At 25.5% G+C, this 57671-nt stretch carries 54 protein-coding genes and 1 tRNA gene (1 of these 55 cut by a window edge); 21 read left to right on the top strand and 34 right to left on the bottom strand.

Annotated features, from left to right (window positions below; genetic code table 11):
• Nucleotides 1-36: 36 nt before the first annotated feature.
• The 6 genes from IGS63_RS04690 to IGS63_RS04665 form a co-directional block, all read right to left on the bottom strand.
• Nucleotides 37-1701 carry an HD-GYP domain-containing protein gene (locus tag IGS63_RS04690; protein ID WP_190615844.1) on the bottom strand — a complete coding sequence of 555 codons (1665 nt, stop codon included), beginning with the start codon at nt 1699-1701 and terminating at the stop codon, nt 37-39.
• Between the two features lie 246 nt (nt 1702-1947).
• Nucleotides 1948-3522 (bottom strand): CTP synthase, encoded by a 1575-nt coding sequence (locus tag IGS63_RS04685; protein WP_190615843.1) that lies wholly within the window; start codon nt 3520-3522, stop codon nt 1948-1950.
• A 70-nt stretch (nt 3523-3592) separates the two neighbouring features.
• Complete coding sequence (locus IGS63_RS04680) at nt 3593-3847, bottom strand: acyl carrier protein (RefSeq protein ID WP_269777950.1); 255 nt, start codon at nt 3845-3847, stop codon at nt 3593-3595.
• Nucleotides 3848-3920: 73 nt separating this feature from the next.
• Nucleotides 3921-5150, bottom strand: coding sequence for a hypothetical protein (locus IGS63_RS04675; RefSeq protein ID WP_190615841.1), 1230 nt, complete (start codon nt 5148-5150; stop codon nt 3921-3923).
• 15 nt (nt 5151-5165) lie between these two features.
• A complete protein-coding gene (locus tag IGS63_RS04670; RefSeq protein WP_190615840.1) occupies nt 5166-7517 on the bottom strand; it encodes an autotransporter outer membrane beta-barrel domain-containing protein in 2352 nt (783 codons plus the stop codon).
• A 112-nt stretch (nt 7518-7629) separates the two neighbouring features.
• Nucleotides 7630-8715 (bottom strand): hypothetical protein, encoded by a 1086-nt coding sequence (locus IGS63_RS04665; RefSeq protein ID WP_190615839.1) that lies wholly within the window; start codon nt 8713-8715, stop codon nt 7630-7632.
• 53 nt (nt 8716-8768) lie between these two features.
• On the opposite strand from IGS63_RS04665, the gene IGS63_RS04660 reads away from it, so the two are divergent.
• Both IGS63_RS04660 and IGS63_RS04655 read left to right on the top strand, forming a co-directional pair.
• Entirely contained in the window at nt 8769-10214 is a 1446-nt protein-coding gene (locus IGS63_RS04660) for an alpha-amylase family glycosyl hydrolase (protein WP_190615838.1), read from the top strand.
• A gap of 3 nt (nt 10215-10217) precedes the next feature.
• Nucleotides 10218-10820, top strand: a complete 603-nt coding sequence (locus IGS63_RS04655) for a transglycosylase SLT domain-containing protein (protein WP_190615837.1) — start codon at nt 10218-10220, stop codon at nt 10818-10820.
• A gap of 27 nt (nt 10821-10847) precedes the next feature.
• On the opposite strand, the gene IGS63_RS04650 is transcribed toward IGS63_RS04655, so the two are convergent.
• Complete coding sequence (locus tag IGS63_RS04650) at nt 10848-13409, bottom strand: CBS domain-containing protein (RefSeq protein ID WP_190615836.1); 2562 nt, start codon at nt 13407-13409, stop codon at nt 10848-10850.
• Nucleotides 13410-13686: 277 nt separating this feature from the next.
• Nucleotides 13687-13929: an acyl carrier protein gene (locus IGS63_RS04645; RefSeq protein WP_190615835.1), complete on the bottom strand. Its 243-nt coding sequence runs from the start codon at nt 13927-13929 to the stop codon at nt 13687-13689.
• Nucleotides 13930-14073: 144 nt separating this feature from the next.
• Here IGS63_RS04645 and IGS63_RS04640 point away from each other — a divergent pair, with 144 nt between their 5' ends.
• The 5 genes from IGS63_RS04640 (at nt 14074) to IGS63_RS04620 (ending at nt 20574) form a co-directional block, all read left to right on the top strand.
• Complete coding sequence (locus IGS63_RS04640; RefSeq protein WP_190615834.1) at nt 14074-15948, top strand: ribonucleoside triphosphate reductase; 1875 nt, start codon at nt 14074-14076, stop codon at nt 15946-15948.
• Nucleotides 15948-16586, top strand: coding sequence for an anaerobic ribonucleoside-triphosphate reductase activating protein (locus IGS63_RS04635; protein WP_190615833.1), 639 nt, complete (start codon nt 15948-15950; stop codon nt 16584-16586). The genes IGS63_RS04640 and IGS63_RS04635 overlap by 1 nt, the downstream gene beginning before the upstream one ends.
• Nucleotides 16587-16619: 33 nt before the next feature.
• The gene (locus tag IGS63_RS04630) at nt 16620-18401 is read left to right on the top strand and encodes an AAA family ATPase (protein WP_232521301.1); all 1782 of its coding nucleotides are present in this window, start codon (nt 16620-16622) and stop codon (nt 18399-18401) included.
• Nucleotides 18402-18491: 90 nt separating this feature from the next.
• The gene (locus tag IGS63_RS04625) at nt 18492-19985 is read left to right on the top strand and encodes a YifB family Mg chelatase-like AAA ATPase (RefSeq protein ID WP_190615831.1); all 1494 of its coding nucleotides are present in this window, start codon (nt 18492-18494) and stop codon (nt 19983-19985) included.
• The gene (locus tag IGS63_RS04620) at nt 19978-20574 is read left to right on the top strand and encodes a DNA-3-methyladenine glycosylase (protein ID WP_198423085.1); all 597 of its coding nucleotides are present in this window, start codon (nt 19978-19980) and stop codon (nt 20572-20574) included. Before IGS63_RS04625 ends, IGS63_RS04620 begins: the two co-directional genes overlap by 8 nt.
• Before the next feature lie 22 nt (nt 20575-20596).
• Here the strand turns inward: IGS63_RS04620 and IGS63_RS04615 are convergent, their stop codons facing one another.
• Nucleotides 20597-20851: a glutaredoxin family protein gene (locus tag IGS63_RS04615; RefSeq protein ID WP_190615829.1), complete on the bottom strand. Its 255-nt coding sequence runs from the start codon at nt 20849-20851 to the stop codon at nt 20597-20599.
• Nucleotides 20852-20974: 123 nt separating this feature from the next.
• Between IGS63_RS04615 and IGS63_RS04610 the strand changes: the two genes are divergently transcribed.
• The gene (locus IGS63_RS04610; protein WP_190615828.1) at nt 20975-21235 is read left to right on the top strand and encodes a hypothetical protein; all 261 of its coding nucleotides are present in this window, start codon (nt 20975-20977) and stop codon (nt 21233-21235) included.
• Here IGS63_RS04610 and IGS63_RS04605 read toward each other — a convergent pair.
• A complete protein-coding gene (locus IGS63_RS04605; RefSeq protein ID WP_190615827.1) occupies nt 21232-22515 on the bottom strand; it encodes an ArsB/NhaD family transporter in 1284 nt (427 codons plus the stop codon). The genes IGS63_RS04610 and IGS63_RS04605 overlap by 4 nt on opposite strands.
• Nucleotides 22516-22603: 88 nt before the next feature.
• On the opposite strand from IGS63_RS04605, the gene IGS63_RS04600 reads away from it, so the two are divergent.
• From IGS63_RS04600 to IGS63_RS04555, 10 genes are all read left to right on the top strand, one after another.
• On the top strand, nt 22604-23968 hold the full coding sequence (locus tag IGS63_RS04600; RefSeq protein ID WP_190615826.1) for an NAD(P)/FAD-dependent oxidoreductase: 1365 nt from the start codon (nt 22604-22606) through the stop codon (nt 23966-23968).
• Between the two features lie 225 nt (nt 23969-24193).
• Nucleotides 24194-24646: a ferrous iron transport protein A gene (locus IGS63_RS04595; protein WP_190615825.1), complete on the top strand. Its 453-nt coding sequence runs from the start codon at nt 24194-24196 to the stop codon at nt 24644-24646.
• 2 nt (nt 24647-24648) lie between these two features.
• Nucleotides 24649-24885 carry a hypothetical protein gene (locus IGS63_RS04590; protein ID WP_190615824.1) on the top strand — a complete coding sequence of 79 codons (237 nt, stop codon included), beginning with the start codon at nt 24649-24651 and terminating at the stop codon, nt 24883-24885.
• On the top strand, nt 24875-26827 hold the full coding sequence (gene feoB, locus IGS63_RS04585; RefSeq protein WP_190615823.1) for a ferrous iron transport protein B: 1953 nt from the start codon (nt 24875-24877) through the stop codon (nt 26825-26827). Before IGS63_RS04590 ends, feoB begins: the two co-directional genes overlap by 11 nt.
• The gene (locus tag IGS63_RS04580) at nt 26824-27195 is read left to right on the top strand and encodes a hypothetical protein (RefSeq protein ID WP_190615822.1); all 372 of its coding nucleotides are present in this window, start codon (nt 26824-26826) and stop codon (nt 27193-27195) included. The genes feoB and IGS63_RS04580 overlap by 4 nt, the downstream gene beginning before the upstream one ends.
• Before the next feature lie 60 nt (nt 27196-27255).
• A tRNA-Trp gene (locus IGS63_RS04575) sits at nt 27256-27331 on the top strand.
• Nucleotides 27332-27413: 82 nt separating this feature from the next.
• Complete coding sequence (locus IGS63_RS04570; protein ID WP_190615821.1) at nt 27414-28838, top strand: GGDEF domain-containing response regulator; 1425 nt, start codon at nt 27414-27416, stop codon at nt 28836-28838.
• A 145-nt stretch (nt 28839-28983) separates the two neighbouring features.
• Nucleotides 28984-30132: a pyridoxal-phosphate-dependent aminotransferase family protein gene (locus IGS63_RS04565; RefSeq protein WP_190615820.1), complete on the top strand. Its 1149-nt coding sequence runs from the start codon at nt 28984-28986 to the stop codon at nt 30130-30132.
• Between the two features lies 1 nt (nt 30133).
• Nucleotides 30134-31054 (top strand): D-2-hydroxyacid dehydrogenase, encoded by a 921-nt coding sequence (locus tag IGS63_RS04560; RefSeq protein ID WP_190615819.1) that lies wholly within the window; start codon nt 30134-30136, stop codon nt 31052-31054.
• A gap of 68 nt (nt 31055-31122) precedes the next feature.
• A complete protein-coding gene (locus tag IGS63_RS04555) occupies nt 31123-31305 on the top strand; it encodes a ferredoxin (protein WP_190615818.1) in 183 nt (60 codons plus the stop codon).
• A gap of 37 nt (nt 31306-31342) precedes the next feature.
• Here the strand turns inward: IGS63_RS04555 and IGS63_RS04550 are convergent, their stop codons facing one another.
• From IGS63_RS04550 to IGS63_RS04485, 14 genes are all read right to left on the bottom strand, one after another.
• The gene (locus IGS63_RS04550; RefSeq protein ID WP_190615817.1) at nt 31343-32569 is read right to left on the bottom strand and encodes an ABC transporter permease; all 1227 of its coding nucleotides are present in this window, start codon (nt 32567-32569) and stop codon (nt 31343-31345) included.
• Nucleotides 32544-33251, bottom strand: a complete 708-nt coding sequence (locus IGS63_RS04545; protein WP_190615816.1) for an ABC transporter ATP-binding protein — start codon at nt 33249-33251, stop codon at nt 32544-32546. The genes IGS63_RS04550 and IGS63_RS04545 overlap by 26 nt, the downstream gene beginning before the upstream one ends.
• Nucleotides 33248-34300, bottom strand: a complete 1053-nt coding sequence (locus IGS63_RS04540) for an efflux RND transporter periplasmic adaptor subunit (RefSeq protein ID WP_190615815.1) — start codon at nt 34298-34300, stop codon at nt 33248-33250. The genes IGS63_RS04545 and IGS63_RS04540 overlap by 4 nt, the downstream gene beginning before the upstream one ends.
• Nucleotides 34284-35564, bottom strand: coding sequence for a TolC family protein (locus tag IGS63_RS04535; protein ID WP_190615814.1), 1281 nt, complete (start codon nt 35562-35564; stop codon nt 34284-34286). The genes IGS63_RS04540 and IGS63_RS04535 overlap by 17 nt, the downstream gene beginning before the upstream one ends.
• On the bottom strand, nt 35561-36562 hold the full coding sequence (locus IGS63_RS04530) for a TolC family protein (RefSeq protein ID WP_190615813.1): 1002 nt from the start codon (nt 36560-36562) through the stop codon (nt 35561-35563). The genes IGS63_RS04535 and IGS63_RS04530 overlap by 4 nt, the downstream gene beginning before the upstream one ends.
• Nucleotides 36563-37070: 508 nt before the next feature.
• The gene (locus IGS63_RS04525) at nt 37071-37448 is read right to left on the bottom strand and encodes a hypothetical protein (RefSeq protein WP_190615812.1); all 378 of its coding nucleotides are present in this window, start codon (nt 37446-37448) and stop codon (nt 37071-37073) included.
• A complete protein-coding gene (locus IGS63_RS04520) occupies nt 37432-37650 on the bottom strand; it encodes a hypothetical protein (protein ID WP_190615811.1) in 219 nt (72 codons plus the stop codon). Before IGS63_RS04520 ends, IGS63_RS04525 begins: the two co-directional genes overlap by 17 nt.
• Nucleotides 37634-38302 (bottom strand): ATP-binding cassette domain-containing protein, encoded by a 669-nt coding sequence (locus IGS63_RS04515; protein WP_190615810.1) that lies wholly within the window; start codon nt 38300-38302, stop codon nt 37634-37636. Before IGS63_RS04515 ends, IGS63_RS04520 begins: the two co-directional genes overlap by 17 nt.
• A gap of 5 nt (nt 38303-38307) precedes the next feature.
• Complete coding sequence (locus IGS63_RS04510) at nt 38308-38763, bottom strand: stage II sporulation protein M (RefSeq protein WP_269777954.1); 456 nt, start codon at nt 38761-38763, stop codon at nt 38308-38310.
• Nucleotides 38764-38815: 52 nt separating this feature from the next.
• On the bottom strand, nt 38816-40588 hold the full coding sequence (locus tag IGS63_RS04505) for a hypothetical protein (protein WP_190615808.1): 1773 nt from the start codon (nt 40586-40588) through the stop codon (nt 38816-38818).
• 54 nt (nt 40589-40642) lie between these two features.
• Nucleotides 40643-40867 (bottom strand): uberolysin/carnocyclin family circular bacteriocin, encoded by a 225-nt coding sequence (locus tag IGS63_RS04500; protein ID WP_190615807.1) that lies wholly within the window; start codon nt 40865-40867, stop codon nt 40643-40645.
• Between the two features lie 564 nt (nt 40868-41431).
• A complete protein-coding gene (locus IGS63_RS04495; protein ID WP_190615806.1) occupies nt 41432-42973 on the bottom strand; it encodes an alpha-amylase family glycosyl hydrolase in 1542 nt (513 codons plus the stop codon).
• Nucleotides 42966-44360 (bottom strand): glycosyltransferase, encoded by a 1395-nt coding sequence (locus IGS63_RS04490; protein ID WP_190615805.1) that lies wholly within the window; start codon nt 44358-44360, stop codon nt 42966-42968. The genes IGS63_RS04495 and IGS63_RS04490 overlap by 8 nt, the downstream gene beginning before the upstream one ends.
• On the bottom strand, nt 44357-45268 hold the full coding sequence (locus IGS63_RS04485) for a carbohydrate kinase family protein (RefSeq protein ID WP_190615804.1): 912 nt from the start codon (nt 45266-45268) through the stop codon (nt 44357-44359). Before IGS63_RS04485 ends, IGS63_RS04490 begins: the two co-directional genes overlap by 4 nt.
• 225 nt (nt 45269-45493) lie before the next feature.
• Here IGS63_RS04485 and IGS63_RS04480 point away from each other — a divergent pair, with 225 nt between their 5' ends.
• The 3 genes from IGS63_RS04480 (at nt 45494) to IGS63_RS04470 (ending at nt 49034) form a co-directional block, all read left to right on the top strand.
• The gene (locus tag IGS63_RS04480) at nt 45494-46732 is read left to right on the top strand and encodes an ABC transporter substrate-binding protein (protein ID WP_190615803.1); all 1239 of its coding nucleotides are present in this window, start codon (nt 45494-45496) and stop codon (nt 46730-46732) included.
• Nucleotides 46733-46793: 61 nt separating this feature from the next.
• The gene (locus IGS63_RS04475; protein WP_190615802.1) at nt 46794-47687 is read left to right on the top strand and encodes a carbohydrate ABC transporter permease; all 894 of its coding nucleotides are present in this window, start codon (nt 46794-46796) and stop codon (nt 47685-47687) included.
• Nucleotides 47688-47699: 12 nt separating this feature from the next.
• Complete coding sequence (locus IGS63_RS04470; RefSeq protein WP_190615801.1) at nt 47700-49034, top strand: ABC transporter permease subunit; 1335 nt, start codon at nt 47700-47702, stop codon at nt 49032-49034.
• An 89-nt stretch (nt 49035-49123) separates the two neighbouring features.
• Here IGS63_RS04470 and IGS63_RS04465 read toward each other — a convergent pair whose 3' ends face one another.
• The 10 genes from IGS63_RS04465 to IGS63_RS04420 all read right to left on the bottom strand — a co-directional run.
• Nucleotides 49124-49501 carry a hypothetical protein gene (locus tag IGS63_RS04465; protein ID WP_190615800.1) on the bottom strand — a complete coding sequence of 126 codons (378 nt, stop codon included), beginning with the start codon at nt 49499-49501 and terminating at the stop codon, nt 49124-49126.
• Entirely contained in the window at nt 49485-49703 is a 219-nt protein-coding gene (locus IGS63_RS04460; protein ID WP_190615799.1) for a hypothetical protein, read from the bottom strand. The genes IGS63_RS04465 and IGS63_RS04460 overlap by 17 nt, the downstream gene beginning before the upstream one ends.
• Nucleotides 49687-49911: a P-loop NTPase family protein gene (locus IGS63_RS04455; RefSeq protein WP_190615798.1), complete on the bottom strand. Its 225-nt coding sequence runs from the start codon at nt 49909-49911 to the stop codon at nt 49687-49689. The genes IGS63_RS04460 and IGS63_RS04455 overlap by 17 nt, the downstream gene beginning before the upstream one ends.
• A gap of 54 nt (nt 49912-49965) precedes the next feature.
• Nucleotides 49966-50127, bottom strand: coding sequence for an uberolysin/carnocyclin family circular bacteriocin (locus IGS63_RS04450; RefSeq protein ID WP_190615797.1), 162 nt, complete (start codon nt 50125-50127; stop codon nt 49966-49968).
• Nucleotides 50128-50605: 478 nt separating this feature from the next.
• Nucleotides 50606-52144: an ATP-binding protein gene (locus tag IGS63_RS04445; protein WP_190615796.1), complete on the bottom strand. Its 1539-nt coding sequence runs from the start codon at nt 52142-52144 to the stop codon at nt 50606-50608.
• Between the two features lie 75 nt (nt 52145-52219).
• Complete coding sequence (locus tag IGS63_RS04440; protein WP_190615795.1) at nt 52220-53365, bottom strand: YibE/F family protein; 1146 nt, start codon at nt 53363-53365, stop codon at nt 52220-52222.
• 46 nt (nt 53366-53411) lie between these two features.
• Nucleotides 53412-55415, bottom strand: a complete 2004-nt coding sequence (locus IGS63_RS04435) for a 5'-nucleotidase C-terminal domain-containing protein (RefSeq protein WP_190615794.1) — start codon at nt 55413-55415, stop codon at nt 53412-53414.
• An 81-nt stretch (nt 55416-55496) separates the two neighbouring features.
• Nucleotides 55497-56345 carry a hypothetical protein gene (locus IGS63_RS04430; protein ID WP_190615793.1) on the bottom strand — a complete coding sequence of 283 codons (849 nt, stop codon included), beginning with the start codon at nt 56343-56345 and terminating at the stop codon, nt 55497-55499.
• Nucleotides 56346-56421: 76 nt separating this feature from the next.
• On the bottom strand, nt 56422-57543 hold the full coding sequence (locus IGS63_RS04425) for a hypothetical protein (protein ID WP_190615792.1): 1122 nt from the start codon (nt 57541-57543) through the stop codon (nt 56422-56424).
• Between the two features lie 13 nt (nt 57544-57556).
• On the bottom strand, nt 57557-57671 hold the end of the coding sequence (locus IGS63_RS04420; protein ID WP_190615791.1) for a hypothetical protein. It continues 335 nt past the right edge of the window; the window shows 115 of its 450 coding nt (coding positions 336-450); the start codon falls outside the window, past its right edge; its stop codon occupies nt 57557-57559.

Raw genomic sequence — 57671 nt, 5'->3', positions numbered from 1 at the left:
TAATATTATACATTAATTTTTTTATAAAATAAATAATTAAAAGTTAAGTCTGAGCTCTATTTGTCTTTTAAAAATCACTTGAAATATTTTTCTCATTTGTTTATCATTCATATTAAAAAAATCAAGTGTTGCTCTAATAAAATCTTTTTCTTGTTTTATAAGTGTTACTTTGCATAAAGCACGTACTTTTAAATCATAAGCTTCAAATGAAATTAATATTATATCACTTTCATTAATTATTAATTCTTCTAATTCTATAGTTATTGAATTTCCACCAAGCATTAACATCTTTACTTTGAAGGTTGGATAATTTAATATATTTATATTTTCAAAATTAGATATTGCTGAAGATAACTTTGTTATATTTATATCCTTGTACCATAAAATTTTTACATAATTCTCTTTAATTTCTTTATAAGTTTCTAATCTAACAGTTATTTGATTTTCAAAAGTAGAAAGCACTTTTATTTTAGTCTTTTCTTCAATATCATTATTTTCATATGTCATTAAATATATTTTACCATTTTCTATATTTTGAAAGTCTTGTATATTAATATTTAATATGTCTTTATGGACTCCTATTATTACACCTTTTATAAAATTTTCTTTTTTTATTATATCTTGAATATAAACACTTTTTTCCATTAAATAATTACTAGGTGTGCTAATTTTATCTCCAGAAAAAACTTTTGGAAGTACATGAATTGCAACATTTAGTATATCTTTATCTATTTTTTTGTTTTTCGCCATCTTCTCTAATTCAGCCAATGATTGTTCTAATGTAAAAGCATCTCTATAAGATCTTTCATGTGTTAAAGCATCAAAAATATCTGCTATTGCTAAAATTCTTGATTCTTCCGGTATTTCATCATCTTTTAATCCATAATAACCGCTTCCATCTAACCTTTCATGATGTAATTTTGCCACTTTTACGTATTTTTTCATAAATGTATTCATATTGAGCATTTCTTCTAACTTATCTGTGTGTATTTTTACAAGTTCAAACTCTTCCTTTGATAAAGGGCCTCTTTTATCTATTAAACTTTTTGGAATCCAAACTTTTCCTATATCATGAATCAAACCACAATTTCTTACAAATTCTATTTCATCGTAACTATAACCCATTGACTCAGCAATAATTGTTGCTGTATCAGCAACACCCAAGGAATGATAATAAAGTTGAGTATTTATTGATTTTAAAATTTCAATAAAACTTGTTAAAAATTGATGAGTATAGTTTATTTTTAAAAATTTTTTTCTATATATATAAAAAGCTTCTGATAATTCTATATTAATTTCTTGAAATAAAATTTCTATTTCTTCTGATATTTCTTCTTTTGAAAAAAATACTACTATTCCAAGAAGTTCCTTTAAGTTTATAAAAGGAGCATAAATTTTGAAAACAAAAATATTTAATTCATTGTATTCTTCGGAAATATTTTCAAATAAAAACCAATAGTCTTTAAAATAATTTTTTAGTTTTATTGTTCCTTTATAAAAATAAATATTATCATTATAAATAAATTTTTTAAGTTCATCTGAAAAATTAAACTCCACACCAATATAATCATCATTAAATTTGTTTTCTTTATAATAAATAATTTGATGAAATTTTTCTTTATCAAAAACAGAAACAGAATATCTTAAAATTTTTTCGTTTTGATTGAATATTTGAAATATGGATTTAAGTTTTTCAGACATATTTTATCCCCCTTATTTGATTGTCCATTTTTTCAAAAAAATATTAATTTTTTACATATAAATATATACATTAAATTTATTTTTTTAATATTAATTCTAAAAATAATTTTAAGATATTATATATATATTATACATCTTTTTAAAGTATTTACGAAACAGATATTAATAATAATCAAATTATACATTGTATTTATTATATGTAAAAAAAGGCAAATCAATAAAGATTTGCCCTTTTTTATTTAAAACTCATAAATTATTTATTATTGCTTCTGTAAACGCTTTAAAGATTGGATGTGGCGCACCCACTTTTGATTTATATTCTGGATGATATTGAATACCTACAAAAAATGGATGATCTTTTAATTCTATTTCTTCAACAAAATCTGATTTTCCTCCAACTATTAATTTATTATCTTCATTTTTTTCTGGAGTTGTAAACATTTCCTTGAATTTATCTGAATTTGCTTCATATCTATGACGATGTCTTTCATCTATAATTTCTTTATTATATATATCAAATAATTTTGAACCTTTTATTACTTCAGTTTTTTGAGCTCCAAGTCTCATAGTTCCTCCAAGTTGTAAAATATTTTTTTGTTGTTCCATCATATCTACAACAGGATACTTTGTATCTACATCAAATTCCGTTGAATTTGCCCCATTATATCCCATAACATTTCTTGCAAATTCTATTATCATGGTTTGCATACCTAAACATATTCCAAGTATTGGTACTTTATTTTCTCTTGCAAATTTTATAGCCTTTAACTTTCCTTCTATACCTCTTTTTCCAAAACCACCCGGAATAATTATTCCATCGTACTTTGAAAGTACTGAAACAACACCTTCATCATCGTACTCTTCCAAAGTTTCTGCATCTAAAAGTTCTGGTTTTTTCACACCACATAAAAATATACTTTCAAGTATACTTTTATAAGCATCATCCGTTCCAAGATATTTACCAACCATTGCTATTTTTAATGGTTTAAAAGTTTTTGGACAATTCCAATTGAGATTATTGGTAATACTTATATTTAATTTCTTTGCTATTAAATTTTGAACACCCATCTTATGTATGACTTCAGGAACTTCATAAACATTGTTTAAATCTGGAAGATTAATAACATACTCACTTTTTACTCCACCAAAAAGTGAAACTTTTTCTAAACTTGATTGATCTATTTCTTTTTCTGTTCTTATAATTAACATATCTGGTTGTATACCTATTTTTCTTAATAATTGTACAGATTGTTGAGTTGGTTTAGTCTTAAATTCATTTGTAACTCCTAAATAAGGAACAAAAGTCACATGAATAAACATAAAATTTTCTTTTCCTTCTTCAACAGAAAGTTGTCTAATTGCTTCAAGAAATATTTCTCCTTCTATATCTCCTACAGTTCCGCCGACTTCTATTAATAATAAATCAGTATCTATTGATTTAATTCTTTCTTTTATTTCATTCGTTACATGAGGTACCATTTGAACAGTTCCTCCTAAATATTTTCCTGCTCTTTCTTTTTCAATTATGCTTTTATAGACTTGCCCTGTTGTTAAATTGTTAAATTTTTTCATTGGGATTCCTAAAAACCTTTCATAATGACCCAAATCCAAATCTGCTTCATAACCATCGTCTGTAACAAAAACTTCGCCATGTTGATTAGGATTCATTGTACCTGCGTCCACATTCAAATAAGGATCCAATTTTAATGAATTTACATTTATTCCTGAATCTTTCATTATCTTTCCAACTGATGCTGAAACTATTCCTTTTCCTATCCCACTCAAAACGCCACCAGTAACTATAATATGCTTTTTCACCATATTTAAACACCTCCAAAATATTATATTTGAAATTAAAAAAACGGGGAGCAAAAGCTCCCCGTTATTACGGTTAATCTTCGTCAATATTTAATTTATTTGCTACAATTTTCAGTGCATCTTCTACAGACTTTAGACTTTCTATCTCATCGTCTTCAATAGTTACTCCAAGTTCAGATTCAAGAGCCATAGTTAAATCTACTAATTCAAGTGAATCTGCGTCCAAATCGTCTACAAAGGAAGAGTCGAGTTTTACATCTTCTTCTTCAACACCGAGAGTTTCTACAATAACCTCTTTCATCTTATCAAAAAGTTCTTCTCTTGTCACAATTACACCCTCCCGACACATGTTTAAATGATAATTCGACTCAATTATATTTATAAAATGCTACATTGTCAAGTTAAAATCCTAAACTCATGTTAATTTTGAGTGACAATCCTTTAAATGCAAGAGCATCTTTTAAATCCATAGAAGCACTACCTATTTGAATAAAAGCTTCTGCAAGCCCTATATTTACGCCAATTCCAACTTTAGTACTCCAAATACCAAATGTATTATCAAGCGATATATTCAAAGGAAATAACCATAGTAATGATGTTTTTGCTTCAATTCCCCAATTAATATTATTTCCTGTAAAATAATATTCAAAATGAGGATAAAAATCAAATAAAAGTGGAACTCTCATGAACATTGAAAAATTAGTTGGAGCATCTACTTTAAAACTAACATCAGAATCTTTTTCAAAATTAAAATTACTAGTTGTTGTAGCTTCGCCTCCAGAAATTATATTTGAAGCTGAAACTGTATAATTAGCATTCAAAAATAATTTTTTATCCAATGTGGCTTTAGAAATTGTCAGATTATTTAAAGACATTCCAAATGAAGGTTTATTTTCTGACATTACCACATACCCTATATCTATTTTTGTACCGCTGTTATTCATCAATTTATTTTGTAGTTTATCTGTATCTAAATTTTCTATATTTTCTAATTGTTCTGGTAACAATACTGAGTAAACTGGTATTTTTGCACTAACCGTTCCATTTATACTCATATCATTTAAATTTGTTGAAAATAAAGCTTTATATCCTGCTCTTTCATCTGAATACAATAAAGGTAAAAAGCTTCCAACTTTTATTCCAAATCTTCCAAGACCTAAAAATAATCCAGCTTCAACTCTTGCTTTTAAATCAACTTTTCCAAAAGTTTCATAATCTTTATTGATTTCATTACCATTTACCATTATGCTTAAAAGTTTATTTGGAATATTGATTTTTCCAATTCCACTAATATTTGTATAAGTTCCAAGTTTTAAACCAAATAAATTTATTTTCATATGTGCTTCATTATTAGTTAAAATCCCTAAAATCAAATCCTTTTTATTTAATGAATTATAAATTTTATTCAAATCAACAGTAACTACATCTTGTGTTCTCATTTTTAAAAGTTCTGGAATAGAATAAATAGGTTCAGATATATTTAATCCAAAGCTTTCTCCAAGTTCAATAAAATCAAAAAAACCTCTATTAGTTTCATTTAATAATGCTGGATTAATCTCATTATTCCATTCATTTATAGAAAAAGAAAGTATTGATAAGCTTATTAATAAAAGAACTATTAGTTTTTTCATTATTCTTCCACCTCCTTATTGATTTAGGTGCAATGGAATTTTAAAATCTGCACCTATACTTACCCATAAATCTGCATCTAATTTTCCATCAGCATTTATATTATACACACCTTCAGGTAAGATTATTCTCAATGAAAGTGGATAAGGATTTGTATTTTTTATTTGTTCAAATATATTAGTAATATCAATTGCTAAGTTTTGTTTAAATTCAGAATTATTTATTAGTAAACCATTAACTATTTGATCATTTATTTTAAAGTTAACAGGTGCTCCATCGTGAATGAATTGAACTTTTACTTTAGCCCCTGTTGTATTCATAATTCCTAAATGAATTACTAAGTTTTCATTCATAACCCCATCTAAAAGTTCTTTCATATCTTGAGCGTTTTCTTCATTTCTTCCTAAAATATCTCCTTCACTTAACTTTATATCATTTGTAATTGTAGTATCTTGACTTACACTAAATTTAAATGGTAAATCAAGTAAAACACCCGCTTCAATCGATTGATTTGTACCATTTAATACAGCACTATCTATATTTATTGAATAACCAAGTTCAAGATCTTTTGGATGTGAATTTATAATATCAGATGCATCAATTGTTGAAGATGTTCCAAGAGTTATTGGATTATAATTCGTTGTTTTAGAACTTCCTGTTGTGTCTGTATAGCTTGCAGCTATAGTAACACTTCCATTCATATCAACATTATTTAAAGTGGATACAAAGGTTAAAGGAACTTTATTTATTTGTATTTTATTTAGCATATCTGCCATATCATTATCACTAAATGAAAGATCCATAGGATCTCCTAAAGAACCTTTAATAGTAGTTGCATTTATTGTTATGCTTCCTATATTAAAAGCATTTCCATCAAATAATATAGTTGCTTCAAATGTGTATGAATCACCTGGATTAACATTTGATAAACTCAAAGTACTTCCATTATAACCTGTTGGTGAAGCACTGTATGAAAAATCTATATTATCTAATGTTTTAAAATCAAGTGTTTTTCCACTTAAGTTTATTGTATGAGATCCAGAGTTTGTTATATCTAAGTTCACACTCTCGTTTATACCTAAAACATTTGATAAAATCTTTGATTTTATTACAAACGGTGTTGTGTTTTTCCATTCTATTGTAACTTTACCAGAATCAATAACTATATTATCAACGATTCCTTTTGCAACACTTGGTATAGGAATTGTTTGATTACCATGAAAATCCAAATCAGAATTATTTATAACTACATTTGAAAAACCAATATTTTCAAGCGATGCCGATGCACTCATAGGGCTCATACTTGCATCTGGTATATCTGCTGTTATTGATGCATTTATATTCAAATTATCTGAAGGAGTTAAAGTTGCATCAGATAAATCAGCTGTCAAATCACCTGAAGTTACAGATAATGGTATTGTTTGACTACCTATATTGAAGTTTCCATTAACAGATTTAAATTGTATTTCATTTGAATGTAAACTTAATTTACTTCCACTTTTAAAAGTTGCTGAACTTAAAATTGCCGGAATTGTTAAATTAACATCTTGTTTTAAAGTTATTTTAGCTCCACTTATAGATGCTAAAGCAATATGAGGTGTTATAGAAGCTAATATTTCAGGATTATTTTCGTCAATTTTTACATTTGCATTACTTCCTATAAGTGTTGCTTCAAATGAAATACCCAAATCTTTAGGTTCTATAGTGATACCGCTTAGATCTAAAATGTTTGAACCTTTTAAAAGATTAAATGTTTTTAATACATTTGTACCTTGAGTTACTTTAAGAATATAAATTTCCGTATCAAGATTTGTAAAAGCGTTTTGAGTTAAGTTCACTTCAATATTCCCTTTTAACGTTGCAGTTACAAATTCTGTACCAGAAAGACCTGTACTTATTGTTTGCGAAGAAGTTTGATGTTGATTAACTTCAATTCCTTCTGCTTCTGTTATTCCAGGTAATACTATATTAATACCTATGTCTGGAACACTACCTATTGTAACTGAAGGAATTGAAAAATCCCCTAAATTTTCAGGAGCTGGTATTAAAGGAACATCAAAATTTTGATTTAATACCTTGCTAAAACTATCTAAATTTATCTGATCAGAACTAAAAAAATCACTAACAGATACATTTATTAAGTCTGTTGCATATCTAAAGGTTAAAGGGTTTCTGTTTACAATTTTTATTGGTAAACTTTGTTTTATTTGATTTTCTAAATCTGTTATAAAGCCTGATAACGAAACAGAAGTTGCTCCTACTGGTGCTTGAACTTTAGGACTGGCTTTTAATATTACAGTTTTTGTATTACAACTCGAAAAAATTAACAGCAATACTAATAAAAAGGATATAAAAAAATATTTTTTCATAAACACACCTCCCATTATGTGTAATATATTTTTAATTATACAACTTTTATTTTAACATTTAATTTCAAAGTCGACAAACCGTCCATTTTAAAATTAAAAGGTTTTTTTTTCATTATATTTGTTCATTATCCTTTAATTTTTTTATTTTTTCATAAAGTTGGATTAAATTTTTCTTTATTATAGTATAAAATTCAGTATCTATATTTTCATACTTTTTACTTTTTTCTAATTTAACAAATTTATTTTCTATCTTTAACTCAGAAAAATCTTTTTCAAAAAATTCTTCAATAAACTCCATTAATTCTATTAATAGCGTATTATGTTGAGCTGTAAGTTCGTATATATATCTAAGTTCTTCATATGTTTTAAAAAATGATGAATTCCTTTCTTCTTTTGTTAAAATCGATTTTTTTATTTTTTTCAACTCTTCTGTAAATTCTCTATGCTCATTAATTTCTTTCTTAGGATTATTCAAAAAATCATATATTTCATTTAAAATTTGAGATACTTTAAACCTTATACTTATTGAAAAATAATTATTTAAAAGAACTATTAGTAAAAATGATATCATTGAAATAATGTACATTTGCCACATTTTTTCTTTTATAGTTTTTGAAAACATTCCCTTACTATAATATAAAAATTTAATTTTTAACTTTCCTATTTCATCATAAAAAAAGTATCCATTATTGTATTTTTCAACTCTATTTTTATTAAAATCTAATTTATCATCCTTTATACGTTTTAAAAATTCTTCATCACCAAAATGTTTTTTATTAAAAATAAAAATATACTTTCCATTTATATCTAATTCCCTAACTATTTCATCTAATATGTATTCAATATTCATACGCATCTTGTAGCTTATATCAGAATAAATACCATAAATTAATATAAATTCAGAATTTTCCTTCTCAAAATTATAAATTTCTGTTGTTGCTCCAAAAGTTTTGTCTAAAAATTCAAAATCTTTTACAGGACCAACTGGAATTCCTTCTTTTAAAGTTTTATTTTTATAAAAATTTATCTTTGATTCTATCTCAAATGTTATAGTCGAAGAAATTAACTTAGAATATTTATCAAAACTTTCTTTTTCAAAATCATCTTTAAAAGAATTAAAATAAAAGATAAATAATGAAATAAATATTACAAACAATGTTAAAGATAATAAGATAAAATAGCTTGAAAGTGTTTTCATTTTTTATATCACCTCAAAAACATTATACCAAAAATATTTAAGGAGTTGTTATTATGATTTTTTATGAATTATATTTAAGATCTTTTTTTGATGGTAATGGTGACGGAATAGGAGATTTTTCTGGTTTAAATAAAAAATTAGACTATTTTGTTAATTTAGGTATTACTCATATATGGCTTCTTCCAATAATGAAATCTCCTTCTTTTCACGGATACACTATAACTGATTTTTATAATACAAATCCTCTTTATGGAAATTTAGAAGAATTAAAAGAAACTTTAAAAAATGGTCATAATAAAGGATTAAAATTTGTTTTGGATATACCAGTAAATCATGTTTCAATAAATCATCCTTGGTTTCAAAAAGCCTTAAACGGAGATAAAAAATATGAAAATTATTTTATTTGGTCAAATGATAAAACAGATATAAATGAAAAAAGGCATTGGGGAAATAATATTAATATTTGGCATAAAGTTAATGATAAATACTTTTATGGATTATTTGGACCTGGTTCTCCTGAATTAAACTTTGAAAATAAAAATCTTTGGAACGAAATGAAAAAAATATTTTCATTTTGGTTAGAAATAGGATTTGATGGATTTAGATTAGATGCTGCAAAACATATATTTGATTACAACATAAAAGAAATGAAGTTTGAATATCAACATGAAAAAAATATATCTTTTTGGAAAGAAATGATTTCTCATATAAAATCAATAAATCCAAATTCCACAATAATAAGTGAAGTTTGGGATGATCCAAAAATAGTTAAAAAATATAATGGTATTTTTGAAATTGGTTTTAACTTTCCATTTTCTTATGATTTAAAAGAAAGTTTAAAAAGAAATTCTACTAAAAAATTTATAAATGGTTTAAAAAATAGTATGGAAAATTATTTAAATGAAGAAAAAATTATTACTAATTCTGGAAATTTTTTAACAAATCATGATATGACAAGATTAATGTCTGAACTTAAAACCATAGAAAAAGTTAAATTTTCAATTGCAATGTTAATGACATTACCAGGAAATCCCTTTATATACTATGGTGAAGAATTAGGTATGAAAGGTAAACTTTCAAACGTTGATTTCACAGAAGATGCAGAAGAACCCCTACAATGGTACTCTTGTGGTTATGGAATTGGTCAAACAGAATGGAAAAATATAAAATTCAACAAACCTTACAGTGGTGTATCTTTTGAAGAACAAATAAACAACGAAACTTCCATATTAAATTTTTTAAAGTCTGTAATAGCTTTTAGAAAAGAAAATGACTGGATTTCAGAAGCAAAAATAAAGATTTTGTATTCAAACAAAAACATGGTAAAATTAAGCGTATTTAATAGATTAAATGAATTTATTATATATTATAACTTTAAATCTCACGAAATAAAATTAGATAATTTTGATACTTCTAAAATTATAAAAATTTTTGGGAATTTTAATAAAAAAAATAAGTCTTTAGAAAAATATTCGATATTAGTTCTAAAAGGGAGGTAACAAATGCGGAAAAAGATACTCATGTTATTATCAGTACTTTTAGTTTTTTCTTATTCCTTTGCAGCAGGAATAACTTATACATCATCTTCAAATGAACAAACAGAATTAAAATTAAAAACATTTTTAAAAGATTTTATAACTATGCAATATAAAAATACTATGAGGAAAGATTTATCTACAAACAGAGTTTACGACATAATAGATGGAATAATAGATGCTTCTAAAATATTTAAAATTTCACCACTAATGATTACTGCAATAATCGATACTGAAACAAACTTTAGAAACATAATAGGGAAAATGGGTGAAATTGGATATATGCAAATAAGACCAACTACTGCAAAATACATAGTTGATAAATATCCCGAAAGCTTTGAAAAGGCTGGTTATAAAACAAATGATTTAAATTGGATAAAAAAAAGATTATTAATAGATCCTAAATACAATATTCTTGTTGGAACTGCTTATTTAAAACATCTTTTAAATTATCATGATCAAAATTTTTATTCGGCAATAGGATGGTATAATGGCGGCGGAAATGAATATTATGCAAATAAAGTTATTTATAAAATTGCTGAAATAACCGTAACTTATCCTACAATATAAAAAAGTAAACCAAGATGGTTTACTTTTTTATTTATCAAGTTCAATTTTAGTAAGTTCATCTAATTTAATACCTATTTCATTTCTCACGTATCCCATTTTTTTTAAATCCTTTCCATTTAAAGGAAGTTTTATATTGCTTAGCTTTTTCAAATACTTATAAAAATGTTCTCTCATTTTATCACTTATCTTTGAAGCTAAAAATATTATTTGTTCATTATTAAACTTCTTTGTTAATTCATAAATTTCAGAAAATTTTATATCTTCTTTATTTATCTTATTAAAAACATTTTTTACATCTACTAATTTTTCTACAAAATTTTTAGGTAATCCATATTTAACTCTTATAAATTCAAGCACATCAATAGAAGTATATTGTAATATTACATATAGTAATATATAAAATTTATTAGTATTTTCTATATACTTTTTATTTTCTTTATTTAAAAGATCATAAAAAGCAAACATCTTTATTATTTCATTCTCTAATGTTGGTGTATAATAAGTATATGGAAACAAATGAGAAATTATTTTCAATTTACCAAGCCTTTTAATTCCATTTATTGGACTTTTTTCTTTAATTATCTTTTCTATTTCCTCTCTAAGTCTTGTTCCTGTTACTTTTTCCAAATAATTATTTTCTATAGTTCTTTCCATATAATCTAATGTATTTTCATCTATTTTAAAGTTAAATCTTTGTTCAAACCTTATAGCTCTTAATATTCTTGTTGGATCTTCAACAAAAGAAAGAGAGTATAAAGCTCTAATTATACCATTATCAAGATCTTTTTTACATCCAAAAAAGTCAAGTAACAAACCAAACTTTTCTGGATTTAATTTTATAGCCATAGCATTAATTGAAAAATCTCTTCTATATAAATCTTTTTTTATGGTAGAAATTTCTACTTTTGGTAATTTTGCAGGTTCTTCATAATATTCAGTTCTTGCTGTTGCTATATCTAATTTAAATCCATCTTTAAAAAATAAAGAACAAGTTCCAAAGGCTTCATGAGATAAATACTTTATTTTTAATTGATCAGCAACATACTTTCCAAATTCATTTCCGTTTCCCTCTACAACTAAATCAATATCAAGATTTTCAACACCTAAAAGTAAATCTCTAACAAATCCACCTACAACATAAACAGGAACACCAAACTCTGTTCCATACGTTCCTAAAAGTCTTAACATATTTAATACCCTGTTAGAAATTTTTTCTTTCATTAAATTAATAATATTAAATGTATCATAATGATCTTCTATTATTGGATTTATTGAAAAATCAAAAACTCCATTAGTAGCTTTTAATATATCACTTCTTGTTACTATTCCTATTAAAACACCATCTTTTAACACAGGTAATCTACCCACATCACTTTCTGCCATTATTTTTCTAATTTGTGATACTGGTGTAAAAACATCTACAACCAAAAGATTTTTTGTCATTATTGCTTTAACTGGTGCATTTTTTAATTTATGTTTAATTGCTTTTTCTACATCTTTTTTTGTTACTATACCAACTAATTTATTTTTAGAAACAACTGGTAGACCAGAATGTCCCGTTTGTTCCATTATTTCAAATATTTTTTCTAATTTTTCATTTTCAAATACAGTTCTAACAGGAGAAGACATTATGTTAATAGCTTTTAAAACAGGTGCAAATGCTTTTTTCATTAATTCTCTTATATCATTAATAATTTTATTAGCATCACCATTTTTTACTTTTGCAGCTCCAGCTTTTTTATGTCCCCCTCCATTAAATTCTTTTAATATAACATTTAAATCTATTTCATCACTTTTAGATCTTGCAATAATGTATATATTTTTTCCCATTTTAACAACTGAAAACAATACATCCGGTGTCAATGTTTCAAAAATTTTATGAGTTATTATATTTAATCCACCTATAAACTTTTCCGTTTCTGCAAAAGCAATGTACACATTCAAATCATTTACATAAAATTCAGATATATTGTTGTATAGAAGATCAAAGATTTGTTTTTGATCTTCTGTCATTTCTAATGAAACAAAATCTTCAACTTCTTCTAAATTTGCTCCCATTTTTAAAAGTTCTGCTGCTATAATATGATCTAAATAAGTTGTAGTTGTATATATAAAATTCCCCGTATCTTCATGTATTGCTATTAAAAATAATGTTTTATAAATATCTGGAAAGTCATTTTTTTCTTTTAATAATTTTTCTAAAACTATAGTTGCAGCACTTCCACACTCTTTTGAATAATTATTTCCAATTATATTGTTTTCTCTCAAAATTGGATGATGATCATAAATATCAATTTTTATATCATTATTATTAATTATTATTTCTTTTATAAAAACTGGTATTCTATTTATATTTGCAGTATCAACTATAACTATTTTTTCTACTTCTAATTCATAATTAGGATATTTTTTTAAAAAATCTTTTTCATTCAAATAAGGTAAATTATACAACTGTAAAAATTCTTTTAAATTTTGAGAAGGGTTTCCAGCTATTACTATAATTGAATTTTTATAAATTAATGAAGCAGCAATAGAAGCAGCAAAACCATCAAAGTCAGGATTGGCATGTGTCGTTATTAAGGTTTTCATATCTTTCCCCCATTCTTTTAGTCACTATATTTTATCACAAAAAAAGACAGTCTACATTGGGGGGCAGACTGTCAAAGTAATTTAGTTACTTATTTTTTTGTGGGATCGGGGGATCTCTGTTATACATAATACATCACTTATGTTAATATATCATGTAATATATTTAATTGTATGTATAATTTATATTTCAATAAAAAAATAAATACTAAAAAAAGAGACCTTTCGGTCTCTTTTTGGCTTCTGGGAGAGTTTGTAGTTGGGAATTCCTAAATTAAAACTATTTTGATTTTTTTTCAAATAAATCTACAATATCTTTAACTGTTTTTATACTTTCAAGCTCTGAATCTTCAATAGCTATGTCAAATTCTTCTTCAAATGCCATAGTAAGATCAACAAGTTCTAATGAGTCTATTTCAAGATCATCTGTTAAACTTGCGTCCAATGTAACTTTTTCAGCATCTGTATCCAAACTATCAACCATAACGTTCTTTACTTTTTCTAATATTTCTTCTCTATTCATTTAAAATTCCTCCTTAATAAATTTGATGCACAAAAACTATAAAGCAACAACATGCCAAAAAAAATTACGAAAATTTAATATACCATATAATGTATTATATGGTAAAATATAAATGATATTTTCTATATATTGAGGAGGTCAACAATGAACAAAGTTATAAACGAATACTTGTCTGAAAATGATTGGAAGGTAAAAGAAAACTCAAATATGCAATATTCTCTTCAAGGATTAAATAATCACATTCATCAAGAAGCTACCAAAAAATATTGGCTCAAAGAAATATATGGTAAGGATAGCATCATTGCAAAATACCATAAAAACGGACTTATTCACATACATGATTTGGGTTCTCTTTCTAGTTATTGTGTTGGATGGGATTTAGAAGAACTATTGAAAAATGGTTTTAATGGTGTACCAAACAAAATTTCTTCTGGACCTGCAAACCATTTAAGAACAGCACTTGGACAAATAGTTAATTTTCTTTACACAATGCAAGGAGAAGCTGCGGGAGCAGTTGCATTTTCTAACTTTGATACATTACTTGCTCCTTTTATAAAATACGATAAATTAGATTTTAAAGGAATAAAACAAGCTATGCAAGAGTTCATTTTTAATATGAATGTTCCAACAAGAGTTGGTTTTCAAAGTCCATTCAGCAATATAACTATGGATTTAGTTGTTCCATCAACACATAAAAATAAACATATAATAATTGGTGGACAAGAAATGAAAGAAACTTACGATGAATTTCAAGAAGAAATGAATTTAATAAACAAAGCTTTTATTGAAATAATGCTTGAAGGTGATTATGATGGAAGACCTTTTTCATTTCCAATTCCTACATATAACATTACAAAAGACTTCAATTGGGAGTCTGAAGTATCTACTATGATAATGAATTTAACCATGAAATATGGAACTCCTTACTTCGCAAATTATATAAACTCTGATATGAATCCTGAAGATGCAAGAAGCATGTGTTGTAGACTAAAATTGGATAATAGACAAGTGTTATCTCATATGAAAGAATTATCTTTTGGATTTGTAAATGAAAACAAGCAAGATAATGAAAATACAGAAATTAAACGACGTGGTGGACTTTTTGGAGCAAATCCTTTAACTGGATCCATAGGCGTTGTTACAATAAACATCCCCAGATTAATGTATTTAGCAAATGGAAACAAAGATAAATTTTACAATTTGTTAGATGATGTAATGGAAACAGCAAAACAAAGTTTAGAAATAAAAAGAAAACATATTGAAGAGTGGACAAAAAACGGATTATATCCTTATACTAAAATTTATCTTGATAGTGTTTATAAATTAACTGGTCAATATTGGGCTAATCATTTTTCTACTATAGGATTTATTGGAATGCATGAAGGACTTTTAAACTTTGGTTTAAAACATGGAATAATAGAAGAAGAAGGTAAAAATTTTGCAGAAGATATTATGGAATATATGCTAAAAAAATTAAATACTTTTAATAAAGAAACTGGAAATTTATATAATTTAGAAGCTTCTCCAGCAGAAGGTACTACCTATAGATTAGCAAGAATAGATAAAGAAGAGTTTGGAGAAAATATAATACAATCTGGTACAAAAAATGTACCTTATTATACAAATTCAGTACATCCACCAGTTAAATTTTTTGAAGATCCATTTGATCTTTTAGAACATCAAGAGGGTTTACAAAATAAATGGACTGGTGGAACGGTTGTTCATATATTTGTAGGAGAAAAGATTACCGATGAAGAAGTTTTAAAAGAATTTATAGTTACAAGTTTCAATAATTTCACATTACCTTATATGAGTATAACTCCAACTTTTTCAATATGTCCCGAACATGGTTATATATCTGGAGAACACTTTAAATGTCCAAAATGTGGAAAAGATTCAGAAGTTTATTCAAGAGTAGTTGGATATTATAGACCTGTTCAAAATTGGAACGAAGGAAAACAACAAGAATATTCTGAAAGAATTCAATTTTCTATGAATAGCGAGGTATTAAATATATAATGATTTTATCAGGAATTAGAACCTTTAGTTTTGTTGATTATCCAAAAAAAATATCTGCAGTCATCTACACGGGTGGCTGCAATTTTAAATGTCCGTGGTGTCATAACTGGAAAATAGCCTACTCTAATAATTATAAAAAAATTCCTGAAGATACAATAATAAAAAAATTGATAGATTTAAAAAAAAGATTAAATGCAGTTTGTATAACTGGTGGAGAACCTACAATTAATAATGATTTATTTGAATTCATACAAAAGATTAAACAATTAGACTATGAAATAAAATTAGATACAAATGGAACAAACCCAAAAATGTTAGAAAAACTTTTAAAAAAAGATTTAATTAATTATGTTGCAATGGATATAAAATCCTCTCCAAAAAACTATGAAAAATTAACAAATACTAAACTAAATATGGATAATATTTTTAAAAGTATAGATATACTAAGAAAAAATTCGATTGATTATGAATTTAGAATGACTTTTGTTCCTAATCTTTCAAATCAAAAAGATATTGAATTTTTTGAAAATTTTATTAATCAAAATGAAAAAGGATATATAACCATTGCAAATAGTACAGAAATTTTTAAAATCAATAAAAATGTAAAATTAAAAACTGAAAAATTAATAATCAGATAAACTAGTATGATATAATAAAATGAGGTGATGAAAATGAAAAAAAGGCTTCCAATAGGACAAAGTGACTTTAAAACTATAATAGAAGAAGATATGTACTTTGTAGATAAAAGCTTGTTAATAAAAGAAGTTATTGAAGGTGGGAATGTTTTATTAATAACAAGACCAAGAAGGTTTGGGAAAACTCTCAGTCAATCTATGATGAAGTACTTTTTTGATATTACTCAAAATAACGAATACCTCTTTAAAAACTTAAAAATATATAAAGAAAAAAATATAATAGAAAAACATTTAAATAAACATCCAGTTATATACATCACCTTTAAAGATTTAAAGTCTAATAACTTAAAAAAGATGCATGCTTTATTAACCATGGAGCTTTCAAGGTTGTATTTAAAGCATAAGTATGTTTTAGAAGTTTTAGATAATGAAGAAAAAATTATATATGATAAAATAATGGGTAGAGAAGCTTTAGATGCTGATTATGAAAATTCTATAAGAAGTTTATCTGAATATATGGAAAGATACTATGGTAAAAAGGTAATAATATTAATAGATGAATACGATACTCCCATTCAACAAGCTTACTTACACGGATACTATGATGAAATAATATCTTTAATTGGTAACTTATTTGGAATGGCATTAAAAGATAATGTATACCTTGAAAAAGCAGTTCTTACTGGTATAACAAGAGTTTCTAAAGAAAGTATCTTTACTGGTGTGAATAACTTAGAAGTTTCTACTGTATTGAATGAACTATTCAATGATAAGTATGGTTTAACTAAAGAAGAAGTTGAAGAAACATTGAAGTATTATGAACTTGAATATGAAGAAAGTGAAGTTATAGATTGGTACAATGGTTATAATTTTGGTGGTGTTGAAATTTACAATCCTTTTTCTATAGTAACTCTTGCAAAGAATAAAGGTAAAATAAGACCATATTGGATGAATACGAGTGGAAACTACTTAGTTAAACAATTAATAAAACAAGGAAGTGCTGAATTAAAAGATAAAATAGAAAAACTAATAAATGGTGAAGAAATTGAAAGTACAATAAATGAAACTATGGTTTATGGTGACTTAAATAACAACTTAGAAGAGTCTGTATGGACATTATTTTTATTCAGCGGATATTTAAAATGGACAAAAAATATAAATCATGATTATGAAAGATATACTTTAAAGATACCAAATAAAGAAGTAAAAATATTTTATAATAAAACTGTAGTATCTATGCTTGAAGAAGAAAGAATAAAGCTCAATAATATATTAATAAATTTAATAAATGGACATATAGAAGAGTTTAAAGAAGACTTTCAAAAACTAACTATGAATACATTGAGTTATTTTGACGTTAGTGGAGAAGAACCAGAAAGATTTTATCATGGATTAATACTTGGAATGAGTGTTGGTTTAAAAGAAAAGTACATAATAAAGAGTAATAGAGAAACAGGACTTGGAAGAGCTGATGTTATTTTAATTCCAAAAGATAAAACAGACAAAGGAATAATAATAGAGTTTAAAAAGTTTTATAAAAACGAAAAAACACTATTAAATAGTGCTAAAAATGGATTAAAACAAATAAATGAAAAAAGGTATGAAGAAGATATAAAAAATTATGGAATAAATGATATAATAAAAGTTTCAATAGCTTTTGATAAAAAAGAGGTTGAAATTGTTAGTAATTTGGATAAAGATGTTGAATTAACAGAGATAGAAAAAGTAGCAAAGAACATGCTTAAAAAAGGATTAGATGTGAATATGATTTCTGAATTAACAGGCATTTCAGTAGAAAAAATTAAAAATATTAAATAGTTCTTTCAATAAATAATATAATAAACTAAGTTTTATATAGTAAAATCTAAACAACAAATCTTATTATTTATTATAATTGAGGTGGTTTTTGTGAAGTACTCAAAAATAAAAACAGGAAGTGTAAATGGATTTAATGTCGAAGAAACTTTGGTTGAAATTGATATAAACTCTAGATCTACTATTCAAACTTTTAAAATAGTTGGAATGCCTACAACTTCTATTTTAGAAAGCGAAAAACGAGTAATAAGTGCAATAAGAAATTCAGGTTATAATGTTCCAAATGGAAAAATAGTTTCAAATCTCTCTCCTTCTAACATAAGAAAAGAAGGAACTCATTTTGATTTACCAATTGCAGTTTCTTTATTAGAAGCTTCTTCTCAAATAAAAAAATTAGATGAAAATTTTTACTTATTTGGAGAATTAGGTTTAAATGGAGAAATAAGACCTGTCATGGGTATAACATTATTTTTAATGTCAATAAAGGAAAAAAACAAAAATGCTAAATTTATAATCCCCAGAAAAAATCAAGAAGAAAGTTCTTTTATAAAAAACGATGTTTTTACAATAGATCATTTGAATGATATTGAACGCTTATACAATTCTCCAGAAACTTATATCCCAAAAATCACTAAAAATAGCATCAAAAAACATGAATTAGATTTTTCTGAAATAAAAGGTCAAATGTTGGTTAAAAGAGCAGCTGAAATAGCCGCAAGTGGATTTCATAATATATTAATGATTGGCTCTCCAGGTTCTGGTAAAACAATGATAGCAAGACGAATTCCTTCTATTTTACCAGAAATGACTAAATCTGAAATAATTGAATCTACAAAAATATACTCAGTATCTGGCTATATGAATACAGTTATAAATAATAGACCTTTTAGGTCACCACATCATACGGCATCTGATGTTTCAATAATAGGTGGAGGTTCTAATCCCAAACCAGGAGAAATAAGTCTTTCACACAATGGAGTTTTGTTCATGGATGAATTTCCAGAATTTAAAAGCAATGTTATAGAAGGATTAAGACAACCTTTAGAGGATGGTTTTGTTACAATAACCCGTTCCAAAGGAGTAGCAAAATATCCAGCAAAATTTATGTTAGTAGCTGCACAAAATCCATGTCCATGTGGTTATTATGGTGATAAAGAAAAAGAATGTACATGTTCAATGGTTCAAATTTTAAACTATAATAAAAAAATATCAGGTCCAATATTAGATAGAATAGATTTAAAAATAAATGTTCCAAGAGTTAAAATAAGTGAACTAATGTCAAAATCTTATTCTGAAAGTTCTAAAAAAATAAAAGAAAGAGTTTCAAGAACTTCAAAAATACAAATTAATAGACAAGGAAAGTTAAATGGTAAGCTTTCTAATTCCGAACTAAAACAATTTTTAAATATATCTGAAAAAGCAGAAGATTTTTTAAAAAATTCTGCACTAAAACTCAAATTAACTGCAAGATCTGTCAATAGAGTACTAAGAGTTTCAAGAACTGTAGCAGATTCCTTTGAATCAAAAACAATAGAAATATCTCATATATCTGAAGCTTTAAATTATAGGGGGAATGATATTGTATAAGCCTTTAGATAAAAGTTTTTATATGCAAGATGGTATAACGGTTTCTAAAAGCTTACTTGGAAAAATACTAGTAAGAAAAATAAATAATAAATATATACTTTGTAAAATAGTAGAAACAGAAGCTTATATGGGACCAGAAGATAAAGCAAGTCATGCTTACAATAATAAAAGAACAAAGAGAACAGAAACTATGTTTAAAGAAGGTGGATGTTCATATGTTTATTTAATTTATGGAATGTATAATTGTTTAAATATAGTAGTCAACAAAAAAGATATCCCACAAGCTGTTTTAATTCGAGCTGTTGAACCTTTAAATTATTTAAACACAATTAAAACTTTTAGAAAAATAAAATCAAAAAGAATATATGATTTAACAAATGGACCTGGAAAACTCTGTAAAGCTTTAAATATAGATAAAACTTTTGATGGATATGATCTTATAAAAGGAAAAGAATTATTCATAATAGATGGAAGTATTTCAAACAAAATTAAAGAGAGTAAAAGAATAAATATAGATTATGCTGAAGAATACAAAAATAAATTGTGGAGATTTTATATTGAAGAAAATAAGTTCGTATCAAAAAAATAACAAATGGATACTTATCCATTTGTTATAGTATTCTATCAAGATAATTTTTTACGTCATTAACAGAAAAAACTCTAACCCATCTTTGATATTCTTTATTTTCGTGTTCAAAAGCAAGTACAGGAATTGTGAATATTAATTTTTGTGATGCTCTTTCTCTTTCTTCTTCTACGTTTACAACTTCAAGGGGTATGTTTTTTTCTTCAGAAAGAGCTTTTATTTTTGGTTTTAAAGATTTACAAACTCCACAAGTATCATTAGTATATAATACAAATTTCATTATTTCACCTCTCTTTTATATACCCTATTAAGGTACATAAACTTTATCATATTTTTTTTTAAAATATATTAAGTATTGTTAAAATCATCATTAATTATGTATAATATAATTGGAGTTGTAAAAATGGAAAGTAATGACAAAAAACACAATATAATGGAAGATATAATAATAGATATTTTTGAGGAATTTATGATATTTAATCCAATTGATACTAAACAAAGAAAAATAATAATTGAAAATGTAGTAAAAAAATGGAAACCTTTGTATGCAAAAACAAAAGATGAAGAAATTAGATTAAAACTCCCCATCCTTTCGCAATCATTCAAAACCGAAGTAACAAAAACTATTGTAGAAGTATTAGAACAATTAAAAAAAGAAAATTAATAATATCTCAAATTTATGTATATTTCAGAAAAAATTATATTCATAAGTACTATTGCTCCACCATACAACATAAAATGTGAAAATTTTACTTCTTCTTTTTTAAACTGCTTTATCATTGCAAGTCCTAATATATTTGCAGAAGCTCCTATTGGAGTAAAGTTACCTCCCAAACATGAACCTAATGCAAGCGAAAACCATATTGGATCCAAATTTTTAAAAACTTCTGGATTCATTGTTGGAAGATCTCTTACAACTGGTATCATAGTTGCAGTAAATGGTATATTATCTACAAAACCTGAAAACAATCCAGAAATAGCTAACATGAAAGAAGCAAACATTCTACTTGAATGTCCCGCAAAACTTATTAAAATTTTAGAAAAATCTTCTAATAAACCAACCTCTTCCATAGCTCCAGTTATTAAAAATAACCCCATAAAAAATAATATACTCTCCCATTCTATTTCCTTTAAAATTTCTTCTGTATTTTTTTCTTCCATAGTAACTAAAGCAATAAAGCCAGCACTCAATGCTATTATAGAACTTTCTATATCAATTTGATGTTGAAAAGAAAAAGAAACAACAACAATTAAAAATAGAACTGACGAAATAAAAAAATGCATTTTATTTTGTATAGATTCATTAGGATTAAATTTTTTTACAAAATCATGATCTATCTTTTTTGATAAATCCTTTTTAAACACAATCAATAAAAAAATATCTGCTACAATTAAATTTATTACAGATATAGGCATTTGAGATCCTAAAAATTCTATAAAAGACATGCCAGATGCAGAAGCAATCATTATATTTGGTGGATCACCAATTATAGTGGCTGTTCCTCCAATATTTGATGCAAATATTTCACCAAGTATAAAAGGCATATAATTTATTTTAAGAGCATCAGTTATAGCAAAAGTAATAGGTATAAAAACAAGTATCGTAGTTACATTATCTATAAATGCTGAAATAAGTCCAACAAGTATCGTTAAAGAAATAAAAAGCATATAACCATTTTTACCAAATATTTTTAATGTTTGTATTCCAATATAAGAAAAAATTCCACTTTTTTTTATAACACTAACAAAAAGCATCATTCCAATTAATAAAAATATAGTATTGTAGTCAATATAATGTTCTATTGCCATAAGTTGATCTGGAAAAATTTTTATTATTAATAAAAACAATGCTCCAAGCATTGCTGAAATAGTTCTATTTATTTTATGAGTTATTATAGTATACATTACAACAAAAAACGTAATCATTACAATTATTTCTTTCATTTTATCCCCCCTAAAGAACTATTATACTCTCATCAAAAATGAAATGCAACCTTAATATTATGGTATTATATATTTGGAGGTGTTTTTTATGTATGATTTTTTAATAATAGGTGCTGGAGTAATTGGAACATCTATAGCTAGAGAATTGAGTAAATATAATGTAAATACTTGTATTTTAGAAAAAACAGATGATGTCAGTAACGGTGCATCAAAAGCAAATAGTGGAATAGTTCATGGAGGATATGCTGCAAAATTCGGATCCTTAAAAGGTAATTTGTGTTTTTTAGGAAATCAAATGTTTAAAAGTTTAAACGAAGAACTAAACTTTGGATATAGAAAAACAGGAGGTTTAGTATTAGCTTTTAACGCGAATGAATTAAAAGAATTAAATAATTTATTTGAAAATGGAAAAAAATTTGGTCTTAAAAACTTAAAAATATTAGAAAAAAAAGAAATATTAAAAATTGAACCAAATATAAATAAAGAAGTTATGTTTGCTTTATATTGTCCCGATGTTGGAGTTACCTCTCCATACGAATACACAATCGCTCTTGCTGAAAATGCTATTGAAAATGGAACTGAATTATTTTTAAATTCTGAAGTATTAGCTATTAAAGAGTACAAAGATCATTTTGAAGTAATTACCAAAAATAAAACTTTTAAAACAAAATATTTAATAAATGCTGCTGGTGTTTATGCAGACAAAATTTCTTCAATGCTTGGAATAAACACATTTAAAATAATTCCAAGAAAAGGTGAGTATATTTTATTTGAAAAGGGAACAGGAAGCATAGTAAACAATGTAATATTTCAAGTTCCAACCAAAAAAGGTAAAGGTATACTTGTAACTTCTACCTATCATGGAAATTTAATGATAGGACCTAATGCAGAGGAAGTTGAAAATAAAGAAAATACAAAGACCTCTGAAGAAATGCTCACTTATATAATAGAAACAGCAAAAAAATCTGTACCCTTTTTTGATATGAAAAAAAAGCTAAAAACTTTTTCTGGTATACGCCCAACACCAAACACGGGTGATTTTATAATAGAAGAATCAAAAGAAAGATTTATAAATGTAGCTGGTATAGAATCTCCCGGATTAACGTCTTCACCTGCAATAGCTAAATATGTTTTAGAAATACTTAAAAAAAGTATACATTTAGAAAAAAAGAAAAATTTTAATCCTTATAGGAAACCTATTATAAAACAAAAAACTTTAACCCCTAAAGAACTTAAAAATTTAATAAATATAAAATCATCTAATGAAAAAATAATTTGTAGATGCGAACAAGTAACTGAAGGAGAAATTTTAGATACTTTAAATCGTAATATCCCAATTAAAACTGTAAAAGCTATAAAAATGCGAACAAGAGCTGGAATGGGGAGATGTCAAGGTGCATTTTGTAAACCAAGAGTTGAAGAAGTTATTAAAAAATTTATTGAAAAAAAATAATTTTATTTATTAAAATATGACTTTTATCATACAAATTTTAAAAAAAAATGTGATATTATTTCTTTGAAGATATCCCCCTTCACCCGATACGAGGATGAGACTTTTTCTCATCCTTATTTTTTTATTTTTTTATTTTTTAAAAGTTTAGTCTTGACTAATTTTTTTAAGTGTGATAAAATATATTTAACGTATTAATTATAAAAAAATTTTAAGGAGAGAATATTTATGATTATACCTTTAAGTAGCATGACACAAGGGTGCAGTGGAAAAATTGTAAGATATGAACTAGATGAAGATACAAAAGAAAGATTAATATCAATGGGATTAATCATAGGAAAGGAAATAGAATTAGTACATATTTCTCCTTTTAATGATCCTTTTGTTTATAAAATTGAAGACAATAAAATAATGCTTAGAAAGAGTGAAGCTTCAAAAATATATGTTGAAATTTCAGAAGAAATTATACCTCTTTTAAATGCAAAATGTGGAAAATATAAAGTTTTATCTTGCAATGGCGGACCATTTTTCTTAAATAAAATGAAAAATAATGGTATAGAACCAGGTAATGAAATTGAAGTTTTAGAAAACAAAGGGAAAATAACTATAAAATCTTTAGATAAAATTTTTATCATAGGAAAAGGGCAAGCAAAAAAAATAATATGTAAAAAAGAAGGTTAAAAATGGATATAAACAAAGTAATATCTTATATAAAAGAAAAAAAAGTAAATAGCTTATATCAAATTTCAGAAAAATTTAATTTAAAAAATTCTGAAATAGAAATAATTATACCATTTTTAATATCAAATGGAATTAATTTTTCAAGTATAGATAAGGTTAAATCAGTTTGTTCAGAATGTCCTTTAGCAAACAAATGCTCTAAAAATAAAGAAAAAGGCGGTGGTGGCTGTGGCCTTTGAAGTTTCCATAATAGGTAATCCAAATGTTGGAAAAACTTCTATATTTAATTTATTAACTGGTACAAAACAGTATGTAGCAAATTGGCCAGGAGTTACAGTAGAAAAAAAAATAGGCTCATACAAATTTCAAAATCACGAATTTAGATTGATTGACTTACCAGGTATATATACATTGTCAGCACAAAGTGAAGATGAAAGGGTTGCAAGAGATTATTTTTTGAATGAAGCACCAGATGCAATAGTAGTCGTTGCAGATGCTTTAAATTTAGAACGTTCTATGTTTCTATTAATGCAATTAATAGAAATGAATAAACCAGTTATACTTGCAATAAATTCTATAGATGAAGCAGAAGAAAAAGGAAAAATAATAAATCCAGAAATAATATCAAAAACATTGAATATTCCTGTTGTATTAACTTCAGCAAAAAAAGTCAAAGGTATAACAAAGTTATTACAAGAAATACATAAAGTTTCAGAAAATACAAAAAACATACGTTTTGAACTCAATTATACAAAAAATATAAATGATTTTATATATTCATTTAAAAATAAAATAAGTAAATATCACGAGTATAATTCATACACTTCTTCATGGCTTGCAGTAAATTTTATTGAATTTTCTGGAGAAAATTTTAACTATCCTAAAGAATTGTTAAACTCTTTAAAAAAAGAATTTAATTTAAAAAATCTAAAAGAAGAGTATAACAATTGGAAGTTCAATTTTATATCTTCGTTAATTAAAGATTGTATAGTATCTAATGGTCGTACTTGGTCAACAAGGGATATACTAGACCATGTTTTAACCCATAGAGTTCTTGGATTGATGATATATGTTCTTGCTTTATTTTTAGTGTTTTCATTAACCTTTAATGTAGCAGCTCCTTTATCAGATTTAATGGATTTAGCAATTAGTTGGTTGAGTGATTTAACAAGAAATTTTATAAAAATACCTTGGTTATCTTCTTTAATATCTGATGGAATTATTGGTGGAGTAGGCGGAGTACTTGTATTTATACCTCAAATATTTGCTTTATTTTTCTTTATGGGATTTTTAGAAGAAACTGGATACTTGCCAAGAGCAGCTTTTCTTGTAGATAAATTAGTAAGAAAATTTGGTTTAAGTGGAAGATCTTTTATGTCTATAATTCTTGGTTTTGGATGTAGTGTACCTGCAATAATGTCTACAAAAACTATATCTAATAAAAAAGAAAGATTGTCATTAATTTTAAGTATTCCATTTGCTTCGTGTAGTGCTAGACTTCCTGTTTATGTTGTATTAATAAGTGCATTTTTTTCAAAACATGCAGCTGAAGTGATGCTACTTTTATATTCATCAAGTATACTTTTGGTATTAATATCTGCAAAAATATTACAAGTATTTGTAACTCAAAGTAAAGATATTCCTTTTACTATTGAATTACCACGTTTTAGAATGCCAACAATGAAAAATCTAACTTTTTATACTTGGCATAAAGGTAAACATTTTTTAGAAAAAGCTGGAGGAATTATATTAATTGCATCAATATTTATATGGTTTTTATCTTATTTTCCAAATAATGGAGTTGATATAAACAAAAGTTTTGCTGCTTCTATCGGTAGATTTTTTGAACCAGTAACTTTGCATTTAGGATGGAATTGGATAACCAATACAGCTCTTTTATTTGGAGTTGCTGCAAAAGAAGTTGTTGTTTCAACATATACAACTTTGTTAAATTCTAATTCTGAAACTTTAACTAACTCATTAAGTGCTATTTTAACTCCTCGTTCTGCTATTTCATTATTATTTTTTATTCTTGGTTATGTTCCTTGTTTTGCAACTTTGGGAACTATTAAAGCTGAAACGAATAGTTATAAATGGCCAATATTTGCTTTTTTTTATACAACAATAGTTGCTTACATACTTGCTAACTTTGTTTACTTTGTTGGAGGAATGATATTATGAAAAACTCATTACTTTTTTTAATAATAATACTTTCAATATTTATTTCAATAATAAACTTTTCAAATGATACTTTTTACTTTATTTCAATGTTAGTAGTTGCATTAACTGGATTTTATGGATTTTTTTCAAACATAAAATTATGGTATCATAAATCATCTCATATAATAGTAAGTTCCTTAATAGGCATTATTTTAGGTGGTTATGAACTTCTTAAATATGGGTTTGGATGGTTAGGTGTATTAACAGGAAATGCCCCACCAGCTTTAAATATTGGAATAATTTTATTTGGAACTTTTTCTATTTTTATCCTTTATTATGAAAAAAAGACATTGGATAAAAAGAAATCAGACACATTAACGAAAGAGTAACATTAATTTTCTTGAATTTTTTTTATCTATATGGTATAATCAATTTCGTTATGAGTATGTACGCCTGTAGCTCAATTGGTAGAGCGACGGTCTCCAAAATCGTAGGCTGGGGGTTCGACTCCCTCCGGGCGTGCCATAAAAGCAATCTTTTTTAAGATTGCTTTTTTTTTTTATAAAAAATATTTTTTTATGATAAAATATAGTAGGGGGTGAATATGTTGATTTCCAATCTGAATAAAAAAAAAGTATTAATAATAGATGACTCAAGAACTTGGAGAACTATACTAAGTGATATTTTTGAAAAAAATGAATTTCTTGTTCAAACAGCAGAAAATGGAACTATTGGTTATAACTTAGCCTTTCAATTTTTACCAGATTTAATAATTACTGACGTAATAATGCCTGGAATAAGCGGATATGTTTTGTGTAGACTTTTAAGAGAAAATGAACTTTTTTCAAATACACCTATAGTAATTCTAACAGGAATAAATGAAAATTTAGATAAATTTTGGGCACATGAATCTGGTGCAAGTGAATTTTTATCTAAAAATTCAGATATAGAAAAAAATATATACAAATTCTTAGAAAAAAACATGGATAAAATTTCAAAAAATAAAAAATATGCACTTGAAGGAGCTAATCAAAGAATAATAGATGAATCTGATGCACTTCATTTAGTTTCAAAGTTAATGGAAGGACTTCTCATTAATAGTGTAATTGAAATAAGATTTATGGAACTATTTAAATATATACTTGATTTTTCTAGTTTTAATAAACAATTATTTTTTTATTTTAATAACATAATAAATTTAGAATCTATAATACTATATTCAAGTACTCAAAATATGGGAACATTTCTTGTAAATTCAAAGAAAAAGAATTTTTCAAATGAATATTTAAAAAATAAAATAAGCACTATATTAGAAAAACCAATAATACCTTCTGGATATAGTTTTTATGGAACTGTAGATAAAAATTCAAAAGATAAAATAAATATAGAAAATTCTTACATATACAAAAATGAAAAAAATTCTTCTTTTATAGTATTAGAAAACTATGAAAAATTTTCAAAAATGGAACTTGATAAATTAAGTGGTTTAAATACATCATTTTCCATATTATTCATGTTTTTAGTAAATTTAATAGAATTACGAAATGAAAGCGAACTTGATGAATTGACTGGATTATTTACTTTTAAAAAATTAATAAGAATAACAGATGGACTAATGTCAAAAGCAAAGAGAGGTAAAGAATTATTTTCATTAATAATGATGGATATAGATAACTTTAAAATAATAAATGACACTTATGGTCACAACTTTGGTAATTATGTTTTAAAAAACATAGGTTCAATAATTAAAGAAAATATTAGAAATTATGATTTGCCTTTTAGGTATGGTGGAGAAGAATTTTTAATAATATTACCTTCAACAAAAAAAGAGGAAACTTATAAAGTAGCAGAAAGAATTAGAAAAGATATTGAAAAATTAAAATTAAAGGATAATGTAAAAGTAACCGTTAGTATAGGAATAACTGAGTATATCGAACAAGAAAATTTTCAAGAAACTATTGAAGAATCTGATAAAGCAATGTATATATCGAAAAAAAATGGGAAAAATCAAACTAATTATTATAAAAAATAAATGCCTTACGGCATTTATTTTTTATAGTGAAATAAAAGCAATTAAATACTAAAAACTCTTTATTTCTCGTATAATCTAACTTTTATTTTATTAATATATATTGTAGAATATGAGTATGAAAAATATTTCTTAGGAGGTATTAAATATGGCTAAAATGATAAGAAAAAACTACTTAATGGCACCAGGACCTACACCTGTACCTTTTGATGTTCTTCTTGCAGGTGCACAAGATACAATTCATCACAGAACACCTCAATATGTTTCTATACAAAAAGAAGCTTTAGAAGGTGCAAAAAAATTATTTGTAACTGAAAATAATGTAATGTTACTTTCTTCATCTGGTACTGGAGCAATGGAGGCAGCAGTTGCTAACTTAGTTGAAAAAGGTGATAAAGTAATTGTTGTTAGCGCTGGTAAATTTGGTGAAAGATGGGCTCTTTTATGTAAAAAATTTGAATCTAATATGATTGAAATAAAATTAAACTGGGGAGAAGCTGTAGCTCCAGAACAAATTAAAGAAGTATTAGATGCAAATCCTGATGTAAAGGCTGTATTTACTACATTGAGTGAAACTTCAACAGGAGTTGTACATCCAGTAAAAGAAATTGCAGAAATAGTAAAAGATACAAAGGCTGTAATGGTTGTTGATACAATCTCTGGACTTTTGGCACAACCTTTGAAAATGGACGAATGGAATATTGATGTTGTCGTTACAGGTGTTCAAAAGGGTTTCATGATGCCTCCAGGTGTTGCTTTAATATCAGTTAGTAAGAAAGCTGAAGAAGTAATTAAAAACTGTAAGAGTCCAAGATACTACTTTGACTTAAATGCTTACATAAAAAAATATCCAGATTCACCATACACACCACCAGTTAACCTTGGTTATCAACTTAAAAAAGCTGTTGAAATGTTGAACGAAGAAGGTATTGAAAATATTTGGGAAAGACATGCTTTAATGGCTGATGCAACAAGAGCTGGAGTAAAAGCAATGGGACTTGAATTATTTGCAAAAAGACCTGGAAATGTTTTAACATCTGTTAAAGTTCCCGAAGGTATTGACGGTGCAAAACTTGTAAAAGATTTAAGAGATAATTGGGGAGTTACATTTGCAGGTGGTCAAGACCACGTTAAAGGAAAAATAATCAGAATAGCTCATCTTGGATACATGTCTCAATTTGATGTTATAGTTGGATTAAGTGCCCTTGAAATGGCATTTAAAAAAGCTGGATATAATGTTGAATTAGGATCTGCTGTAAAAGCAGCTGAAGAAGTATTTTTAAAGGCTGGTGTTTAATATGTGGCTTCACATAAACGATCCTCTTGCACAAGATGCTACAGATAAATTAAAAGAACTTCTTCCAGAAATTAAAATAACTGTTGAACACTATGAACCAGAAGTTTTAAAAGAAAAAGCCACTGAAATGGATGTTTTAGTTGTAAGAAGTGCCACAAAAGTAACAAAAGATATAATAGAAGCAGCACCAAAGTTAAAAATAATAGGTAGAGCTGGTATGGGACTTGATAATATAGATTTAGAAACAGCTAAATCAAAAAATATACAAGTTATCAATACACCTGGAGCTAATTCATTATCTGTTGCTGAATTAGTTGTTGGAATGATTTTGTCATTGTATAGATATACACCAAGAGGAACTCAAGGCATTAAAGAAGGTAAATGGGAAAAGAAACAATTAAAAGGACTTGAATTAACAGGTAAAACACTTGGAATAGTTGGATTTGGAAACATTGGAAAATTACTTTCAAAATTAGTTTCTGGATTTGGAGTAAAGGTACTTGTTTTTGATGTTTTTGATATTCCAGAAGAAGTTTTAAAAGAATACAATGTTGAAAAAGTTAGTCTTGAAGAAATTTATAAAAATGCTGATATAATTTCATTGCACGTGCCTAAAAATGATAAAACATACCATATGATTTCAAGCAAACAATTTGAAGCTATGAAAGATGGAGTTGTAATAATAAATGCTGCAAGAGGTGGCATTGTAGATGAAGAAGCATTGTTAAAATATCTTGAAAATGGAAAAGTTTTTGGTGCTGGGTTAGATGTTTATGAAAATGAACCACCAAAGGGTTTTCTATATGAAAAATTAATGAATTTTAATGTTGTAGCAACTCCTCATATTGGAGCAACTACAAAAGAAGCACAATGGAGAGTCGGAATGGACTTAGTTGATAGATTGGTTAAAGCAATAAAATAATTTGATTTAATAAAAAAATATGGTATAATACTTATGGACTTTTCAAATATATTTCGGAGGTGTTTTTAATGAAAGTATTCGTTGAAAAAGAAACTTGTATAGGTTGTGGTGTTTGTGAAAATCTTTGCCCTGACGCATTTGCTATTCAAGACGATGGAAAAGCAGTTGCTATAGAAGGAGCAAGTGAAGCACCTTGTGTACAAGATGCAGCTGATTCATGTCCAGTTCAAGCTATCATTATTGAAGAATAATAAAATAAAAAAAAGAGCGATTAAATCGCTCTTTTTTTTATTCATATCTCAATGCTTCTATTGGACTCAATTTTGAAGCTTTATTTGCTGGATATATTCCAAAGAATAATCCAACAGATGCTGAAACACCAAAGGCTATTAATATTGATTTTAAACTAATTATTGCTTTTAAATTTAAATTTGCAGCAAGTGATGATATTCCAGCGGATAAAAGACTTCCTAAAATTATTCCTATTAATCCTGCAATAAAAGTTATAGCAATACTTTCAGTTAAAAACTCAAGAAGTATTCTTTTTCTCCCTGCTCCCAGTGCCATCTTAACTCCAATTTCTCTTGTCCTTTCTGAAACAGATACAAGCATTATATTCATAATTCCTATTCCACCAACCACCAAAGAAATAGCTGCTATGGCAATTAATATAAAATTCATTACTCCAGTTATTTGCCCTATTACTTCTAACATCGAATCTTGACTCATTATTTGATAAGATGTATCATCTCCAAATTTATTGTTTAATATAAAATCAACTTCCATTTGTGCTTCTAAAGATTTTTCACTTGAAACACCTGAAGCCAATATCATAGATGCTTTTCCATTTGTTTTAAAGAGTCTTGCATCTGCTGTACTATATGGAATAAAAATTGTCTTATCTGTATTAAACATTAAAGTACTTCCTGCTTTTTTTAAAACACCTATAACTTCAAAAGGAATTTTTCTAAATAATTTTGAATTTTTCTGTATTAAATATATTTTTTCCCCAATTGGATTTTTTCCTTCAAATAAAGATTCTGCAGTAGTATATCCTATAATTGCATAATTTTTTACATTTGCATAATCGTCTTCAACAAAACTTCTTCCAGAATCAATATTTAAATTCAAAATATTAAATAATTCAGGATTACCTGCCATTATTGTTGAAGTTATATTTAAATTTCCATTTTGTACTAAAAAATTAGACTGTAAAACAGGCGTTGCTCTTATAACATCTTCTGCATAATTAGCTATATTTTCTGCATCTGATTTTTCAAGATAATTCATAGAACTTGCAACTTTTCCACCACGTCCTCCTGAATATCCTGGAAAAATTATCATAACATTAGATCCAAGAGAAGATACACTATTTGTTATATTTTCAGTTGTACCAGCTCCCAGTGCCATAACTGTTATTACTGAAGTTATTCCAATTATTATTCCAAGCATTGAAAGAAATGTTCGGAGTTTATTGGAGAATAGAGATCTATATGTTTCTCTTAATATTTCCAAAATCTCTCACCTCTGCTTTTTCTATTTGTCCATCAAAAAGCTTTATTGTTTTATTACCTTCATAAACCATTTCCGGATCATGCGTTACTATTACAAGAGTTTTTCCCATTTTATGCAAGGTATGAAATATTTCTAATATTTCTTCCCCACTTTTTGAATCTAAATTCCCAGTAGGCTCATCTGCAAGTAAAAAAGATGGATCATTTGCTAAAGCTCTTGCTATTGCAACCCTTTGCTGTTGTCCTCCAGAAAGTTCATTTGGTTTATGATTCAACCTATCTCCAAGTCCCACAAGTTCCAATAATTCTTTTGCTTTCTTTTTTCTTTCCTTTAAATGCTTACCAGCATAAATCATTGGAAGTTCAACATTTTCAAGTGCACTCATGCTTCCTAAAAGATTAAACTTTTGAAAAACAAACCCTATTTTTTGATTTCTAATTTTTGCAAGTTGAGAGTCTGTCATTTTTGAAACTTCTTTATCTTCTACAAAAACATTTCCTTTTGTTGGCCTATCCAAACATCCTAAAATATGAAGTAATGTAGACTTTCCACTTCCAGAAGGGCCAATTATTATTGCAAAATCTCCATCATTTACCTCAAGTGAAACTCCTCTCAATGCATTAACTTCTATTTTTCCCATTTGATAAATTTTCCATATATCTTTTAAATGCATTACTTTCATTTCTTTGGCCTCTTCCCAGTACCTATTCTTATATTAGGTGTCGCATACTTTTCTTTTAATCTATTTATTTCTTCTTTACTTGGCATTATTAAAACTGTATCTCCTTCAGATAAACCATTTTTTATTTCAACAAACTTTTCAGTTTTTTGACCAGTTATAACTGGAACTTTTTCGCGTCCTTCTGATGTTTTCTTAAAAACATATTCATTTCCATCTTTACCTTTTATTAAAGAATTTACTGGAATAACAATAGAATTATCTAATTCCATAGTTATTAATTTTACATTACAAGTTAAACCAGATATTATTCCATATTTTAATGGATTATCTTCAAACTTTAACTCTATAGGTATTACAACTATTCCACCTGCATTTACTGCAACGGGATTTATCAAGCTCACTTTAGCAGGAATTTTTACATGTAATTGCTCAAATTCAACATAAGCCTTCATTCCAACCTTTATTTTTGGTAAATCAATCTCATCTATAGAAGCCTCTATCTTTAAACTATTATTATCTACAACTGTAAATGATACAAAGTTTCTTGATATAACATCTCCAACACTTATATTAACACTACTTATAATTCCTTCAACAGGAGACTTTAAAATTGTATTATCTAAGTCTTTTTTTGCTTGATCTAATTGTAATTTTTTTATTTCTTTTATTTTTTCTCCATCATTCACAGCTAGTTCATAAGTATTCAATTTATTCAAATAATTTATTCTATAATCTATATCTTCAAACTTAGCCATCTTTTGATCTTTCTTTATTTTTTCTCCATTTTCAACATAAACATCCATAACCTCACCAGAAACCTCAGAAATTATTCTTCTTGTTTCTGCAGTTACATTACCACTCACTTCAATATAATCTCCTATATTGTCTTTCTTTACTTTGTATTCAACAGAAATATTATTTAGCGCTGTAGAAACTTTATCTGTTTGCACATTTCCAGATTCTTTTTTTATATTTAAGGCATTTATTATTAAAAATATTAATACCACTAAAGTTACTATTATAATTAACCATTTAATCGATTTTTTCAACTTTTATCACCTCTGAATTTTGAAAGTACCCATATTCTTTTAAAAGATTTAATTTATTTATCAACATATCATTATTAACTTTTTCTAAATCTAATTTTTTCAATTCATATTCAACTTTAAATAAATTAAAATCATCCTTAGATATAAATCCTTTTTCAGATAATTTTTTCTTATTATTATAATCTTCAAGAGCATTTTTTATATTTATTTTAGAAATTTGAATATCTATTTCAGAATTAATTATTGAATCTTTTAAGGTATTTATATTATTATTTATTGTAGTTAAAGCTTCTTCATAAGAGTATTCATTTGAATTTATTTTTCTTGAATTTATTGCTATTAATCTTTCACCCCTATCAAAAATACTATAATCAAATGAAATACTTATACTCCAGTTAAAATTATTAATATCAGAAATACTTATATTTATGCTCATATCTGGTAAATAAGGTAAGAACCAATTATTTTTTTGAAGTTCTTTTGCTTTTGTTGATAACTTTATAGCCTTTAAATCATATCTATTCACTATTGTTGATTCTTTTGAATTTTCAACTAAATTTCCAACATATTTTTTAGTACTTTCATACAAAGATTCATCTATTTCAGAAAGTGATTTAAGCTGAACTTCATAAGAATTAATTATTTTCTCTCTTTGAAGAATTTGAATATTCAAACTTTCCTTTTTATCTTCATCAGTTTCAAAATTATATTTATTTTTTTGAATTTGAAGTTCTTCTTTATTTAACTTTAAACTATTAATTATATAGTATTTTGAAAAAATATCTTTTATAGTTTTTATAAAAATAGATGTTTTATAATTATTAAAAGAATAAAGTGAATTATAATAATTTGATTTTGCATTCAACATTTCAACTTCTGGCTCTTTTGCCAAACTACGTGTAAAGCTTAAAGATAAGTTTTTTAAATCAGAATCAAACTTCCAATTATCTTTTGCATCTATTGAAAATGGAAGAGTTAATCCAATTGTACTTCCATAAAGTTCTAAAAAGTTTGCTTTTATTGAAAAGTTCATTTTATTTAGCCCATCTTTATCAAAAGATATTCCACCAAATCCTGTATTTAATGATAAATAAGGACTCCAAAAGTTTTCTTTTTTATTTAAAGAAAGTATGGATACATCTAATGATTCTTTACTTTTTAAGTAAGTAGAAGTGTTTAAGTTCCTTAAATATAAATCATTAAAGTTAGAAAAAGATAAAACTGTTAAAAGAGAAATTATCAATAAAGTTAATTTTACTTTCAATTTAAAACCTCCTCCGGTTTTTCATTGAAATCTAAAATATAATTTATTATCAAATTATAATAATTCTTTAAAGTATTATAATAAGAAGATTTTGAACTTAAGAAAGATATTTTTGATGTATTCAATTCCTTTTCAGAAATTAACCCTTTATTGTATCTACTTTGAGCATCCATAAAATCATTTTCTTTTAACTTCATTTTTTCTTTTAAGTTATTTAAGGTGTTGTAAGTAGATGTAATACTATTTTTTGTATTTTTATGTGTTTTTATTAATGTATTTTTTAAACTATTTAAGTTTATTTTGTTTTTTTCAACCTTTATTTGATAGCTCTTTTTATCATATTCAGAAGCATTAGATGGAAGATTATCTAAGTCATATTGTGCTATTTCAAGGGAAATTTTTGTTGTTTTTAAAGAATAATTATTACTTAAATACTCTTCATCCGTTTTAAAAATTTTTTTAGGATCATACAATTTAACTTCAATTGATTTATAATCCATAGAAGATGCTTCTGTAAAATCATTCATTGCATTTTCAAAGTTTAAATTTTTATTTTGTAAATCTATCTCTACATCATTTAAAGATATTTTTGATTGAGTTAATGTATCTTCTGTTATCAATCCTTTTTCAAACAAAGCTTTATTATTTTTATAATCAATCTCTGCATTGTTTTTTTGAACTTCACTCATAGATACAGATAATTCACTATTAATTACATTAAATAATCTATTACTAACATCCGTATAAAATTTATTTAAAGAATTCAAATAAGAAGAAGTTGCATTAAAATAATTTAAATTACCCATTAACTCTGTTTTTTTATTAATTGATTCTATCTTTGACCTTTCAAAATCCATATTGGCAAGTTCAAAATCCATTACTGAAATTTTATAATCACCCAATGTTTTTTGAGCTTCGATAAATAAATCACTTATTCCAATAGAAAAAGTCATTAGAGAAACTAAAAAAATAACAAAAAAACTAAATACTTTTTTCATATAAATCCTCCTTTAATAAAAATCATTTAATTATATCATTTTTTACTTAATTATTTCTTAAATAATTATGTGAAAAATCACATAATTTAAAATTTTCATTTAAAAGTTACATAAAAAAACAAGGATCATTATGAACTGATCCATGTCAAGTAGCCAAATAATTTAATTAAAAATTATAAAATTTAATGTATATATTCTATTTTTTAGTTTTTCAATAATTTTTTCATAAAAGGAATACAATAGTTCTATAAGAGGAGTATATTATAATATAATGTTTAAGTTAAAAAATGCCACTTTGAGGGGACGAGGATTTGTTGAATGGATGTTTTTTGAACAAAATTTATATAACAAAAAGAACTTCTCTCCGACCATACTAAACATTCCTCTTCAAAGGGATTTTCTATGTATTATCTTATCACTTAAAAAGAGTGTGTGTTTCCTTCCTTTCCCATTTTTCAATTTTATTCTTGGATTACTTTTTTTATTAATAAAAAAAACATTTTACTCATTAATCAATATTTTTTGCACTATTCATTTTTTTATTTCTTCTTAGTAAAAAGTATAATATGATATACGGAATCATTAAAAAAGCAATAGATATTAAAGTCATTTTTAAATTTTTTCCAAATATAAAAGTTATAATTGCATTTGTAATACCTATAAATATATACATATATACGCCTATCTTTTCGCTCATAAGCATTAATAATGCTGCAACTATTTGAAGAGAAGTTAAAATTAAATTATTCATAACTAATGTATGCGAAACAGATAAATTTAATGATGGATTATTAATAAATATTATATTAATAAGAAGAGCAATACCAGAAATAACTATTATAAACACAAGAAAAGAAGTTAAACAACCATCATTTTTTGTTTTCATTTATATCCCCCTTTTTAACAGTGTTAATAGCTTTGGCTGTTGAAAAAAACTTAAAAGATAGTGTTCCAACAACAGAATAAACAATAAAAGACAAAAATCTATAAATATCATTTTTAATAATGAAAAAAAGCACTGCAAAAATAACGGTTAAAATAACAAAGAAAATAGTATATTTTTTATTTTCTTTAAAAAAGTTCAACATTTTCTTTTTCCTCCCTCAAAATTTTATTTTCAAAATAAAAGAATCTATCAGAAAAATTTTTTTGTATTTCTTTCATATGTGAAACAAAAATAATACTCATACCTTCCTTTTTCTTATTATAGAGAATATTTTCTATATTTTTTCTACTTTTAATATCTAATGTAGTTAAAGGTTCATCTAAAAGCATCAATTCTGTATTTCTAGCAAGCATCGCAATTAAGTATAATTTACTTTTCATACCTAAAGAATAATTTTTTACTATAGTATTCAAATCTTTTTGTATTTCAAACATATTTGATAAAAAAGAAATTTTTTTTAAATATTCTTTTTTGTTTTCATTCCATAAATGCATTATCATATTTATATTTTCTTTTCCAGTGAGTTCTTCATATAAGTACGGTTTATCTGGAATGTAAGAAATTTTCTTTTTATATGTTTTGAAATTTTTTATTTCTTTTCCATTGAATTTAATAATATTTTTTGTATTTATTAATCCTGATAATATTTTTAGAAATGTCGTTTTTCCACATCCATTAACTCCTTTTATACAAATTGATTCTCCTGGATATACTTTTAAATTTATATTTTTTAAAATAAAAGTTTTATTATCATATGAAAAACTTAAATTTTCAACTTCTAATTTTGGTAACACACTTTTCAACTCCTCACTAGAACTGATGAAATTTTACACTCAATTATTGCAGAAATAAATAATAATAAAATTGATATCAAAAAAACAATAATAATTTCTGATAACACAACTTTCTTATCTTTTTCTTTTTTTTTAAAAAAATCCCAAAAAGAAAAAGATATAGCTGTTGTCATGAATATTGCAGTCAATTCAAAAAATAAATGAAAAAAAGTCCCTTTAAATAAAAGTGAAAAACTGTACTTTAAAAAAATAAAATGTATGGTAACACCAAAATATATTCCATTTATTAAAAGCATTAAACTACTAACAATTCCAAAAGTAATTAATCCAAATATTAAAATTAAACTCAAATTAAAAATATTATGAACAAATACATCCATAATAAAAAGCTTTTTTGGATCAATATTTGTATTATAATTTATTTTAGAAAACAATCCTATAATTATACCTAAAGTATAAATAATAAAACATAGATAAAGAACTTTTATTTTATTTTTTTAAATTTTAAAAATATTAAACATAAATATTTTCACCATCTACCTTTTTTATACCTTTTTCTTTTATATAATTAAAAAAATAATTGAAGGTTACACTTATTATAACAAAATAAATTAAAAAAATAAATGGAAAAAAATTTTTAATTTTATCAAGATAATTAAAAAACACATTGAAATATAGAATTAATAAAACTGGAGTGAATAAAATTAATCTTGGGATTTTTAATATCTTTTCATAAATATTTTCTTCAATTCTTTTATCTATAAGCTCTTCTGTATTTTTATAATCAAATCTTGAAAACATCGGTTCTATATATAGTACAGATATTGGAGCAAACCAAATCATATAAACTAAAGTAAATATTGAAGTAATAATACATAAATAAAAATTATAATTCATAAAATTTATTTTTTCTATAGTTAAGTATAAACTTATAAAAAAGGTAATTATTGATGGAACTAATAAGTTTAATCTCATTAAATTTAATTTTGATTTATAAACAATATCAATTGAATTACCAGAAAGTTTTACTAAATTTATATTTCTTTTCTCTGATGAAAGTGTATAAATAAACAAATGGTCACGTCTTAATTCGGTTACTTGATTAAAAATCAGTAATACATTGAACAATAATATTAAGCTTATAATATATCCAATACTATTTATATATTTGAAATTTGTTATAATAACCCCTGTCATAAAATAAAAGTCATAATTTGCAATAATTTTAGAGTAAAATGAAGGAGATACAAGCCATCGACTATTTTTTATTATATTTAACTCTTTTTCAACCAAAAAATTTTTATTATTAAAAACTGAATTCACTTTTTTTAATGTTAATACATAAATAAATAAAAAATCTTTTTTATTTATTTCTACAGACTTTATAAAAATATTTTTATTATATTTTGGTGAAAAAATTTTTATCATAAAAAACAATATTATTCCAAATATCAAAAAAATTAAATATCTCAATGAAATAAAATTGTAGAATTCTTTACTTATGTCAATTGTTGAATTAAATAAATAAAAAAAGTATTCTTTAATTGGATTAAGCCAATCATTTATTAAAGAATTTTCAAGAATTTTAAGAGTATTATCTGATAAACTTAACTTATTGTTCGGAAATAAAATTTTTTTATATAGCATTGTAGGTACATATATGAATTTTGTTAAAATTACACCAAATTCAAAAAATAAAACTGAATTTATACCATATAAAATAAATCTAAAAATTCCTATTGGATTTTTTATAAGAGAAATTTTATAGTTACCATATAAAATATTAAAAAAAACAAAAATAAAAAAAGAACTTGATAAACCTAAAATAAAAATATATGTAAAAAATAATAAATGGTGCAAATTAATAAAAAGTAAAAAAAGAAAAGATGACAAATAAAATTCTATTGAATTTAAACAATGCCAAACATATTCTTCTATTAAAACAAACAAATAAATGTTTCTATCTTCCAATGGTGAACTTTTTAAAATAGATATATCTATAGGAAAATATGTTCTTTTATAAGATACCATTCCATATACTATAGCATTAAAATATAAACCTAAAAAAATGAATGAAGTCCAATATACTTTATGAGTTTCATAATAAAAAGTTTTATATAAAAATAAAGACATAGATATTGAAATTATTATTTTAAATAAAATTATCATAAAAAAAGCAAAAAAAGAACCTTTTTTTGCTAATAACTTAAATATTTTAGATGTTTTTACAAATTGTATTTTTACTCTATTTTTTAATCTTATTAATAATAATTCTACTAAATTCATAAAAAATCTCCTTAAATCCCCATAATATTTAAATAAATATTATGGGGGATTTTATTACCAAGATATTGCAGCAGCTTTTCCTTTACTCATAATTATATTTTTTACAGTATTAATAAATGCAGACATTCCACCTTCAGTAGCAATAGCACCTATTCCTCCTGCAAGAAGTCCTGCTACAAGACTTATTATTAAAAATGTCCAGCTTGCACCAGAAATTATACCAACAACAAGCCCTGCTACAGAATTTGGAATTCCTAATGTCCCTACTAATTTAAACATTCAAACTCCTCCTTTTTCAATTTATATTTGTGCACACAAATATTTCAATATTATAATTTTTATTCGTTTTAATTCAATAAATTCAATAATCATTTTTCTTTTTTTACATAAAAATTATATCAAAAAAAAAAAAAAAAAAAAAAATCAACTATTTTTATAAAATAACAAACATTTTTACTAAACTGAAATATAATTTGTTTATTTTATATCATTGCTTTTACATTTTTATGTTATTAATTTCATATTAACTAATAATATTTGTGAATTTAATCTTTATATTTTTTCTAATGTTATTATTAATTATTTTCATTATAAAAGTTTGTGAAATTATATTAAATATTTATTTTTTATAAACATTTCGTTTTAACTTTTTATTATTAACACAATATCAATTTCAAAAGTTTGAATTTTTTACATTTATTTTAAACCTTAATGTGATTTAAAAAAATGACTCCTGTTAATACAGGAATCATTTTTTACATTCTTATTTTTTTGTTTTTCTCTTTTTCCTCTTTTTTACCCAATACTTACTTCGGGTACATTTCAAAATTATTGTTTTTTTTATTATTTTTTTATCCATCTATACTCATATTCATTAAGTTTAATACCATTTATACTAACCTTTTTATTTGTAAGATTATTGTATGATATAATATTATTCATTTCTGAAATAAAGACTCCATCTTTAAAATTATACCTTAAAACTACATCTGAATATTTTTTTAATTTTATTAAATTTTTTATTCCATTAAATATTTTATAACTATCACTTTCTTTATCTTTCAATAAATTTAATTTTTCAGTATTCAACATTCCTCTATTCAAGTATCTTGCATCCGCATATCCTGTTTTATTTTGCATTTTATTATAAAAATCTAAATCATTTTCTTGACCTATTTCATCACCATAATAAATAATAGGAACTCCATCAATAGAAAACATTAATGAATGAATAAGTAGTATTTTTTTTACATCTCCATCAAACATATTATATATTCTTCCTGCAATACCCAAACCCTTTCTAAACTTCCAAAGATCTTCTTTTAAAAAATACTTATTCATTTTTTTCCTTTCTAACTCCGAAGAAAATTCAAGAGTTAATTCATCATGACACCTTAAAAAATTCAGCCATTTACAACCTTTAGGTATATTTGGAAGTTCTTTTAAAGAATCAATTATATAATTTCCATTTGACTCTTTTATAGCTAAATAAAATTTTGGCATTAATGGAAAATTATAAGCCATATTACATTCATCACCATCCCCAAAGTATTCTATAACACTTTTAGGTTCAAGGTTTGCTTCAGCTATAAATTTTGTCCCTTCAGTTACATAATCAAATGATCTTCTAAATATTTTTAAAATTTCATGAGTTTGAGGAAGGTTTTCACATAAAGTTCCTTCTTCTTTCCATAAAAATGGTGCCGCATCCATTCTAAATCCATCAACACCTTTTTCTCTCCAATACATTAAATTTTTTATCATTTCTATTAAAACTTTAGGATTTTTATAATTTAAATCTGGTTGAAACTTATAAAATCTATGAAAATAATAATCTTTTGTATTCTCATTATAAGTCCAATTACTACTTTCCATACCTTCAAATAACAATCTTGCTTTGGTATACTTGTTTGTATTAGAATTCCAGATATAATAATTTCTGTATTTTGAAGTTTTTGATTTTCTTGCTTCTTTAAACCAATAATGTTCTATAGAAGTATGATTTATTGCTACATCAAAAATAATCTTTATATTTTTCTCGTGAGCTTTTTTTATAAATTCTATAAAAGATTCATTTCCTCCTAAATCTTTTCTAATATATTTAAAATCAGATATATCAAACCCTTGATCATTCATGGGAGAACTTAAAATAGGTAATATCCAAAGAACATTTATTCCAAGTTCTTCAAAATAATTTAATTTTTCTATCATTCCATTAAAATCTTTTGAAAATAAATCAACATATAATGAGTACATGACTAAGTTTTCATCCCAAATTATTGGTTTTATTTTTTTCTTTTTTTCATTATTAAGAAAATTTTCTAATTCATCAAATCCATCTATACTCTGATAAATACCTTTCCAAAGGTCTTTTATCTTATTCATTATTTTCCTCCATTTTTAATTTTAAAAAACTTTTTATTAAACTATATGAATTAAGCTCAAGTTGATCATTTATATTTATATTTTCTTTCATGCCTTCTTCAATAGCTATAAGATAATTTTTTGCTGTTTTCTCCCACGTATAATTTTCTAATACTCTCTTTCTACCAAGTTCTTTATATTTTTCTGCATTTTTTATACCATTTAATAAACCTATTTTAATATCTTCAACATCAAACGGATCAACTAAAACACCTGAACCATCTTCAAATATTTCTGAAGGCCCACCATTTTTAGTTGCAACAATAGCTAAACCACAAGCTGCGGCTTCTATTGGAGCCAACCCAAATGGTTCATAAAATGCTGTTAAAGAAAAAACAGAATTCAATTGTGCAAAGTATCTATAAGCTCCAGCTAAATCTTTTTGAGATTTAAGATCAAAGAAAAAAACTTTATCTTCTATATTATTTTCCCTAATTATACTTATAATTGGTTCAAGAATATTTCTCTCCTTTTCTGAAATATTTTTTAAATCATATGGATTTTCTATATTTCTTAAAAAAATTGATAAATTAGAAAGATCTTGCAATTTTTTTGAACTCGCATAAGCCTTTACAACATTTAAATGATTTTTCTTTTCATCTAATCTGCTTGAAAGAATTATATGAGGTTTTTTATCCTTTAATTTTAAATTTAAACTTTCTAATTCAGTATTAAAAATTTTTAAATTTACTCCCGGAGGAATTATTTTAAACTTTTTATCTTCCACATTTATACTATCTCTATATAAATAATGTGAATACTGTTCAGATCTTTCTTGATTTGTTGAAGTAATTATTTTAGAAGCATATTTCATACTATATCTTTCAGCAGAAATTCTTTTTGAAAAATGATATTTTTTATCCATAGTTTCAAAATTTTTCATATTCATACCCAATTTTTCTAATTTTTGAGCTCCAAGTGAATGTCCAGTGAAAGAAAAATTTATTCCTGTTTTTTGTTTTAATAATACACCAGCATATCCACCATCACCATAATGAGCTGTAAAAAAATCTGGCATTTTATTTCCATAAAATTTTATTATTTCATCTACATATTGTGGAATATAATCCCAAAGCTGTTCCTTATTTAAAAACTTTTTTCCACCAAAAGGCAATCTTATAATTCTTAATTTATTATATCCTTCATATCTATCAATAGATTTAGAAAATTCAGGCCATTCTTCATCTTCAATCTTTCTTGTTATTATATCAACATCAATTCCCATCTTTGATAAAGCCATTGCCACTTCTTTTACATAAATTAATTGTCCACCAAAATCCGAATGTTCTGTTAAATGAGAATCTTTTTCATCAAAATTTCCTTGTGGGTTTAAAAATGCCACTCTCATAAAATCCCTCCTATCTCATATTCTTTTGCTATTTCTTTATAACTTTTCAAATCAATTACTGCTCCAACTTTTTTTATTTTTTCAGCTGAAAAAGCATTCCCTAATTTTGAAGCTTCAAAAATATTTAAATTGTTTAATATACCAATATAAAAACCAGACCAAAAAGCATCTCCCGCTCCCGTTGTATCAATAACTTCTTTTGCATAAGAAGTATATTTTTTCTCTTTCTTACCATTAGAAATTATATATCCATCTTTTCCAAGAGTTAAAATAATATTTTTTGCTCCAAGTTCATGAAACTTTTTTATATAATCTTTGGTATTCATTTTCCCAAATATACTTTCAGCATCATCTTCTGATGGTTTTATTATATTAACCTTTGGAAGTATTGTTTTTAATATATCTATTATGCTTTTATTTGTTTTATCTAATATTTTTCTATAATTTGGATCAAAACCTATAAAAGCATTTTTACTTTCATTTAAAATTTTAATGGTATTTTTTAAATTTTTTTCTGTAGATAAAGCCCAAAATGAAAAATGAAAAATTTTTGTTCTTGGTAAATTATGGTCAATCATATTAAGTGTAGCTGACCTATATGGATAAAAATCAGGAGATTTTTTTGATTTCAATACAAAAACTATATCAGTGTTAACGTTTTCATCAACTGATAATAAAGAAGTTTCAACACCATTTTTTTCTAAATTTTCTTTTATAAACCTACCAAAAAAATCATTTCCAATTTTACTTATAATAGATGATTTAAATCCTTGCTTAGATAAATTAATTGCAATATTTGATGGAGAACCTCCAATATGAACTTCATAATCTTTTACATTTCTCAAAGAACTTTCATACGTTTTAGAAATCATATCTATTAATATTTCACCACAAGATATTATATCCAATACAATCACCTCTTTTTTATTTGTATTAATTATATACCAACATAATATCAATATTCGAAGTATATTTTTAAGAATACAATAATTTAATAAAGAAATATTAATATAATTGACTATAATATTAAATATTTTCTATTAACCATTATTAATAACTGTATAATATAAATGTAAAAAAGAAATTACCATATTATAATATAACCGTAGTAAAAAATTAGGGAGGTGTACTTCATGAGGAAAACGTTGTCATTTATTTTCATTCTTGTTTTAGTTGTCAGTGCTTTTTCAACAACAGTAACTATGGCTGCTGGAGCCGTTGGAAAAGAACTTGAAGTTTTAAATGCACAAATAGCAGTTTTTGAAAAAGCTAACCCAGATATTAACATTAAGATCATTCCTCTACAAAATGAATCTGATTCAAGACATGATAATTATGCAAATTGGCTTGCTGCAAAAGTAAAAACACCTACAATATTTATGGTTGATGTTGTATGGCCAGCAGAATTTGCTCCATTCTTTGTAGATCTAACAAACGATAAAGATTACTTTAATATTGATAAATTTCTTCCTGGTACAGTTAAATCAAATACCGTTAATGGAAGATTAGTTGGTATACCTTGGTTTACAGATGCTGGTCTTTTATATTATAGAAAAGACTTACTTGAAAAATATGGCTATAAACCACCAAAGACTTGGTATGAACTTTTAACTATTGCTAAAAACATTTCAGATAAAGAAAATATAAATGGATTCGTATGGCAAGGAAAAAGATATGAAGGTTTAGTTTGTGATGCTATGGAATATATTCATTCTTTTGGTGCTGAAGTAATAGAAAACGGAAAAGTTGTTCTTGATGATCCTGATAATCTAAAAAAAGCAACACAAGCATTGTGGTTCATGAAAGGTTTAATCGATGAAGGAGTTACACCAAAAGGTGTTACAACTTATGCAGAAGAAGAATCAAGAAGAATTTTTCAAAATGGTGATGCTGTATTCATGAGAAACTGGCCATATGCTTGGTCTCTTGCAAATGCTGATGACTCAGTTATAAAAGGGAAAGTTGGAGTTATGCCATTACCTATGGCTCCAAACGGAAGACATTCAGCAACTTTAGGTGGATGGAATCTTGCTATAAATAAATATGCAACTGATGATGAAGTAATGGCTGCAAAAAAATTCATAAAATTCTTAACAAGCTATGATCAACAAGTTTATAAAGCAGTTAATTCTGGTCAAAACCCTACATTAAAAGCTGCATATTCTGATTCTAAAATAAAAGAAGCAAATCCTTTCATGGTTAATTTATACGATGTATTCATAAATGCTGAACCAAGACCTGTAACTCCTGTTTATTCAGAAGTTTCAGATGCTATTCAAAGACATGTATATGACGTATTAACTGGCGTAAAATCTGCAAGAACAGCTCTAAAAGAATTATCAGACGAATTAAGAGACATAATTAATTATTAAAAAATTAATAAACTTGAGGGGCGAGTTTCGTCCCTCTTGATTTTTATGATGGAGGTGTATTATGCATTCATACAAGAAAAAGGATGTTAAACTTGCATTTTGGTTAATACTTCCTGCTTTAATTGCTATATTAATAACAGCATTTTTCCCACTTATACAAACTATAATTGATAGTTTTTTTAAGTTTTCCTTAAGACCAGATTCAATTAAAAAATTTGTTGGAATAGAAAATTATATAAAATTATTTCAAGACAAAAGATTTGTTGCATCCTTTTGGAATACACTTTATTTTACTGCAATTGCAGTTTCTTTTGAATTTTTTCTTGGTTTAATAACTGCATTAATTTTAAATGCAAGTTTTAAACTAAGAGGTCTTGTACGTGCTGCCATTTTAATTCCTTGGGCAATACCTACTGCAATATCTTCTCAAATGTGGAAGTGGATGTATGAAGACCAATATGGTTTTATAAGCCATTTATTGTATAACTTAGGCATAATCCCTCAAGGAACACCTATTTTAGGAACTCCTGGTCTTGCAATGAATGCAATAATAGCTGTTGATATATGGAAAACAACACCTTTTATGGCTTTATTATTACTTGCAGGATTACAAATAATACCATCAGAATTATATGAATCTGCAAGAATAGATGGAGCAAACAAATGGAAACAATTTACATCTATCACCTTTCCATTATTAAGACCAACAATTGCTGTTGCTTTAATCTTTAGAACGCTTGATTCTTTAAGAGTTTTTGACGTTGTATATATAATGACAAAAGGAGCTCTTGGAACAGAAACAATGTCTGTATACAACAGACACGTTTTAATGGATAAAATTTTTAGTCCAAAAGGTTACTATGGTTATGGTTCAGCAATTGCTGTTGTTATATTTATAATAATTGGAATATTTTCACTTGTTTATATGAAAACTATGAAATTAAAGATGGATTAAGGAGGTGATACTATGAAAATGGGAATGAAAACAAAAAGAAATATAGAAAAAACTTTTCTTTATATATTAGTTTTTATAATGATAATATTTTATATTTTTCCTTTTGTTTGGTCAATATTGAGTTCAATAACATCTAATAAATACTTATTTAGAGAAAATTTAGGTATCACCTTTGAAAGTGGTGCTGTTGTCAATAGTGTTCATGGAAATACTATCGCAAATAAAGCAAACTTTAAAATGAAAGACATAATAAAAGAAGTAAATGGAATAAAAATAAAAAACTCTTCTCAATTAATAAATGTATTAAATAAGATTGATAAAAATAACCCTGTTGAGTTTAAAGTTAAAAGAAAAATAAGAGTTATTGTTGTAAATGGAATTGAAATAAATTATATTACTAATTTAAAAGATGTTTTAAATGATTATAAAGAAACTAAAGAAATCGAATATATGAAAATGGGAAACTCTTTATATATAAACGGTGCAAGATTTGAATATTCTGAAAAATTAATAAACATTGTAAAAACTATTCAAGAAACAAAAAATGCTAATTATCAAGTTAAAGAATTAAATAAAATTATACCTATTAAAGCAGATTTAAGTTCCGTAAAAGAATTAAAGGATAAAACAAATATTATAGGTTTAGATATAGACGATAAAAGATTTACTTTTTCAAATTATATATTAGTATTTTCAGAAAGACCATTTTTAAGATACATTTGGAACTCTATAATAGTTGCTGGAACAACAACAATATTGAGCTTAATCTTTGGAGCATTTGCAGGATATTCAGTTGCAAGGCTTAAAATTCCAGGAAAGATTGCAATAATGTCTTTAATACTTGCTGTTAGTATGTTCCCACAAATTTCAATCCTTGGAGGTTTATTTAAAATTTTAAGAAATCTAAACTTAATAAACCATTATTGGGGATTAATTATACCTTATATTGCAATAAATTTACCATTAACAACTTGGATTTTACAAAACTTTTTTAGAGATTTACCAGCATCAATAGAAGAATCAGCTTATATAGATGGCTGTTCAAAATTTATGACGCTTTGGAGAATTGTTATTCCATTATCAATTCCTGCATTTGTAACTACTGGATTATTAACATTCATAGCTGCATGGAATGAATTTTTATTTGCATTTACTTTTATAACAGAAACAAATATGTATACTGTTCCTGTTGCAATAGCAATGTTTTCAGGAAAGTCTCAATATGAAGTACCTTGGGGCCAGTTAATGGCTGCATCTGTTATAATTACCGTACCACTCGTTATAATGGTTCTTGTATTCCAAAAGAAAATAGTAGCTGGTTTAACTTCAGGTGCTGTTAAAGGATAATATTAAAATAACTTCAAAGTAAAAAAATACTTTAATAAAAGTATCAAATTACTTTGAAGTTATTTTTTAATAAAAAAATATCTTACTCATTAATCAATATTTTTTGCACTATTCATTTTTTTATTTCTTCTTAGCAAAAAGTATAATATTATATACGGAATCATTAAAAAAGCAATAGATATTAAAGTCATTTTTAAATTTTTTCCAAATATAAAAGTTATAATTGCATTTGTAATACCTATAAATATATACATATATACGCCTATCTTTTCTCTCATAAGCATTAACAACGCTGCAACTATTTGAAGAGAAGTTAAAATTAAATTATTCATAACTAATGTATGCGAAACAGATAAGTTTGATGATGGATTATTAATAAATATTATATTAATAAGAAGAGCAATACCAGAAATAACTATTATAAACACAAGAAAAGATGTCAAACATCCATCATTTTTTGTTTTCATTTATATCCCCCTTTTTAACAGTATTAATAGCTTTGGCTGTTGAAAAAAATTTAAAAGATAGTGTTCCAACAACAGAATAAACAATAAAAGACAAAAGTCTATAAATATCATTTTTAATAATGAAAAAAAGTACTGCAAAAATAACGGTTAAAATAACAAAGAAAATAATATAATTTTTATTTTCTTTAAAAAAGTTCAACATTTTCTTTTTCCTCCCTCAAAATATTATTTTCAAAATAAAAGAATCTATCAGAAAAATTTTTTTGTATTTCTTTCATATGTGAAACAAAAATAATACTCATACCTTCAAAGCACCTTTTTTCTAATAACTTAAATATTTTAGATGTTTTTACAAATTGTATTTTTACTCTATTTTTTAACCTTATTAATAATAATTCTACTAAATTCATAAAAAATCTCCTTAAATCCCCATAATATTTATATAAATATTATGGGGGAATTCATTACCAAGATATTGCAGCAGCTTTTCCTTTACTCATAATTATATTTTTTACAGTATTAATAAATGCAGACATTCCACCTTCAGTAGCAATAGCCCCTATTCCTCCTGCAAGAAGTCCTGCTACAGAATTTGGAATTCCTAATGTTCCTACTAATTTAAACATTCAAACTCCTCTTTTTCCAATTTGTATTTTTGTGCACAAATATTTTAATATTATAATTTTTATTTTAATTCGATAAATTAATTAATCATTTTTCCTTTACTTACACAAACATTATATCAAAAAAAAAAATCAACTATTTTTACTAAACAAATAAATATTTTTACCTAAATATAATGTTTTTTTGATTAATTTATATCGTTTGTTTCATTTTTTTATGTTATTAATTTTATATTAACTATTAATATTTGTGAATTTAAATTTTATATTTTTTATAATGTTATTATTAATTATTTTCATGATAAAAATTTGTGAAACTTTATTAAATATTAATTTTTTATAAATATTTTAATTTAACTTTTCATTATTAATGAAATATTAATATCAAAAATTTCGGTGTTTTATTTTTTCACTATTTCCCATCATTATTTTCACGCTTTTTACGATTTTTTATAAAAAAATATCCCAGCACCCGCTGGGATTATATCTTTTCTATTTTGTATTCGTCTATGTTTCTTTTTTCTGAGTTTATGTTTATTCCTATTATATAAATTTCTTTCTCTTTGTACTTTTCATAGTACTTCATTTCTTTTATTTGATTTAAAGCTTTTTCTGCACTTTTGTCTATCTTTATTTCCATTATGTATATGACGTCTTCTTCTATTACTATATCGCTTCTTCCTAAGTTCGTTAATTCTTCTGCTGTTACGTTCAGTCCTGCTGATGCAAGTATTGTGTATATCAATGAATGATAGTAGCTTTCTTCTTTTTTATGCAAGTTGTATGGGATTGCACTTATTATTCTTTTTATTTCTTTTATTATTCCTTCTATGTCTTTTTCTTTTATTGCTTTCCACACTGTTTTGTTTATTTCTTTTATTTTTCCTCTTTCAAGCTCATAGTTTGCTTCTAATATCATCTTTGAAAAGCTGTTCTTTACTTCTATATTTGGATAGTCTAATAGGTATTCATATTCCATTCCATACTGTTCTTTTCCTTTAAAAGTTAAGTATCCTGATTGTGTAAAGAATATACTTGCATTTGCTTCTTCTATTTCTCGAGTTGAAAAGTCGAGTTCACTCACTGGATACTTCACTAAGTCTTCATATCTTATCTTCTTTCCTTTTATGTATTCATACAAAAATGATGGTGATCCACTTTCAAACCAATAGTTTTGAAACTTCCTTTTTTTGAAAAATTGTAGTATTGAAAATGGATTGTATACACTATCTTCTCCATCAAATGAAAATCCATTGTAGTACATCTTTAAGTTTTTTAATAACTCTTTTTCTTCCATCTTCATTTCAATTGCTGTTTCTTTTATATGTTCTTTAAAGTTTTCTTCTAATTCTTCTTGTGTATATCCCAACATTTGCGAGTATGTTTTATCTAATGATATATCGTTCAAGTTATTTAATGCTGAAAATACTCCTGTTTTTGTAAACTTTGTTATTCCTGTCATGAATACAAACTTTATGTATTCATCTTTTGATTTTATTTTTTTATAGAACTCTCTTAAAAATCTTCTTACTTTTTCTGCTTCTTCTTTGTTGTTTAGATGTTCTAATATTGGAGATTCATATTCATCTATTAGTATTACCGTTCTTTCTTCATACTTTTGGCTTAATTTCTTTATTAAATTCCCAAACATTGTTGGCAAATCATCTGTTGTTGGTGTCAGTTCTTCTTCTTTATATAATTCATTTATTTTATCATATAATGATTTTATAAATTCTTCATATGTTGTTAATGTATTATCTGACATATCTATTTTTATTACTGGATACTCTTTAAACTCCCATTTATCATATATGTATGTTCCTTTAAATAATTCTTTTTCTCCTTTAAATAGATAGTAAAGTGTTGATACTGTTAAACTCTTACCAAATCTTCTTGGGCGTGATAAAAAATAAAATTTTCCACTTGTTATTAATTCATATAAATATTTTGTTTTATCTATGTATATATAATCTGTTATTAACTCTTTAAAGTCTTGTACTCCTATTGGCAATTTCTTCACTTTTATCACCTCTAATTTTTATTATAACATATATATTAAAAAAATAAAAAACCCCAGCAATACTGGGATTTTTTATCATTTTTTATTTTTATTTCTCAATAAAACAAAAGCTAAAATAGTTAATGGAACACTCCAAATTAACCCTATACTTCCAGAAACTGCAGTTATAATTTCTGAAGATATTAATTCGATATTTATTAATTGAATATAATGAGTTTTAGTTGCTAAAAACAAAATAAGTAATTGTAAAGCACCACCAACATAAGCTAAAATTAATGTATTTGACATTGATCCAACTATATCTTTTCCAACGTTCATACCAGATTTTATTAAATTTTTATTACTTATATCTGGTTTAACGCTAACAATTTCATTTAATGCTGAAGCAATTGAAAGTCCTACATCCATTACAGCTCCAAGTGCTCCTATTAATATGGCAGAAAATAATATTCCTTTAAAATCTAATTGTAAATCTCTGTGCAAAAATTTTATCATTCTTGCACTATCTCCTGCAAGACCTGAAACCCTTGATAAATTTCCTATAATAGCAGCTATAATTCCAGATATTGCTAATCCTCCCATAGTTCCTATTATTGCAGAAAAAGATTTTTTATTAACTCCACCTATAATCAATAATGTACCTAAAGCTATAAAACTGCACAAAATAATAGTTAAATTTATTGGATTATATCCCATTAAAATCATAGGTAAAAGTATTTTTATTATTACTATAGCTGTAAAAAATAGCGTCAATGATGATTTTAATCCTTTTATTTTAGCTATAATTATTAATGAAATAAAAAATATTAAAATTATTCCATACACATACTTTTCTCTATTTATTTCATACAAAGAAATAGTCATAATTTTATTTTTATCATTTTCAGTATATGAAATAATTATACTGTCTTTTTCTTTTACAAGAATATAATAAACATCTATAATTTCAATTGCATGGTTTATTATATATTTTTCTCCTTTATGTGGTCCAGTAAGAATTTCTAATTTAAATTTTTGATATCTCATATGAGAAACATCATTTTTCACTTTGTCTTTAGTCGTATCTTCTATAATCTCTAAAACTTTTGCTTTTGCATATTTATAATCAGTAATTTCTTGATATTTTTTCTTTTCCATAATTTCGTATGGTGAATAAAACATTAAAAATATAGATACAAATAACACTGATAAAACAACTATTATTTCAGGTTTTTTTTTCATTTTTCCTCCAAAAAAACGGGAGCAAAGCTCCCGTTATATTTATAGTTTATTTTTTAGGTATTAAAAGTTCATCATAAACATGAATAACGTAAGGTGCTGAAATTCCATTCAATTCTGCAAGATACATATAATTACTTCCTACTTTTTTTGCAATTGAACTTAAGGTATCTCCTTCTTTTATCATATAAGAACTTGTTAAAGCATCAACATCTTTCTTAGTCACAGAAACTGAATTAGAAGAAGATCTACCTGCAGCAATTAGATTTATTTTACCTTCATTTATTAATTTTATTGCAGCTGCTCTATATTTTGGATCCCATTTATATCCTATTATCTTCCAATTATTATCATATTTAGGCGTTAAAACACCATTTAATTCTTCTTTAATATATTTTCTTAAAAGATCTCTTATTCTTCCATCAACAAATTCTGGAACATCTGTTGATTTACCCAATAATTTAGGTAAATCTTCACCATCTTTAAAAATTGCTCCTGGTTTTAATAACTGTGAATTAGCTCTATAATTATTTACAGCTAAGGTTAAAACATCTGTATCTTTTATTGGTGTTCCATCCATTTTTCTTAAATTAACTATTCTATGACCAGCTGGTTTAGATATATCAATTTCATACTTTACACCATTAAACATATCATAATTATATCCTCTTATATCTGGATTAAATGATATAGTTAAATCACCATCTTTAAATTGATTATAATATGCTGCTGACCATTCCATATATTCTTTTAACTGTTTACCTTTAATTTCAAGAACATACAATGTATTATCATATTTATAAATTAAAGCCATATCACTATTGGCAATTTTTCCTTCTTTTATATTAGAATCTTCTCTAAAAACCGCAGCTGAAGCTACATCAATTTTTCTGCCAGCAATTCTTTCTCCATATTTCATTTGTGTTTTATTTATTAAATCAATCATAGCATTTGGTTGTAATTTTGCAATACAACTACCTTTTATTGTGTTATCTGGTACTAAGTTTCCACCTTTCATTTCTCCAAAAACTTTTTCTGCATAGCTAATTGCTCTTTCATTATATGGTTGAAGTTCTGTTTCTAAAGTTTTATCTGCTGGAACAACTTCTACTTCATTACCATGTTTTGCTTTCATATCTATGTTTTTCGAACTTCTACTTTCAACAACATACTTCCCATTTTCTTTTTTAAAGTTTATTAAAACTTGAGATATAGTTCTTCCCCATTTATAAGGTTCAACAATTAATGTACCATTATTTTTAATTTCGTCTGTTAATTCATTTTCCTTGTATAACTTACCTTTATAATAATATTCATTTGCTATTTTAACATGAGCATGTGCTGCTACAAAAACATTAATTTCAGGATTAGCTGCTATAACATCAAGAGCACCAGATCCCTTAACATCGTATTCATCATCTAAAGCCATATGTTCTGTTGCAATTATAATATCAACCTTTCCCTTTAATTCTTTTATTGCTTCTCTTGTTTCATCAATAGGATTTGTAACTTTATAATTAGCTAAGTTTGAAGCATCCCATTTTTTTATATTTGGAGTTACCATACCAATAATTCCAACTTTTATACCATCTTTTTCTATAATAGTATAGGGTTTAGCTAATCTTGTTCCATCTGGTTTATAAACATTTCCACCAAGAAGATTCTCTGGATGTTTAAATTGTTTCATTACTTTTTCAAGTGCAGGAATTCCATAGTTAAATTCATGATTTCCAAGCACCCAAACATCGTATCCTATTTCATTTAAAGCAAGCATCATAGGATTTACTGCATCATTTATAAATAATGAAGCAGAGTTATCTTGTATGGTATCTCCAACATCTATCAATATAGTATTAGGATTTTCTGCTCTTAATTTTTTAACAACAGTATAAACCTGTGCTAAACTACCCGCATTATTTTCTGAGTTAACTGCATAATCATAAGGTAAAAATCTTCCATGAGAATCTGACGTTGCTAAAATTTGTAATTGTACATCTGCCAGTACAAAAACACTAATAATGATAAGCATAAAAACAAGTGTTTTTCTTAACATTTATACTACCCCCTTTTATATTGGTATAACAATTATACACCTTTTTAATATTTTATTCAAATTTAATAGTTATTATTAAATTTATTTATTCAACCATTTTATTATATTCATACAAAGTTTAGCATCATCTAAATCATTGTATCCATCGTACAATTTACTGTCTGCACCACTTCCATCGTCTATTGGTGAACTATCTCCTATTGCAACAAACTTTCCTTTTCCATATGTTCCCGCTATTACATATGGTCCACTATTTTCATTTGTTAAATAAACTAATCCATTTATATTGCTATCTTTTATATACAGTGTTGAACCAGCCCACATTCCAACTTGTGTTACTCCGTTTGTTATTTCATGTGTTTTCATGTTTGTTATTGGATCTTGACTGTATTGAACTTCCCTAAATCTAAATCCTAATTTCCCTACAAAATCATCTGTATAATTATTTTTATTTTCTATTGTATGAGTTCCTCGTTTAAAACCATTGAATATTTGTACTGCATCCCATCCGTTATTGTTTCTATCTGCTCTTATGTGATCGCTTATAAAAAAGACACTTCCTCCATCATTTATGTACTTTATTATATCTGCTTGTTCTTGACTTGTGAAAGGTTTATTTGGTTCTGGTATTATATAAACCTTAAAATTTTTTAATGTGTCATAGGTTATTGGTGCATCATCATCTCTTTGACTAGATCCTGTTTCATCATTACCCCATTGTTGTACATTTAAACCTATTTTTTTTATATCATTTGCAAAATCAGAAAAACCTCCTGTTATTGTCCAGTCTGCATTCCCTGCTGTTTGTGAGTGTGCATTGTCAAATAATACATCTCCTGTTAAAACTTCATTATTGTTTGAATGCGGTAAACATGAAGATAATACAAGTATTAAAATTATAAAAAAAGTGTATAATAAAATTTTTTTCAAAAGTGTTCCTCCTTTTTGTTTAAAAAAGTCGTTTGCTCTGGCAAACGACTCAATATTAAATATACGATATTTTAAATTAATCTCCTAAAAGTGCTCCATCTAAAAATGCAAAATCATTCCAAGTAGAAAATGAGATTACAATATTTTGATTTCCATCTGTTCTACCATTTGCATCTTTCATTGCAAAGGTTATAGAAAAATAATCACCAATTAATGTAGCTCCATAATCAGTTATATAATCTGTTAATATTCCTTCATCTTTAGAGTTTCCTCTTATAAATCCTTCAATTGTCCATGGTTTTTGTAATTGATATCCAAATTTAAAGTCATATAACCATGTTTTTCCATTAGGACTATCATTTGCACCATCGACTTGTATATGATAATTGTTCTTTCCATTTGTATCTAAATTATAATAAAATAATCCCTTTACATAAACAGGTTTTGTATACATTCTCATACCTGCAATAATCTTTGGTGTAGTAATAATACTTGAAAGTTCTGTTAAATCATTTTGCATATCATCTGTAGCATTTACAGCATATCCTGCACCATAATAAAATTGATAGTTAGTTTTTCTATTTACTTTAAAACTGTGGTATCCATCAATAGACAAGTTTAATTTACCATACTTATCTTTTGAAAGATATCCCATCAATCTTTGATATCTTGAATCCATACCAACCATTAAAGCATATGAATCATCACCATCTTTTCTACTTTCATCAGTTTCAAAGTAACTGTAGTTTAAGTTGTAGTATCCTCCAAGCTTTAAAATGCCAGCTTTTAAATATCCACCAATACCAGTAGCTAAATCATCTTTAAATCCACCTATTCTAAAACCATCTTCTTTGATAAAATCATAAGAATAACTTTTAAACTTTGGATTTCCTACAGTTAAAAATAAATTTCTTGTCGTATAATTTAAAGAGTAATGATTTGGTATAGGCAAATCATATTCACCATTCTCATCTACTTTAAATGAATATCTTGGAGAAAGGCCCAAATAATAATCAAACTTCAATTCAAGATTTGGAGCTAATTCAGACTTAAAGTATAGTATTGGAAATGGATTTGAAAATGTATTTTTGTCATCCAAGTTCAAAGTGTACAATCCCAAAACAGACATCACTGTTCCTCTTGCAAAAATCGTTACTACAAAAAGTGTTAAAATTAAAAATAAAATTGTTTTTTTCATTTTTTATCCTCCATTAAAATTCTACATCATCCTTAGTTCTTGGTTTGATTTCCCATTGATTTTTGTATTTTTCTAAAATACCAATTAATGTAGCATCTTTAGTTGTTGTTAAAGCTCCTCCATTTGCA

It is taken from the genome of Tepiditoga spiralis (genome assembly GCF_014701195.1).
Lineage (GTDB): Bacteria > Thermotogota > Thermotogae > Petrotogales > Petrotogaceae > Tepiditoga > Tepiditoga spiralis.
The sequence above is the reverse complement of the archived record's forward strand: the minus strand, read 5'-3'. Positions and strand labels throughout refer to the sequence as shown.

Bases quoted from the DNA above. Each gene is read 5' to 3' on its own strand.
- IGS63_RS04690 (WP_190615844.1), bottom strand. From the start codon at position 1,701: ATGTCTGAAAAACTTAAATCCATATTTCAAATATTCAATCAAAACGAA.
- IGS63_RS04685 (WP_190615843.1), bottom strand. From the start codon at position 3,522: ATGGTGAAAAAGCATATTATAGTTACTGGTGGCGTTTTGAGTGGGATA.
- IGS63_RS04675 (WP_190615841.1), bottom strand. From the start codon at position 5,150: ATGAAAAAACTAATAGTTCTTTTATTAATAAGCTTATCAATACTTTCT.
- IGS63_RS04670 (WP_190615840.1), bottom strand. From the start codon at position 7,517: ATGAAAAAATATTTTTTTATATCCTTTTTATTAGTATTGCTGTTAATT.
- IGS63_RS04665 (WP_190615839.1), bottom strand. From the start codon at position 8,715: ATGAAAACACTTTCAAGCTATTTTATCTTATTATCTTTAACATTGTTT.
- IGS63_RS04660 (WP_190615838.1), top strand. From the start codon at position 8,769: ATGATTTTTTATGAATTATATTTAAGATCTTTTTTTGATGGTAATGGT.
- IGS63_RS04655 (WP_190615837.1), top strand. From the start codon at position 10,218: ATGCGGAAAAAGATACTCATGTTATTATCAGTACTTTTAGTTTTTTCT.
- IGS63_RS04650 (WP_190615836.1), bottom strand. From the start codon at position 13,409: ATGAAAACCTTAATAACGACACATGCCAATCCTGACTTTGATGGTTTT.
- IGS63_RS04645 (WP_190615835.1), bottom strand. From the start codon at position 13,929: ATGAATAGAGAAGAAATATTAGAAAAAGTAAAGAACGTTATGGTTGAT.
- IGS63_RS04640 (WP_190615834.1), top strand. From the start codon at position 14,074: ATGAACAAAGTTATAAACGAATACTTGTCTGAAAATGATTGGAAGGTA.
- IGS63_RS04635 (WP_190615833.1), top strand. From the start codon at position 15,948: ATGATTTTATCAGGAATTAGAACCTTTAGTTTTGTTGATTATCCAAAA.
- IGS63_RS04630 (WP_232521301.1), top strand. From the start codon at position 16,620: ATGAAAAAAAGGCTTCCAATAGGACAAAGTGACTTTAAAACTATAATA.
- IGS63_RS04615 (WP_190615829.1), bottom strand. From the start codon at position 20,851: ATGAAATTTGTATTATATACTAATGATACTTGTGGAGTTTGTAAATCT.
- IGS63_RS04610 (WP_190615828.1), top strand. From the start codon at position 20,975: ATGGAAAGTAATGACAAAAAACACAATATAATGGAAGATATAATAATA.
- IGS63_RS04605 (WP_190615827.1), bottom strand. From the start codon at position 22,515: ATGAAAGAAATAATTGTAATGATTACGTTTTTTGTTGTAATGTATACT.
- IGS63_RS04600 (WP_190615826.1), top strand. From the start codon at position 22,604: ATGTATGATTTTTTAATAATAGGTGCTGGAGTAATTGGAACATCTATA.
- IGS63_RS04595 (WP_190615825.1), top strand. From the start codon at position 24,194: ATGATTATACCTTTAAGTAGCATGACACAAGGGTGCAGTGGAAAAATT.
- IGS63_RS04590 (WP_190615824.1), top strand. From the start codon at position 24,649: ATGGATATAAACAAAGTAATATCTTATATAAAAGAAAAAAAAGTAAAT.
- IGS63_RS04580 (WP_190615822.1), top strand. From the start codon at position 26,824: ATGAAAAACTCATTACTTTTTTTAATAATAATACTTTCAATATTTATT.
- IGS63_RS04565 (WP_190615820.1), top strand. From the start codon at position 28,984: ATGGCTAAAATGATAAGAAAAAACTACTTAATGGCACCAGGACCTACA.
- IGS63_RS04560 (WP_190615819.1), top strand. From the start codon at position 30,134: ATGTGGCTTCACATAAACGATCCTCTTGCACAAGATGCTACAGATAAA.
- IGS63_RS04555 (WP_190615818.1), top strand. From the start codon at position 31,123: ATGAAAGTATTCGTTGAAAAAGAAACTTGTATAGGTTGTGGTGTTTGT.
- IGS63_RS04545 (WP_190615816.1), bottom strand. From the start codon at position 33,251: ATGAAAGTAATGCATTTAAAAGATATATGGAAAATTTATCAAATGGGA.
- IGS63_RS04530 (WP_190615813.1), bottom strand. From the start codon at position 36,562: ATGAAAAAAGTATTTAGTTTTTTTGTTATTTTTTTAGTTTCTCTAATG.
- IGS63_RS04525 (WP_190615812.1), bottom strand. From the start codon at position 37,448: ATGAAAACAAAAAATGATGGTTGTTTAACTTCTTTTCTTGTGTTTATA.
- IGS63_RS04520 (WP_190615811.1), bottom strand. From the start codon at position 37,650: ATGTTGAACTTTTTTAAAGAAAATAAAAAATATACTATTTTCTTTGTT.
- IGS63_RS04505 (WP_190615808.1), bottom strand. From the start codon at position 40,588: ATGAATTTAGTAGAATTATTATTAATAAGATTAAAAAATAGAGTAAAA.
- IGS63_RS04500 (WP_190615807.1), bottom strand. From the start codon at position 40,867: ATGTTTAAATTAGTAGGGACATTAGGAATTCCAAATTCTGTAGCAGGG.
- IGS63_RS04495 (WP_190615806.1), bottom strand. From the start codon at position 42,973: ATGAATAAGATAAAAGACCTTTGGAAAGGTATTTATCAGAGTATAGAT.
- IGS63_RS04490 (WP_190615805.1), bottom strand. From the start codon at position 44,360: ATGAGAGTGGCATTTTTAAACCCACAAGGAAATTTTGATGAAAAAGAT.
- IGS63_RS04480 (WP_190615803.1), top strand. From the start codon at position 45,494: ATGAGGAAAACGTTGTCATTTATTTTCATTCTTGTTTTAGTTGTCAGT.
- IGS63_RS04475 (WP_190615802.1), top strand. From the start codon at position 46,794: ATGCATTCATACAAGAAAAAGGATGTTAAACTTGCATTTTGGTTAATA.
- IGS63_RS04470 (WP_190615801.1), top strand. From the start codon at position 47,700: ATGAAAATGGGAATGAAAACAAAAAGAAATATAGAAAAAACTTTTCTT.
- IGS63_RS04465 (WP_190615800.1), bottom strand. From the start codon at position 49,501: ATGAAAACAAAAAATGATGGATGTTTGACATCTTTTCTTGTGTTTATA.
- IGS63_RS04460 (WP_190615799.1), bottom strand. From the start codon at position 49,703: ATGTTGAACTTTTTTAAAGAAAATAAAAATTATATTATTTTCTTTGTT.
- IGS63_RS04455 (WP_190615798.1), bottom strand. From the start codon at position 49,911: ATGAATTTAGTAGAATTATTATTAATAAGGTTAAAAAATAGAGTAAAA.
- IGS63_RS04450 (WP_190615797.1), bottom strand. From the start codon at position 50,127: ATGTTTAAATTAGTAGGAACATTAGGAATTCCAAATTCTGTAGCAGGA.
- IGS63_RS04440 (WP_190615795.1), bottom strand. From the start codon at position 53,365: ATGAAAAAAAAACCTGAAATAATAGTTGTTTTATCAGTGTTATTTGTA.
- IGS63_RS04435 (WP_190615794.1), bottom strand. From the start codon at position 55,415: ATGTTAAGAAAAACACTTGTTTTTATGCTTATCATTATTAGTGTTTTT.
- IGS63_RS04425 (WP_190615792.1), bottom strand. From the start codon at position 57,543: ATGAAAAAAACAATTTTATTTTTAATTTTAACACTTTTTGTAGTAACG.